At 46.7% G+C, this 57,671-nt stretch carries 44 protein-coding genes, 2 tRNA genes and 1 other RNA gene (1 of these 47 running past the window's edge); 24 read left to right on the forward strand and 23 right to left on the reverse strand.

From position 1 onward, the window contains the following. Window positions 1-575 precede the first annotated feature (575 nt). From J6I44_RS17540 to J6I44_RS17555, 4 genes are all read left to right on the forward strand, one after another. Entirely contained in the window at window positions 576-3,236 is a 2,661-nt protein-coding gene (locus J6I44_RS17540; RefSeq protein ID WP_434084239.1) for a DUF7133 domain-containing protein, read from the forward strand. A 342-nt stretch (window positions 3,237-3,578) separates the two neighbouring features. After that, window positions 3,579-4,151, forward strand: a complete 573-nt coding sequence (locus tag J6I44_RS17545; protein WP_265767488.1) for a CHRD domain-containing protein — start codon at window positions 3,579-3,581, stop codon at window positions 4,149-4,151. 517 nt (window positions 4,152-4,668) lie between these two features. Next, window positions 4,669-6,675: a TonB-dependent receptor plug domain-containing protein gene (locus tag J6I44_RS17550; protein WP_265767489.1), complete on the forward strand. Its 2,007-nt coding sequence runs from the start codon at window positions 4,669-4,671 to the stop codon at window positions 6,673-6,675. A 255-nt stretch (window positions 6,676-6,930) separates the two neighbouring features. Beyond that, complete coding sequence (locus tag J6I44_RS17555; RefSeq protein WP_265767490.1) at window positions 6,931-7,389, forward strand: methyltransferase family protein; 459 nt, start codon at window positions 6,931-6,933, stop codon at window positions 7,387-7,389. A gap of 327 nt (window positions 7,390-7,716) precedes the next feature. Here the strand turns inward: J6I44_RS17555 and J6I44_RS17560 are convergent, their stop codons facing one another. The 3 genes from J6I44_RS17560 to J6I44_RS17570 form a co-directional block, all read right to left on the reverse strand. Next, the gene (locus J6I44_RS17560; protein WP_265767491.1) at window positions 7,717-8,346 is read right to left on the reverse strand and encodes a TlpA family protein disulfide reductase; all 630 of its coding nucleotides are present in this window, start codon (window positions 8,344-8,346) and stop codon (window positions 7,717-7,719) included. 23 nt (window positions 8,347-8,369) lie between these two features. After that, window positions 8,370-8,918, reverse strand: a complete 549-nt coding sequence (locus J6I44_RS17565; protein ID WP_265767492.1) for a TlpA disulfide reductase family protein — start codon at window positions 8,916-8,918, stop codon at window positions 8,370-8,372. A gap of 112 nt (window positions 8,919-9,030) precedes the next feature. Beyond that, window positions 9,031-9,420, reverse strand: a complete 390-nt coding sequence (locus J6I44_RS17570; protein WP_265767493.1) for a hypothetical protein — start codon at window positions 9,418-9,420, stop codon at window positions 9,031-9,033. Between the two features lie 282 nt (window positions 9,421-9,702). Here J6I44_RS17570 and J6I44_RS17575 point away from each other — a divergent pair, with 282 nt between their 5' ends. Then, window positions 9,703-10,125, forward strand: coding sequence for a DUF1801 domain-containing protein (locus tag J6I44_RS17575; protein ID WP_265767494.1), 423 nt, complete (start codon window positions 9,703-9,705; stop codon window positions 10,123-10,125). Between the two features lie 78 nt (window positions 10,126-10,203). Here the strand turns inward: J6I44_RS17575 and J6I44_RS17580 are convergent, their stop codons facing one another. Further along, the gene (locus J6I44_RS17580) at window positions 10,204-11,118 is read right to left on the reverse strand and encodes an OmpA family protein (protein ID WP_265767495.1); all 915 of its coding nucleotides are present in this window, start codon (window positions 11,116-11,118) and stop codon (window positions 10,204-10,206) included. A 179-nt stretch (window positions 11,119-11,297) separates the two neighbouring features. Between J6I44_RS17580 and J6I44_RS17585 the strand changes: the two genes are divergently transcribed. Both J6I44_RS17585 and ffs read left to right on the forward strand, forming a co-directional pair. Continuing rightward, window positions 11,298-11,371 (forward strand) — tRNA-Ala (locus J6I44_RS17585). A 168-nt stretch (window positions 11,372-11,539) separates the two neighbouring features. After that, an RNA gene (ffs, locus tag J6I44_RS17590) (signal recognition particle sRNA small type) lies at window positions 11,540-11,639 on the forward strand. A 28-nt stretch (window positions 11,640-11,667) separates the two neighbouring features. Here ffs and J6I44_RS17595 read toward each other — a convergent pair. Further along, window positions 11,668-12,630, reverse strand: a complete 963-nt coding sequence (locus J6I44_RS17595; protein WP_265767496.1) for a YpdA family putative bacillithiol disulfide reductase — start codon at window positions 12,628-12,630, stop codon at window positions 11,668-11,670. A gap of 72 nt (window positions 12,631-12,702) precedes the next feature. Then, window positions 12,703-13,659, reverse strand: coding sequence for a YheT family hydrolase (locus J6I44_RS17600; protein ID WP_265767497.1), 957 nt, complete (start codon window positions 13,657-13,659; stop codon window positions 12,703-12,705). Between the two features lie 131 nt (window positions 13,660-13,790). On the opposite strand from J6I44_RS17600, the gene J6I44_RS17605 reads away from it, so the two are divergent. Continuing rightward, window positions 13,791-14,333, forward strand: a complete 543-nt coding sequence (locus J6I44_RS17605) for an acyl-CoA thioesterase (RefSeq protein WP_265767498.1) — start codon at window positions 13,791-13,793, stop codon at window positions 14,331-14,333. Between the two features lie 73 nt (window positions 14,334-14,406). On the opposite strand, the gene J6I44_RS17610 is transcribed toward J6I44_RS17605, so the two are convergent. After that, entirely contained in the window at window positions 14,407-17,403 is a 2,997-nt protein-coding gene (locus J6I44_RS17610; RefSeq protein WP_265767499.1) for a S8 family peptidase, read from the reverse strand. A 236-nt stretch (window positions 17,404-17,639) separates the two neighbouring features. Between J6I44_RS17610 and J6I44_RS17615 the strand changes: the two genes are divergently transcribed. Next, window positions 17,640-18,293: a hypothetical protein gene (locus J6I44_RS17615; RefSeq protein ID WP_265767500.1), complete on the forward strand. Its 654-nt coding sequence runs from the start codon at window positions 17,640-17,642 to the stop codon at window positions 18,291-18,293. A gap of 70 nt (window positions 18,294-18,363) precedes the next feature. Here the strand turns inward: J6I44_RS17615 and J6I44_RS17620 are convergent, their stop codons facing one another. The 5 genes from J6I44_RS17620 to J6I44_RS17640 all read right to left on the reverse strand — a co-directional run bounded on the left by J6I44_RS17620 (window position 18,364) and on the right by J6I44_RS17640 (window position 23,197). Continuing rightward, complete coding sequence (locus J6I44_RS17620) at window positions 18,364-19,539, reverse strand: PQQ-dependent sugar dehydrogenase (RefSeq protein ID WP_265767501.1); 1,176 nt, start codon at window positions 19,537-19,539, stop codon at window positions 18,364-18,366. A 127-nt stretch (window positions 19,540-19,666) separates the two neighbouring features. Beyond that, on the reverse strand, window positions 19,667-20,125 hold the full coding sequence (locus tag J6I44_RS17625) for a hypothetical protein (protein ID WP_265767502.1): 459 nt from the start codon (window positions 20,123-20,125) through the stop codon (window positions 19,667-19,669). An 80-nt stretch (window positions 20,126-20,205) separates the two neighbouring features. After that, window positions 20,206-21,489, reverse strand: a complete 1,284-nt coding sequence (locus J6I44_RS17630) for a murein hydrolase activator EnvC family protein (RefSeq protein WP_265767503.1) — start codon at window positions 21,487-21,489, stop codon at window positions 20,206-20,208. A gap of 38 nt (window positions 21,490-21,527) precedes the next feature. Continuing rightward, the gene (locus J6I44_RS17635; RefSeq protein ID WP_265767504.1) at window positions 21,528-22,295 is read right to left on the reverse strand and encodes a DUF4292 domain-containing protein; all 768 of its coding nucleotides are present in this window, start codon (window positions 22,293-22,295) and stop codon (window positions 21,528-21,530) included. A gap of 161 nt (window positions 22,296-22,456) precedes the next feature. After that, window positions 22,457-23,197 carry a helical backbone metal receptor gene (locus J6I44_RS17640; protein WP_265767505.1) on the reverse strand — a complete coding sequence of 247 codons (741 nt, stop codon included), beginning with the start codon at window positions 23,195-23,197 and terminating at the stop codon, window positions 22,457-22,459. A 372-nt stretch (window positions 23,198-23,569) separates the two neighbouring features. Here J6I44_RS17640 and J6I44_RS17645 point away from each other — a divergent pair, with 372 nt between their 5' ends. Continuing rightward, entirely contained in the window at window positions 23,570-27,016 is a 3,447-nt protein-coding gene (locus tag J6I44_RS17645; RefSeq protein ID WP_265767506.1) for a ThuA domain-containing protein, read from the forward strand. Between the two features lie 432 nt (window positions 27,017-27,448). Here the strand turns inward: J6I44_RS17645 and J6I44_RS17650 are convergent, their stop codons facing one another. Beyond that, a complete protein-coding gene (locus tag J6I44_RS17650; RefSeq protein ID WP_265767507.1) occupies window positions 27,449-28,315 on the reverse strand; it encodes a fructosamine kinase family protein in 867 nt (288 codons plus the stop codon). Continuing rightward, window positions 28,315-28,824 carry a low molecular weight protein-tyrosine-phosphatase gene (locus tag J6I44_RS17655; RefSeq protein WP_265767508.1) on the reverse strand — a complete coding sequence of 170 codons (510 nt, stop codon included), beginning with the start codon at window positions 28,822-28,824 and terminating at the stop codon, window positions 28,315-28,317. The genes J6I44_RS17650 and J6I44_RS17655 overlap by 1 nt, the downstream gene beginning before the upstream one ends. 306 nt (window positions 28,825-29,130) lie before the next feature. Here J6I44_RS17655 and ileS point away from each other — a divergent pair, with 306 nt between their 5' ends. From ileS to J6I44_RS17670, 3 genes are read left to right on the forward strand one after another with little or no spacing between them, the layout of a single operon-like run. Then, a complete protein-coding gene (ileS, locus tag J6I44_RS17660; RefSeq protein WP_265767509.1) occupies window positions 29,131-32,301 on the forward strand; it encodes an isoleucine--tRNA ligase in 3,171 nt (1,056 codons plus the stop codon). Between the two features lie 13 nt (window positions 32,302-32,314). Then, on the forward strand, window positions 32,315-32,725 hold the full coding sequence (locus tag J6I44_RS17665; RefSeq protein ID WP_265767511.1) for a TraR/DksA family transcriptional regulator: 411 nt from the start codon (window positions 32,315-32,317) through the stop codon (window positions 32,723-32,725). Window positions 32,726-32,751: 26 nt separating this feature from the next. Further along, the gene (locus J6I44_RS17670) at window positions 32,752-33,375 is read left to right on the forward strand and encodes a signal peptidase II (RefSeq protein WP_265767512.1); all 624 of its coding nucleotides are present in this window, start codon (window positions 32,752-32,754) and stop codon (window positions 33,373-33,375) included. Window positions 33,376-33,427: 52 nt separating this feature from the next. Here the strand turns inward: J6I44_RS17670 and J6I44_RS17675 are convergent, their stop codons facing one another. From J6I44_RS17675 to J6I44_RS17700, 6 genes are all read right to left on the reverse strand, one after another. Then, window positions 33,428-34,888, reverse strand: coding sequence for a RagB/SusD family nutrient uptake outer membrane protein (locus tag J6I44_RS17675; RefSeq protein WP_265767513.1), 1,461 nt, complete (start codon window positions 34,886-34,888; stop codon window positions 33,428-33,430). Window positions 34,889-34,934: 46 nt separating this feature from the next. Beyond that, a complete protein-coding gene (locus tag J6I44_RS17680; protein WP_265767514.1) occupies window positions 34,935-37,976 on the reverse strand; it encodes a SusC/RagA family TonB-linked outer membrane protein in 3,042 nt (1,013 codons plus the stop codon). A 380-nt stretch (window positions 37,977-38,356) separates the two neighbouring features. Next, window positions 38,357-39,622 (reverse strand): bifunctional 3,4-dihydroxy-2-butanone-4-phosphate synthase/GTP cyclohydrolase II, encoded by a 1,266-nt coding sequence (locus tag J6I44_RS17685; protein ID WP_265767515.1) that lies wholly within the window; start codon window positions 39,620-39,622, stop codon window positions 38,357-38,359. A gap of 15 nt (window positions 39,623-39,637) precedes the next feature. Next, entirely contained in the window at window positions 39,638-39,946 is a 309-nt protein-coding gene (yajC, locus tag J6I44_RS17690) for a preprotein translocase subunit YajC (RefSeq protein WP_265767517.1), read from the reverse strand. Between the two features lie 513 nt (window positions 39,947-40,459). After that, window positions 40,460-42,586 carry a fatty acid oxidation complex subunit alpha FadJ gene (gene fadJ, locus J6I44_RS17695; RefSeq protein WP_265767518.1) on the reverse strand — a complete coding sequence of 709 codons (2,127 nt, stop codon included), beginning with the start codon at window positions 42,584-42,586 and terminating at the stop codon, window positions 40,460-40,462. Between the two features lie 36 nt (window positions 42,587-42,622). Next, a complete protein-coding gene (locus J6I44_RS17700) occupies window positions 42,623-43,933 on the reverse strand; it encodes an acetyl-CoA C-acyltransferase (RefSeq protein WP_265767519.1) in 1,311 nt (436 codons plus the stop codon). Window positions 43,934-44,111: 178 nt separating this feature from the next. Here J6I44_RS17700 and J6I44_RS17705 point away from each other — a divergent pair. The 9 genes from J6I44_RS17705 (at window position 44,112) to J6I44_RS17745 (ending at window position 53,837) form a co-directional block, all read left to right on the forward strand. After that, window positions 44,112-44,185: transfer RNA gene (locus J6I44_RS17705), tRNA-Val, on the forward strand. Between the two features lie 203 nt (window positions 44,186-44,388). Then, window positions 44,389-44,586, forward strand: coding sequence for a hypothetical protein (locus J6I44_RS17710; protein WP_265767520.1), 198 nt, complete (start codon window positions 44,389-44,391; stop codon window positions 44,584-44,586). 226 nt (window positions 44,587-44,812) lie between these two features. After that, window positions 44,813-45,064 (forward strand): hypothetical protein, encoded by a 252-nt coding sequence (locus tag J6I44_RS17715; protein WP_265767522.1) that lies wholly within the window; start codon window positions 44,813-44,815, stop codon window positions 45,062-45,064. A gap of 120 nt (window positions 45,065-45,184) precedes the next feature. Next, on the forward strand, window positions 45,185-46,471 hold the full coding sequence (gene egtB, locus J6I44_RS17720) for an ergothioneine biosynthesis protein EgtB (RefSeq protein ID WP_265767523.1): 1,287 nt from the start codon (window positions 45,185-45,187) through the stop codon (window positions 46,469-46,471). Window positions 46,472-46,483: 12 nt separating this feature from the next. Then, window positions 46,484-47,428, forward strand: coding sequence for an L-histidine N(alpha)-methyltransferase (gene egtD / locus J6I44_RS17725; RefSeq protein WP_265767524.1), 945 nt, complete (start codon window positions 46,484-46,486; stop codon window positions 47,426-47,428). A gap of 294 nt (window positions 47,429-47,722) precedes the next feature. Beyond that, window positions 47,723-48,721 (forward strand): ABC transporter ATP-binding protein, encoded by a 999-nt coding sequence (locus J6I44_RS17730; RefSeq protein ID WP_265767525.1) that lies wholly within the window; start codon window positions 47,723-47,725, stop codon window positions 48,719-48,721. A 7-nt stretch (window positions 48,722-48,728) separates the two neighbouring features. Further along, on the forward strand, window positions 48,729-50,297 hold the full coding sequence (locus J6I44_RS17735) for an ABC transporter permease/substrate-binding protein (RefSeq protein WP_491536873.1): 1,569 nt from the start codon (window positions 48,729-48,731) through the stop codon (window positions 50,295-50,297). A 334-nt stretch (window positions 50,298-50,631) separates the two neighbouring features. Continuing rightward, on the forward strand, window positions 50,632-53,157 hold the full coding sequence (locus J6I44_RS17740; protein WP_265767527.1) for a tetratricopeptide repeat protein: 2,526 nt from the start codon (window positions 50,632-50,634) through the stop codon (window positions 53,155-53,157). A gap of 11 nt (window positions 53,158-53,168) precedes the next feature. Next, window positions 53,169-53,837 (forward strand): DUF1266 domain-containing protein, encoded by a 669-nt coding sequence (locus J6I44_RS17745; protein WP_265767528.1) that lies wholly within the window; start codon window positions 53,169-53,171, stop codon window positions 53,835-53,837. Window positions 53,838-54,015: 178 nt separating this feature from the next. On the opposite strand, the gene J6I44_RS17750 is transcribed toward J6I44_RS17745, so the two are convergent. Then, complete coding sequence (locus tag J6I44_RS17750; protein ID WP_265767529.1) at window positions 54,016-54,747, reverse strand: hypothetical protein; 732 nt, start codon at window positions 54,745-54,747, stop codon at window positions 54,016-54,018. Between J6I44_RS17750 and J6I44_RS17755 the strand changes: the two genes are divergently transcribed. Further along, complete coding sequence (locus tag J6I44_RS17755) at window positions 54,732-54,938, forward strand: L-histidine N(alpha)-methyltransferase (RefSeq protein WP_265767530.1); 207 nt, start codon at window positions 54,732-54,734, stop codon at window positions 54,936-54,938. The two genes, J6I44_RS17750 and J6I44_RS17755, sit on opposite strands and share 16 nt — an antisense overlap. A gap of 64 nt (window positions 54,939-55,002) precedes the next feature. Beyond that, the gene (locus J6I44_RS17760; RefSeq protein ID WP_265767531.1) at window positions 55,003-55,140 is read left to right on the forward strand and encodes a hypothetical protein; all 138 of its coding nucleotides are present in this window, start codon (window positions 55,003-55,005) and stop codon (window positions 55,138-55,140) included. 187 nt (window positions 55,141-55,327) lie between these two features. Here the strand turns inward: J6I44_RS17760 and ettA are convergent, their stop codons facing one another. Both ettA and J6I44_RS17770 read right to left on the reverse strand, forming a co-directional pair. Further along, window positions 55,328-56,998: an energy-dependent translational throttle protein EttA gene (gene ettA / locus J6I44_RS17765; protein ID WP_265767532.1), complete on the reverse strand. Its 1,671-nt coding sequence runs from the start codon at window positions 56,996-56,998 to the stop codon at window positions 55,328-55,330. Window positions 56,999-57,384: 386 nt separating this feature from the next. Beyond that, window positions 57,385-57,671, reverse strand: partial view of a YehS family protein gene (locus J6I44_RS17770; protein WP_265767533.1) — the 3' portion only. 190 nt of this gene lie beyond the right edge of the window; only the last 287 of its 477 coding nucleotides appear in the window; the start codon falls outside the window, past its right edge — the gene reads right to left on this strand; it ends in the stop codon at window positions 57,385-57,387.

The following is a 57,671-nucleotide window of genomic DNA, read 5'->3' on the forward strand; positions in this document are numbered from 1 at the left end:
CGCCAGCGCTTGCATTCAACGCTGGACTACCGCACACCGGCGGAAATGCAAGAGTATTTAACCCAACAACAAGAACGGGCAGCATGATCTGGCTTAACGTACTGTCCATTTTTTTGTAGCAATTCCATTAAAGGAAAACAGAATGCCCAGAGAGACCAGTTCTTTCGTTGAGTGTTTGGTATTGCTAAAAATATCGTACCCTATAATAATAGCACCGTAGATTAATACTTCTCTAGTCTATTGGATTTTAGAAAATAAAGTTAAAAAGAGTAGAACCCCTTATCGGATGTCTCTTATTAATCAAGCAGAAAAAGAAAGCTGCTAATTGTTAACCTTAACAGCTCTAATTAGCGCAACGTTTTCCAAAACGTGTGCGTCTCATATAACCAACAATCCTTAGGTTGTTTTACTCTATTAAAAGAGCTTTCTTCCATTGAATATAATTTATGTCCTAATAAGTCTTTCAGAATCTTTTGAATACTAATAAAACTTACAAAATGTACGGGTGGTTATAACTAATGGGACTTCTTACAAGCCAACCGCTTAAACAATAAAGAATAAGTTAAGAAATGATGATGCGCCGGATCCTTTTTGTACTATTAGCTGCAATATTTTTACAAAATTGTCAGCAAGAAACTCCACCACCTTGTACTCCCCAAGAAACCCCCGACTCTTCGCTTGTGGCGCTGACCGACTCCCTTTCCGAACAGATGGACTGGCCGGAGGATCTGGATATCACGGCCTTCTCAGGTCCGGATGTGACGCCCAGTCCCGCCGCCCTGGCGGTAAAATCCACCGGAGAAGTCTTTGTCGGCGTGGATATGCAGGGTTCACTGGGTAAAGATCCCGGCAAGGGCTCCATCCAGCGGCTGACCGACTGCAACCAAGATGGGGTCATGGACCGCCACACGGAATTTGCCAGGGTCGATAATCCCCGCGGCATACTAGCGATGGGGGATCAGGTGTTTGTGCTGCATACTACTTTTTCGGAGGAGACCGGGAAGGCTTCGGGTATGGACCTGGTCGTATTTGAAGATAAAGATCAGGATGGCGTGGCCGACGGGCCTTCGCAGCCGTTAATTGAGGATATCAGCAATCCGAACTACCTGCGCAGCAGGGGAACCGACCACGCCACAAACGGTATCCGGATGGGTATTGACGGATGGATCTATATCGCGGTGGGGGACTTTGGCTTTCACGAGGCTACCGGGCGCGATGGCACCACCCTGACGATGCTCGGTGGCGGCGTGCTCCGGGTACGCCCGGACGGTACCGAAATGGAAGTCTATACCCATGGGTTGCGCAATATTTATGATGTAGCCATCGATCCCTACATGAATATCTTTACGCGGGGCAATACCAATGACGGCGGCGGATGGAACGTGCGGTTTGCCGATCACATACAGACCGGGGAGTACGGCTATCCCATCTTGTTCAAGCATTTTACGGAAGAAACGATACCGGCCCTGGTAGATGTAGGCGGGGGATCGGGCACCGGCGCGCTCTATATGGATGATGACCGCTGGCCGGCCAAGTACAACCATGTCCCGCTGATGGCCGACTGGGGACGCAGCTACCTGTATATGCACCATGTAACTGCCGACCAGGGGAGCTTTACCCAAGAGTCAGAAGAATTTATTCAACTTCCGCAGATCACTGACCTGGATGTGGATGGTTCGGGCATTATGTACCTGTCCGCCTGGGACGGGGCCGGATATTCGGGCAATTCCACCAAAGGGTTTACGGTACGTGCCGTTCCGGAAGCGCTGGACCCCGAGCCCTTTCCAAACCTGCAGGAAGCCTCTGTCAGTGAGCTGGCCGAATACCTGCAATCCGGAAGCGCCAAAGCCCGGCTGGCTGCTCAGTATGAATTATTGCAGCGACCGTCCGGTGAGGCCGAAACAGCAGCCTTAAGGATCGCAGAGAATGAAGAGTTACCTACCGATGTACGGGTAGCCGGCCTCTTTACGTACTCACAGCTTACCGGCAAAGAGGGAATCAATAACCTGGTACAGCTGACGGGAGATGATGAAGTGAAAGAATTTGCCCTGCGGGCACTGGCCGACCGTAAGCCTTATATTGATGCCGTACCTATTGAACCCTTCCTGTCGGCGCTCGGGAGTCCCTCGGACCGGGTAAAAATTGCTGCCATTGTGGGATTAGGCCGGCTCGGCCGCGCAGAGGCCACAGATGAGCTGCTGAAAATAGAGGTGCCGTCCTCTTTCCAGGCGCCCGAGGCGGGCACCGAAGGTCCGCATGCAACCCCGAATTCCGATATTATTCCACCCCACGTGGCGGTGAAAGCCCTGGTAGAGATTGGCGACACCGATGCGCTCCTGGACGCAGTCGAGCAGGAGCAAAACGAGTTGGCCCTGTGGGCGCTGCGATACATTCACGAGCCGGAAGTCCCCCGGCGCCTGATTACCCTGTACAATAACAGCGAAGATGCCGGATTTAAAAACCAGCTGTTGCACAATTTGGCACGTATATATCACAAAGAGGAGCCTTATGACGGCTCTTGGTGGTGGAGCACACGTCCCGATACTCATGGTCCGTACTACAAAGGAATTGACTGGGAGTCCACGCTTTTGATTCGAGACTTTTTAGTCAAGGAATGGCAAAGCCGTACGGAAAGCGAGCAACAACTGTTCGCCGGGCTTAACAGCAAATACCGGCTGGGGATCGATCAGTTCGGAGGCACTGAAGCCGAAGCGCCCAAAGAAGAAGCCCCGCAGGTAGATCTGGAAGCCATCAAGAATAAGGAAGGCCAGGTGGGCGAAGCATCTATTGAAGATGTGATGCTGGCCCTGGAGCAGCTGGATGGGGACGCCCAAAAGGGCAAAGAGCTGTTTATCCAGCAGGGGTGCCAGGCCTGCCATACGCTCAGTCAGGAAGGAGTCCAAAAAGGACCATTCCTCGGGCAGATCGGCGGCATTATGAACCGGCAGCAAATCGCCGAATCCATCTTAAAACCCAATGCGTCGATCTCCCAGGGATTTGCGACGGTGCAAATTAGCACGGATGACAACAGAAGTTATACCGGATTTGTGACCCGGGAGACCGCGGAGGAGCTGGAGATTCGGAATATTGCCGGGCAGGCGACCACGATTGAGAAAGCCAATATCGAAAGCCGTAAGGAGCTGGAAATGTCTATGATGCCGGGCGGATTGGCCAATGCACTCTCGTACGAAGAGTTTACCTCCCTGGTGGAATTCTTGTCCCAACAGGTCAAATAGGGGGTAGCCTCTTGTTTATTGTATAGGATTCATAGTCTGGCCCGGTAAGGGCTGGACTACCCAAGAGAGGAGTATCTGGCTGCCAGAATTCGTTTGCGTTAGTCCGTACTGAATGCCGGCGTCATTAAAAACTATGTTTTTATATCCGGAGGCAACCTTTTGTCCCAAATTCTTGTATAGGAAGGTAAGCAGGGATTATAACAATTGACCTCTAAACTTTCCTTAAATAGATAAGAGAGAGGGTATAAGGTTAGAAACCTGCCATAGTATGCACATCATGTCATCGAAAAGATGAAAAAAATGTGCGCTTTAACTCAAATGAAAAATAGAAGAGGGATTATTATGAAGATAGACAGAGGATGGTTTATAGGATTGCTTTCAGTACTCATGATTATGGCATATGCGTGTGAGGATCAATCGGTCAGCACGGAACAGTCTGAGCAACAACAAATTGAAGGCCTTCAAAAAATGAAAGGTGTCGGCAATGGGTGGGATGGTTCCGTACAGCATAATTTCCGGACTCACCTCAAGGGCGAAAATGAGGTTCCCGCTGTTGAAACGAATGCCCAGGGCCAGGCGATATTTAAAGTGAGTAATGATGGTACTTCCATTCACTATAAATTAATAGTAGCCAATATCGAGAATGTATTAATGGCTCATATCCATAATGCCCCGGCTGGTGAAAATGGGGGCGTGGTGGTTTGGCTCTACCCTTCAGCACCGCCTCCCCAACTAATTGAGGGAAGGACCCAGGGTATATTGGCGGAAGGTACTATTACTGCGGATGATCTTGTCGGATCTCTTGCAGGACAATCGCTGGATATTCTGTTAGAAGAGATGAAAGCAGGAAGAACCTATGTTAACGTCCATACCGAGCAAAATCCTGGCGGAGAAGTTCGTGGGCAGATCAAATAGTTAAATGCATGAAGCAGAAGTAGTACGTGAGCTGATGTGTTGCCAACATCTAAAATGGTTGAGTATATGTTGGCAGCATGTTAGCTAATAATTCTTCCTGGACTATTTCATGTAAGTCTCAAATGTGCTAGAGGCAGTAACTTCTTACCCTGGAACTGCTCATACCAACACTTGAGAGCCCTTTTCCCCCGACAGGGGCAGACTCATCGGTATGCCACAAAAAAATAGAATAACGAAGGGCCAACCTACCGATAATTAATCTGAAAAATGGGGTTTAGAGTATCCTGTAACTATATAGTGCTTATAGTTATAAGGATAAGATGTTTGCCCTTATAAGGATGAAGAGTTTGTCCTTATAAGAGCAGAGAGTTTGTTCATGCCAGGAAATATAAATGTGGAAATGAATTTCCGTACTACAGATAGGGGTATTAAAAACTTTCTTTGCGGTTGAAATCATGATATTTTCCCGCGGACTTTGAAAGTCCCGGAAATAAATGGTAATAAGTTATAATGTTGTATGATTTCTTTTCGTCGCGTACTCACAAACATCCAAGGTAATACGGTAACCTCTGGGATTCGAACAACTGTAATATGTGCCTTGCTCTTGGTTTTGGGAGCAACGGGACTGCAGGCGCAAGAGCAAAGGGTTGACATGCTTGATACACTGGTTGTATCCAAAGAGGTAGTGGTTTCATCGAGTCGCATTCCGCAGACGGCCGCCGTAACGGGACGTAATATTACGGTCATTCCAGCTCAGACGATCCGGAACCTGCCTGCCCGAACGGCGGATGAGGTGCTGCGCTATGTGTCGGGTATTGAAGTACAGTCGCGCGGTGCTTTTGGAACCCAGTCCGATTTTAGTATTCGGGGCAGTACGTTTTCACAAGTGCTGGTGATGGTCGATGGGATGCGCATCAACGACCCCTTGACGGCTCACTTTAGCTCCAATATTCCGGTTGCACCCTCAGAAATAAACCGTATAGAAGTGTTGCACGGGCCGGCGGCGGCCCAGTATGGTGCTGATGCGGTAGGCGGAGTAATCAACATTATTACCCGAAGCTTTGGCCAGCGTAAAGGACAGCAGCAGACGAAGGCACATCTGAAGGCAGGATACGGGCAGTATGATCTTAAAATGGGGCAGGGAGGTTTCTCGCACTATGGCGATGACTACCGAATTGGCGGTGGCGGCATGTGGTTTAAAACGCCGGGACAGTCGCTCGGAGGTGACTATAAAAATCGCTTTAACATCGGTAATGCGTCCCTTTCGGCCGGATTCCAACTGGGAGAGGGCTGGGATTTGGCGGCCCGAACGGCTTATGATAATCGGGACTATAACGCCCGGTATTTCTACACCGCCAGTCCCTATGACGAGGCCACCGATCATGTAAGAGCCTGGTGGAATCAGCTGCGGATCACCAAAGAAGCAAAAGATACCCGAACAACGCTGGAAGGCTCCTTTAAGCACAATATCGATGATTATGTCTTCAGCCCGGGATCGCCGGCGAATCATCATATAACAAACTTTTTTAACGTGCAGCTCTATCAGTACCGGGAGCTTTCTGACCAGTGGGGATGGACCTACGGCGCGCAGACCTCCAATCGCTTTATCCGCAGTAACGATCGTGGCCGGCATAACGACTGGCACTACGCCGGCTTTACCATGCTGCAGTGGCAGCCTACCAACCCGTTGACGCTGACCGGGAGCCTGCGCCTCGATCATGATCAGAATTATGATACCGAGCTGATGCCTCAACTGAGTGCTTCCTACGATCTGGGAAGCTGGGTATTACGCGCCTCGGGGGGTAGAAGTATTCGATCAGCCAGCTATACTGAACGTTATATTTCAACCAACTTAGAGGGACCATTAGCAGGTGGACGTAACCTTGGCAACCCCTGGCTAAAAGCGGAACGGTCGTGGTCGGGCGAAGCCGGGTTTGATTGGTTTCCTGCACAAAATGTAAAATTTTCAGCAACCGGATTTTTGCGGGAATCATCCAACCTGATTGACTATGTACTAACAAATTCCAACAACATTCAAAATGATGCGAACCTGGAGCCGGATACCGATTACCTCTATGCCAACAATTTGAGTAGTGTTCGTATGGCTGGACTGGAGGCAAAAGTATCGGCGACTAAAAACCTGGGCTCAAGCTGGATGCTCCACCATAAATTGAGCTACACCTTGACCGACTCTTATAATGACGAGCAGGTAGCGTCAAAGTATATATCCAACTATGCCCGCCATCTGCTAAACGGCATGGTATCTTTGCAGAAAGGTCGTTTTGATGTGACACTCACAGGGCTCTGGAAACAGCGCAAGGATGATCGTGCGGAGGCCATCGGGGCGTATAAGTCATCCAGCTATAACGTTTGGAATGCCAAAGCAGGTTACCGTATTTATCAAAACCTGGAGCTGGGCGTGCAGGTTGATAACCTCTTTGATGCCCGTTACCAGGATATCCTGGGAGCAGAGATGCCCGGCCGCTGGATAATGGGAACCCTGAGTTGGAGGCTGGGCGAGTGATAGGAAGCTTTGCAAAACCCAACTGTCATCGCGAACAGAGTGTGGCAATCTCCTTTTATAGCTTTTATTTGGGTGTTGCGTTGCCAACTCGCAATGACAAACTTAGATTTTAGGGGTTTTGCTAAGGTCTTGTAAACAGTTATTTCAAGTGTGGACGCTTGAAATAGCCGGGAAAAAAAGGAGGTTTTGTAAAGGTTTTCTCTGCAGGTTAGAAAACATCCAGTAACAAATAACCATTAACTAATAAATCAACCAGTGTCACTTAAACTAAAGATACCGCCGGTAATCGTAATGTTGCTCTGCGCCGCCTTAATGTGGTTAATCGATGCATGGCTGGTTATAGAATCTCTCAAATTCGAAATAAACTGGTGGCTATATGTGGTTCTCGTTTTGTTGGGCTTTGGGATAACCTTTATAGGTGTCAGGACGTTTAGGAAGCAGGAAACAACCACCCATCCACAACATCCGAAGAAAGCTACTGCTCTTGTCCAATCCGGTATTTACCGTTATACCCGCAATCCGATGTATTTGGGCATGCTGTTGATGTTATTCTCCGGAATATTCTATTTCGGCAATTGGATGACTATCATTGTTCTGCCGTTCTTCGTCTGGTATATGAATATTTTCCAGATTATCCCGGAAGAACAGGCACTTCAGCAAAAGTTTGGAGCGCCATACCAAAAATACTACGCTGAAGTGCGCCGCTGGATTTAATGAAGCATAGCCTATGATGATTACTTAGAGGAGGCTTTACCAAACCGAATATTCACTCTTCGACTTCATTTGTACCGATATAAAACCGGGACTCATTGCGCTCAGACTGACGTCATATTGAGCGCAGCAAAGCGTAGTCGAAATATGTGTCAGTATTTTAAAGGCCTCTTAGAATAGTTAGAGACTCATAGGTTGGACAACTTAAAGGTGTAGGCCGGATTGCCAATCCCGCTGACGGGCTGGCAGCCCGTCCTACATAAAGAAGCTCATTGCTGAAGCTGCTTCGAGAGGATCCTCTTTAAATAGTTTGCTTCACCAGACCCTTGATTATATTTCTCTTTCACTCAGCTGAATCATCCAGTTACGAAATGAGGCAGAGCTGTAGTCAGCAATCCCTTCCTTCTTATAAACTAATTTTCCTCCTTTTGAGATTACGTAGGTAGCCGGAATATAGGGACTTTGGAAAATGCTGGGCAGCCCTGCATCAGGGAAATAATAGGGCATGGGGAATTCTTTGCCCTCCATAAAAGCGGTTGCCTTACTCTGGTCCTCATCAACGGAGATTAACAGGAAGGCAATATTTTTATGATCCTGCACTGCGGTGTAAAGTGATTCGATAGTGGGCATCTCAGCTACACAGGGCGGACACCATGAGGCCCAGATATTGATAAAAAGTACCTTGCCCTTAAAATGCTGAAGCCTGAGCTCTTCACCGTCACTGTTTGTTAGTGGCAGATTGTAGGTAGCCTCCGATAGTAAAGGTCCATCAGTGGTATTAACGGTTTGGGTCTCTGCGTCAAGGAGTCCGGTCCACAAAAGGGCACGCTGCATGGTGCCAATTACTTCGGTATGTAGGCCTGTTGCATAAAGCACAATCAACACAGCCCCGATGCCCATCCACTCTAATATGGTACGTTTTAAGCCCGTTTTGGACTTTTTAGATTGGTCAGTATTCATAATATGTGGAATCTATAATAGGATTAACGGTTTGCCAGCTTTTCCAGGATAGGTTTTAGCTTGCGTTCCGTCATCATGCCGGGGGCCACGTATTCTACTTGTCCTCTTTTATTGATGATATAAGAAGTGGGGATAAGCCGGAAAGGGCCGTAGCCATCAAAAACAGAGCCGTCGTCTACAACAACGGGATAGTTGATGTCCATCTTTTGGGCATAGGGGCGAACGGCGTCCCAGCCTTCTTCATCAATCGATACTCCTAAAAAGAGCACGCCCTGGTCACGCATCTCGCGCTGCATTTTCATGAAGTCAGGAATTTCTTTGCGGCAGGGAGCACACCAGGTAGCCCAGATGTTAATAACGACTACCTTTCCTTCATGATCCGAGAGAGTGAAAGGGTCGCCACTCATGGTGTTGAGAGTGAAATCAGGAGCATCCATATACTCTTTGGTGGTATCTGCAGGTACCGATAGGGCAGTCGTATTGGTTTGTTTAGATTCCGATGGACTGCAGGCTATCAGCAGTAGTGAGACCATTGCAATAGCGAAAGTTCCGTATGGGATAGATATATTCATAGTCGTAAAGGTAATAAGATCTTGGTTGTATTGTGATAGTTGAATGAATGGTAGGGCTAACGCTGTACTGCAATCATATGAATAGGAAAATAGGCAGCAGGCTTGCCCAAGACTATGAAGTATATTGCGGGGGATCGGAAGCAGGACTTATAAACAGTTGGGGAAAGATGGAGACAATCCGGTTGCTAAATATATTGCCATCCGTTGGATTAGAAAGAATAGTGCCCGCAGGTTGCATAAGGTATAAGCTGGTATGACAGGGCACATTAACCGTTGTCTTCGTTTTTTCTTGGGATGGCTGCGGCTGGGCCCACTCGGCTGACTCATGAGAGGCATCGCTTGTGGTCAAACTTTTCTTGTGGCAGTCTGTGCCCCGCTCGGTATGCGTATGGCTATTATCCAGGTTGAAGAGATGATGAGCCTTGGCCCCAGATTGAAACACCAGCGATACCGTGAAAATGGTTAGAAGAAAAATTCCGATATGTCGGGTATATCGTATCAAAAACTGATATAGTTAAGAGCTTGAATTACCACCAAGAAAGTAGATACAATCCAACGGCATTGCCAATTTTTTATTATCATTATTAAATAAAGTGATACAAGGAGGCTTTGCAAGACCGGGCTTGTCATCCTGAATTTAGTTCAGGATCTCTTTTGAAAAACTGCCGAAGGTATCTGGGATTCTGAAACCCCGAATGCTCGGGGCGCAGCAGGTTCAGAATGACAAGATGAGGTGGCTTTGCAAAGTTTCTTACAAGAATTCAACTTAGCATGAGGAGAAATTATGGCTGCCTTAAAGACCCAACCCAATGATGAAAGTGTTAAGCAGTTTCTGGATGCGGTAGAAAATAAGCAAAAGCGGGAGGATAGTTTCCAAATTTTGGAATGGATGCGACACATTACCGGAGAGGAACCCCAAATGTGGGGCGATAGCATCGTGGGATTCGGAAGTTATCACTATCAATATGAGAGTGGTCGGGAGGGCGACTGGTTCTTAACGGGTTTTTCCCCGCGCAAACAAAAATTCAGCCTGTATATTATGTCGGGCTTTAGCCGGTACGAAAAGCTGTTAGATCAATTGGGAAAGCACAAGACCGGTAAATCTTGTCTTTACATCAAGCGTCTTTCGGATATTGACTCATCGGTATTACAAGCGTTAATTCAGGAATCGGTGGATTATATGCGCAGTAAATATCCGGCGTCATAGGAATATGGTTATATCTAATAAAAAAGGCAGCCCCCAGTGTGAGGCTGCCTTTTCAACATAGTGATAAAAACTAAAGTATTAGTTATCAACTGAGTTATCCATTGCGGGTTTGGTATCAAACGGACTCAATGGTACCGATTCAACACGTCGGTTCTTGCGGCAACCCTGTTCCGGGGTTTGATCCATACAAGGAATGGGCGCCTTCCCTAAACCTCGAACCGTAAGTCGGCTTTCGGCTACACCATTTTTGATGTAGAAGCGAGCAACTTCTTCAGCACGACGCTGGCTCAGTCGCAGGTTGTATTGGTCACCACCAACATGGTCGGTATAACCGTTGACGCGTATATGGAATTTAGCAGCTCCCATAATTGCTTTAACGTTTTCACGGAGAATACGTGCAGCTGCCTGATCAATATTTGATCGGTCAAAGTCAAAGTTTACAGCATCCACATCTTCTTTTCTAAGATAAGGAGGATCGTTGGGGTCATTTAAATCAGTACCCAGCTCCAGCTCTTGGGAATCCGTAAAGCCATCGCCATCGGTATCGGCATTGGTCGGATCAGAGTTATATTCATTTATCTCATCAAAGTCGCTGATGCCATCGCCATCGGTATCGGTAGCATTGGGGTCGGTGCGGTATTCATTCACTTCTTCGCCGTCTAAAAGGCCATCACCGTCAGTATCCTCTTCATTAGGATCTGTATTGTAAGAATTGACTTCCTCTCCATCAGAGAGGCCATCACCGTCCGTATCAGCATTAAGTGGATCGGTATCATATTCGTTTACTTCCTCACCATCGGTCAGGCCGTCATCATCACTATCAGCATTGTTGGGATCTGTTCCCAGTGACTTTTCTTTGACATCCGTTAGTCCATCGCCATCGGTATCAACATTTTGTTGCGTCGTTTCTTCACTTGAACTACACCCATATTGGACGAGCGATCCGCCCACCAGCATAAATGAAATTAAAAAAATATTGAGAGCTCGTTTCATGGTAAAATTGTATGTAAAATTTAGAATTTAGACGTAGTAAATATGTCGTTGTATAGAATCAAAGGCAAACAATATTTGCCATATTTTTTGACATAGAAGCTTCATTTTCCATCGATTTACGACATCTTGTTAAAATGTTAGCATTAGTTCCCAAAACAACTTATATTTGCAATCGTCTTGGGGCTATAGCTCAGTTGGCTAGAGCGCATGCATGGCATGCATGAGGTCCGGGGTTCAAGTCCCCGTAGCTCCACTTTTATTTTCCCACCCTCGCCATTTCCCCAAGAGTATCCAATTTAACTACTGTATTTGAATGTATTTGTTCCATTAAGATTGGAATCAAGTATATGATGGCTTGGTCAAATAATTTGGATAATCATTTGCCATTTACCCCTGTAAAATTGTATCTTCACCTCTTCGAGGGTAGGCCCTACGCAGCCAGCTCCCTCTCAACTCCGTCAGGACCGGAAGGTAGCAGCGGTAGGAGGTCGTAGCGGCGTGATGTAGGTTGCTTACCCTCTCTTTTTTTACCCCTCTCCCAATTTTTGCTCAGGCAATAACGAGCTTATCCTCCACATCATTGGCAATATGCTCGGCGTGGATGCGCGTATTTTCAATAAAGAGGCTGCTGGTATCCATACCGCCGCACACCACCCCTGCTACATAGACGCCATCGCGATTGGTCTCAAGCGTCTGTTCATCATAGATCGGCATCCGTTTAGCATCATTGGTAAGCGCAATATTGAATTGGGTCATAAGCTCAAAGTTGGGCTGATAGCCCGTCATCGCAAGCACAAAATCGTTGGATATGGTTTTTGTGCCTTCAGGTGTTTTTAGGGTGACTTCCTGAGGGGTAATCTGCGTGACTTCCGAATTGAAGTAAGCGTCAATTTCTTCATACTTAATCCGATTTTCGATATCTGGTTTTACCCAGTATTTGACTGATTCTTTTATATGGGGCTTACGCACAACGAGTGTGACATTGGCATGAGATCGATAGGTCTCGAGGGCCGCATCAACGGCTGAATTTCCCCCGCCAATGATGAGAACATCCTGCCAGGCGTAGGCATGGGCTTCGTCATAATAATGCTTCACCTTGGGTAGTTCTTCACCGGGGACGTTCATCATTTTTGGGACGTCATAAAATCCGGTGGAAACCACTACTTTAGAAGCTTCATAGCTACTTTTATCGGTCTGAACAGTAAAGTTGTTGTCTTCACCATTGATAGCCTGCACCTCTTCATAAAGATGGATATCCAGATCGTAGCTTTCTGCCGCCCGGCGATAATATTCAAGCGCTTCGCGGCGTGTGGGCTTGGAATTGTGAGAAATGAAAGGCACATCCCCAATCTCCAGTCGTTCGGAGGTGGAGAAGAACGTCATATCTTTGGGATAGTTAAAGATGCTGTTAACCAAACAGCCGCGTTCAATAATTTTGGATGGAATATTTCGACGTTGCAGCTCAATGGCGGTTGCCAAGCCGATGGGGCCCGCCCCTACTATAATGACCATAAGTTCGTTAAGTGTTTATTAAATTATATCCGCAAAAATATAAGGATAAGGTTAATATATTGTGAATAACAGCTATGCAAGCAATTTTCGGGCAAAATAGTTCCCTATGGTTCCATTCAACCAGCCTTTTGGCTTGCTCCAAAATCCAACGTGGCCCCCTTCATCCGTAATAATGTAATCCATGGATGGATTGTTGCGCACGTCATCCACAGGAAATGAGTCAATCGGACAGATAGGATCCTGCCGGCTGTGGATGAGCAGCGTAGGCTTGGCAACTTCCGGGATGAACTGCCGGGACGAACACTGGTTATAATAATCTTCAGCTCCGTCGAACCCATGGATAGGGGCCGTAACCTTGTCATCAAATTCAAAAAGAGTACGGCCGTTAAAAGTGGGTAGACCGGGATAAGATTTACGTTTGGTGGAAAGTTTGCGCCGTAAGGTGCGCAAAAAATAGTGTTCATAGATTTTATTGAATCCCTGTGATAGCAGTATCGAACCGGCTTGCAAATCATAGGGGGTGGAAACAGCGACGGCCGCTTCTGCCGGATGCCGACTTCCCTTTTCTGCGAGTGACTTTATCAGGGCGTTGGCTCCAAGCGAAAAGCCTACGGCTCCAATACGTTGATTTGGATGCCGTTCTTGAATCCAACGAAAGACCGTTATATAATCATCGGTCGCCCCGGAGTGATAAAATCGAGGCTTGTTGTTCATCTTAGAGCCACAGCTGCGAAAGTTAACGGCTACAACAGACATCTTTAGCCCCAGCAACTGCTCCATGAGTTGAACCATATAATACCGTCGTGAAGAGCCTTCCAATCCATGAAAAAGCGTAATGAGGGCCTGGCTGTCGGGACGCACAGCACAGTCGAGCTCCAGGAAGTCATCGTCAGGCGTCGGAATTTCTATACGCTTAAGATCGGGTAGCGTGGTGTTGCCGTTAAAAGAGCAACCGATAGTGTGCAAGTGACCGTTGAAACACCAGGAGGGGGCTTGAAATTTTGATATGTTCCGTATATTTGTTTCCATGAAGCAGAATGTATAAATGAAATAAGTATAACGTGGCCGAAGCATTTCATCAAATATTCATACCGGATGGCGATCTTCGGCGGGCTACTGAGATATTTTGATTTTCAAATAAAATTATTGAGTAAGACACTATGACCAACCGATTTGAACAGACACCAAGGGTAAATACGGATTCATCCAGGAAAACCGTTTCGGCTTCTCGTGTCCGCATGAACGAACTGGTGATGCCCAACGACACCAATCCACTGGGCAACCTCATGGGCGGACAGTTGATGAAATGGATGGATGTCTGTTCGGCGATATCTGCTCAGCGGCACTGTAACCGAAATGTAGTTACGGTTGCAGCCGATAGTATAGAATTTAAAAATGCCATCAAACTGGGCGAAGTGGTGGTCATTGAAGGAGAAGTGACACGCACCTTTAATTCATCGATGGAGGTAGCGATGGAAGTCTGGGCCGAGAACCTGCGTACCGGAGAACGGCGGCTCTGCACCACCTCTTTCTATACATTTGTAGCGGTGGATGCGGATGGTCAAACAGTGCCGGTTCCAGAAATTATTCCTGAAACGGACTTTGAAAAAGAACGCTTTGAACAAGCTGTGAATCGTCGTGAGATGCGCCTGGAGGTTTCAAAGCAGAACCGGGATGCCCGAAAAAAGGACAAGTCTAAATAAAGTGTTGATAAGGTAACACTTATAAACGGTGTTTCTTCAGAGGCAAGGGCGCTCCACGGGTTAGTGTACTAATTTATTTAATCAGCGTCATAGGGATGGTCTGCATGTCGAACTCTGTTTTTAAGCGGATAAAATAAACACCACTGCTGAGGCCGGAGGCATCAAAGGTAACAAAGTGGGCGTTGGCTTCCATTTCTTCATTTCGTAGTACTTGCACTTTTCGCCCGAGGACATCATAAATGGTGAGTGTAACATGCGAGGCTTCATCCAGATTGAACCGTATTTGTGTTTTTGACCGAAATGGGTTCGGATAGTTTTGGAAGAGTTTAGTCTCGGTGGGACTGGTATCTGCCTCATTGAGGCCCGTCGCCGAAACGGCAAAAGGTTTCTGGCTGCGGGCCTGGGCTATCTGGTCGCGCAGCTGATTGGGATTTTCTCCAAAGGCATATACAAAACCAACAGTCACTTCCGCCCCGGGAGCAAGGGTGTAGGGGCCTGAAGCAACCACAGCTGAGGCATCGGTTTGCTGAATCGTTGTTTTTTGCTTTTGTGCTTTGAGGGCCACCCGTTTTTCGGCTTCGGTAAAGCCGTCATAGAGTCCAAAGGTCAGGCTGTCTTGTGAACCTTCAATGGCATTGTCGATAGCGAAAATGCTGGATACGGGTCCTAAATGGCCTACGGCAACAATAGGTTCATTACTGCTTGGTGAATCCTCTGAAAGGTATAGCAGGCTGTCAGAGCCGATAAAAGTAGTACTGTTATTGGCTGAATTCCCGATATCCCAGTCGTTGAAGAGGCCGATATATACATCTTCGAGGGATAGAAAAGAGGATGGATTGCGCAGCGTATATTTCACCAAAACCGTATTTCTGAGCTGTGGATTGTTATAGCTGTAGGTATGGAGGTCCAGACGTGCCCTTTGAATACTGTCGGACTGAATGGCAAAAGAAGCATGGCCATCCAAATCAGAGACGGCATCAGCTCCATCATTGGTAGTAAAAATTTCCAGTGGTATAAAATCGCGCGAAAGCTGATTTTCTTCGGCGCGAACAGCATCATATATCTGTCCATTTATTTCGACCATTAATCCGCCTTCAAACAGCATGTTGTTGCCCTCCTGCAGGCGGCCATTCACCGGGATTTTAGGAATGAAACCCACGCCCCCCTGTCCGTCAAGCGGATGCGTAAAGCCAATAGTGCCATCGGCACCAAAGGATGTTTTTACCCGATTGGCATCAATAATATCGAAGAGCAGTTGATCGTACTGGATGATGCTAAAGTCAGTATAGGTGCCATTAGTGTTCTGAACCTCGAGGCGAAAAGTGGGGATTTCTCTAAAATTAAATCCCTCGTTGATGGTCAGGTCGAACGTAATTTTTGCTGAATCGCCGGTTGCCAGCGATGGGATGGATGCCGTGCTTGTGCTTAATTCAATTCCGTTGTTAGTTAGTGACTGCAACGAGGCCTGGATCCCTGAAGCCGATGCTCCCACATTTACAATACTGATATCCACCATCCCGGACTGATTGAGTTGCAGCTTGGAACCCTCTGAATTGACAAAGCGGGCGTCTGTGACTTTCAATCCCGGCTTATTGGTATTTAAGGCTTCAAAAGCATCCAGTTTGCCAAGTCCAAGTTTGTGAGTATAAATTTCGGTATTGGCATTGTCGATGGACACGGCAGATGTTCTAATTTGTTGTGCAATGCGTTCGGCAGACCAGTTGGGGTGGATGGCTTTCAGCAGAGCCGCTGCTCCGCTAACGACGGGGGCCGCCATTGACGTACCGCTCTTAGTCGTGAGCGACTTGCCGTAGGTTGTACTCAGAATTCCCGAACCCGTGGTAAGTATATCCAGGTTATAGCCATAATTAGAATAGCTGGCAACGCCGTTGTTGGTATCCACCGATCCCACGCTAAGAACATTCGAGTAACCAGCGGGATAGCTTAGCTGACTGGCCGCTTCATTACCCGCTGAGGAAATGATGACCGCCCCCTGTTCGGTTGCATAATTAATAATATCCTGCTCGACTTGTGAAAACCCGTTTCCACCCCAGCTACAATTGATGATGTCAGCTCCCTGTTCAACAGCGTAAAGGATACCTTCAAAGCCAAACCCTATGGATCGGGGATCAGCCTGGGTGCCTCCCGCTTTAATAGCCATATAGCGGCTGTCAAAACCACTGCCGGCTATTCCAGCATTATTATTGGTCTCTGCTGCTGCAATACCAGCTACATGCGTGCCGTGATCAATGCCATCATGGATAGGATTATTGTCGGTTGTAACCTGTCCGCCTGAACCCGAAGCCCAAAAGTCCCATCCAAAAAGATCGTCCGAAAAACCGTTCTGATCGTCATCAATTTGGTTGATAAAAGGGGAGCCGGGGTGCAGAGCATCATCAAGATTAATGTTACCATCACCGTCATAGTCTTCCCCGTTTTGTTGAAGGTATTGGCGAATTTCGGTAGAGGTGGTAGTTCCGTCGCCATCCTGATCCACTTGTGAACGAAGGGTTGCCGGCACCTCGTCTTGGTTAATCCAGAGCTTATCATCGAGTTCTGGATGCGTATAGCCCACCCCACCATCGACAACGGCAATAGTAACTTCCGGATTGCCGGTCGTGAGGTCCCATGCTTCCGGGAAGTTGTGGAAATCAATGAACTTTTCTAGCGTAGAATCATTGGGAGTAAGATGCAGTTTTCGCATATACTTGGGTTCGGCATATGCTATGCCGGGCATACGCTCAACTTTGGCGGCCAGCCGGAGGGGATCAATATCCCTGGAAAAAATGATTTCATGGATTTGTAATAAAGCCTGGGCTCTGGTTGATCGCTTTTGACGGAGCTGTTGGCGCTGAGTCAAATCGAACAAGGGTTTAATATTTTGGGCACCCGCGCTACGCAAAAACCGTTCAACTTCGGCCTTGGAATTACTCTGTAACTTTAGCCTTTGCGACGTCTCATATTTGATAAGCAGTTTATTGGAAACATAGTTCGCCTGCTGTGCGTTGGAAAACACAGGAAGGATCCAGAATGTTAGAAGTAATAATCCGAATAGTATCCTATTTGCCATAAAGGGATGTTAAGCTGACGATCAACACGGCAACCCGAGAAGAGTCAGAGCAATGAACCGGAGTACAGTTTGTATCTACCTTCGAACATAAATTAGGACTCCTGAAAAAGAGTTTGTCAAATTCTCTATCAGCCTTACCTTACGGCTTATAATTCTTTGGCAAGATACGTATTTTCTGCGCGTTGCAGTTGATCAGCATCAGAACTGTTAAATTTAATGCATTACTTCAATATTGTATGATGAACACTAAGGTACAAAAACTATTTTTGAAACTTGCGGGAATGTTCATATTGACGGCATCATTGTTGGTGGTAGCTTCCTCGCCGATTGTTGCGCAGTCGCAGACTTCCTCTGACTTGAATCGCTTACGTTCGGATGTGGGCATCAACGGATTGACAGTAAACCTGCACTCGTTGAGTGACTTTACACAAATGAATAACGATACGTTGCGGTATGATGGCAGCTCAGAGCTGGAGTTTGTGTTCCGTGATGTTCGGATGATGACGCAACGACTGGGCGTAGGATTTCAGGTGTTGACCAGCTTTTTTGTGGATAACTCGGGCGATGAAACCAATTTCGGTGTAGGCAGCTGGGGCTTTGGTCCGGTACTGCGAGCGTATCCCTTTAAGACCGATCGCTTTCAACCCTATGTACAGGCAAATTCACTATTTGGCAATAATTTGGCGGTAAGTACATTGGCTAATACCGAAACGGGAGGTGAGGGATTTAGAGTACGCTTAGGACTTCGCGGCGGGGTAGCATATCGATTTAGTAATACCTTCGGCATCTTTGTAGAAGGCGGGTATGACTGGGAAAGTGGCCGGTTATTCCGAGCAGAAGCCCGAGCGCTCCAGTTTAATATCGGGGTTGACCTATATCGATTTAATTAGCTCATCCTGTAAGCTAATCTGGTCTAAGCCTCAAACTTAGACCAGTTCCCGTTTCAACTTTATCCTCTGTCTAGGACTCCGCTTCAGCTAAACGGTAAATCTTACCGTCAAAAGCACAGATATAGAGCTCATTGTCGCCGTCTACGCCAAAAGAGGAAATAGAGAGATCCGTATTAAGCAATTCGGTATTTTCCGGACTTTGAGGATTGTCCGCATGGAGTGCCCAGATACGTCCCGAGACAAAATCAGCATAGATGTATCGGCCGGTAAGCCCTTCTAAAGCAGAGCCCCGATATACATAGCCGCCCGTCACAGATCGGCCTTGGTCATGTTCATAGTCAATAACGGGTAGCGTAAGTTCCGACTGGTCACACGTATCTGATTCATAACAGCTGTCGCCCTCCATGATATTCCATCCATAGTTTTCGCCTGCTCTGATAATATCAATTTCCTCGTAAGCACTTTGTCCTACATCACCGGCCCAAAGCGTGCCATCCTCGGCATCAAAGCTGAATCGCCAGGGGTTACGGAGTCCATAGGCAAAAATTTCTTCGCGAAAGCCTTCGTTGTTATCCACAAAAGGATTATCGGAGGGGATCGCATAGTCCTTTCCCTCTTGCATGCCGTCCACATCAATGCGCAGAATGCTACCTAACAGGGTAGAGCGATTTTGGCCATTGCCCTGTGGATCTCCGCCCGATCCGCCATCACCGGCCGAAATGTAGAGGTAGCCGTCGGGACCAAATTGAATTTGTCCGCCATTATGATTCCCAAAAGGCTGTTCGAACGAAATGATTTCTACTTCGGATGATTTGACCGCCTGCTCCGGATTGGAGGCATCTACTTCAAACCGGCTGACGACCGTCTGCAGATCGCCGGTGGTGTAATTCACATAAAAGTAGCCGTTGGTCTCATAATTGGGATGAAAGGCCAGCCCCAACAGACCTCGTTCGCCCCCGGCTGTTACTTGGTTCGTGATATCCAAAAAGACGGAAGATTGCGCTGCCGATGTCTCATTTTGAAAAACCTTAATCACGCCACGCTGTTCGACCACAAAAAGACGGTTGCTTCCATCACCTGGATGTTGTAAATCTACGGGTTGGTTAAATGCCAACTCGGGAAAGGCCGATTCTATTTTGTAAGAAGAGGGGGCAGTCGGGTCAGGATCTTCACCGGAATTCGTAGAATCTGTGCATGAGATGAAGAAAAGTGTGAGCAGAAGTGAAAAAAGAGTAAGTGATCGCATAATTTCCCTCATTAATTGGGGGTGGCTTGAGGTAAGGCTATACGTAAAAAATACTCTCGAAGATCATTTTTGTTTCATAAAGCCGTAAAAAGGCATATCGGTGATATATTTAATTCGGCAATATGTTCTAATTCTGACGAAGATCGTCATGAGGTCGCTTGAGAGATTCAGGGAGGTCGCGCTCTTCTTCATGCAAGCGTTCGATGTATTTGGCACGTTTGATGCAGCCTCTGCGAATGCCAAAATAGCTGCCCAGGAAAGCTGAAAAAACGATAATAAGGACAAAAAGGAACTGAGAATCCCCCAATCCAACGTCTTTGGTATATACCCAGAAAACGGTGGGCGCTGCCATGAGAATAGCCATCAGATAGCAAACCCAGTTGGTATGTACTGCCTTGATGACAAACCGACGGCTGGCCCCGAAGTTCAGGTTTAGAAATACAAGTCCAAATCCCAGCAGGAAAAGGAGTCCTGATGTCCCTTCCCTGGCCACATGTCGTATGAAGTTATGGGAAATGACAATAAGCAGAAGCCCTAAAACCAAGCTGCCCGTCGTGTATGCAAAAATGCGCTGCCAGTTGTTCATAAAACAAAAGTGGTAATTTCTTTAAGTGTGCTGTTCAAAATATCAACAATAGGGAGGGAAGCCAACTTAAAATTAGGGAGCTATTTATTTTGAAGCCAGTCTTCTGGGTCAAGATTTTGGTTGTTTTCTCGAACGAGGAAGAAAACGGACTCACCATTGGTAGAATCCTGATCACCGGAGAGCCCGACCAGGTCGCCCTGTTGTAGGATGCTGCCATCCCGAACCGAGACTTGGCTTAGGTTACCGTAAGCGGTAATAAAGCGCCCGTGTTTTACTAAGACAACATCTCCATAGCCGGGAAAGGGTTGGATGGCAATGACATAACCGGGGTGTACAGCTGAAACGGGTTCCCGGGGTTCGGTGACAATCTCAATGCCAAGGTTAGGCGTTATAGTTCCATATACCGGGTGCCGCTGATTGCCAAAATGTTCCGAAATAGTACTACTTTCGACGGGCCAGGGGAGCTGGCCTTTATTGTCCGCAAAACTGCTTTCTATCTTCGACAGCTCTTCATCATTCAGAAATTCGCCTTCATTACCCATGTTAGCATATTTGGCTACTTCTCGGGCCCGTTCGGCGTCATCTTCAATATTCTCCGCTTCAGCCAGGTTTCGTTGCCGTTCGGCCTCTCGTTGGCGCTGTGCTTCACGGATTTTTTCTTCATCCGCTATCAGCGAACTAAGCGTCTCATTGAGCGTCTGCTTCTGTTGCTGTATCTCATTCAGTTTTTGCTGCAGCTGTTCTTTATCACGGCGCAAAAGAGCCACATTGCTTTCTTGTTGCTCTCTTTTTTCAGCTAACTCTTGCTTTTCATCACGGATATCAACGAGTAGGTCACTATTTTCGACTTTTGCCTCTTTCAGCTGTGCTCGATTTACCTTTAGCTTTTCTTCTGTTTCTCGGATATCACGGGCTTGGCCTTCACGGAAAGTGCTGAACTTCTCAAGGTAATAGGCCCGAATAAGCATCTGGTTGATTGACGAAGAAGCAAAGAGAAGGGCCAGCTGAGAAGCCTGCCCATGTTTATAAACATAGCGCAGCGTCTCCTTATAATTTTCGATCAGCTGCTCAAGCTTTTGTTGGTTTTGCTCAATCGTTTTGTTGGTGAGGGCAATTTCATCCTCAATCTGTGACTGTTCGGTCTGAAGTTTTGAAATTTTTTCATCCCGAAGAGCAATTAGACGATTGAGGTTTTCGAATTGCTCATAGAGGGTCGAATATTTTTCAGTAGCTTGGGCCAGGCGCTGTTCGTAGGTGTTGATCTGTTCGTTCAGTTTGCCAATTTCTGTGCGGGTGTTCTCTTGCTTCTGGAGAACTTCCTCGCGCATCTGCTCATAGTTTTGAGCAAAGACCGAATTGGCCATTACGAACAAAAAAAATGCTATGTATAAGCTACATTTAGTCATCGATAGTAGATGCGGATATCATCCGGTAAGTTTATTGTTAGCTGATTAAGCGATGGATTAAGTTGCAGCGACTGTAACTGTAATGCAATTTTAGATTTACCTTCTGTACCAAAGATAGCAATTTTACGCGGCAGGGTGAACTGCTCTAAATTAGAATAAGCTCCGTACTGAATCCGTGAATAAGGAAGGGAACTGTCCTCTGGCTGCATAACTTCATCGACGACGCGTGCTGCCTTTTCAACAAAAATTTGAGCACCCGTGGTAAGCATCAACTTAAAATGCGTCTCATTTTCCCAAACATTTGTAACTTCTTCGGGATCAATGGTATAATTTAGGATATTAAGAATATTAAGGGAAGCGAGTTTATTAATCCTTGTCAGCTTGCCACCGCGCACCGGAATTTTGCGGGCATAATTATCGATTTTATTATAGACGAGCAGGGTGTCTCCATCGGTAAGCAATTGTCCACCCTCAATGCCAATGCCATTACGGACGGTTACCAGGCTCTTCAATCGATTACTGGAAAATAGCAGAGTAATACGATCGGTATTGTTGGGCTCGCTGACAATAGCTCGCCCTTTGCCTTCAACGGTTTTGAGTTCTTTGGTATAGTTCGGCAGGCTGTTAACAATGGATTCCGCACTGACGGATGAGGTGCGAAACCCTTCTTTGGATAGTTTCTGGGGGCTGCTGCAAGAGATAAACAACGTACAGCCTAAAAGTAACGTTAATATTTTAAATTGATAGCGTCGGATAGCGCCCATGGTGTAGTGAAAATTTTGCTATTAAATACGTGCAAGCTGAATGCAATCCAAATATTTTTTGATCTTCATTATCGCATGCTTTAATGGTCTGTCTCGAATAATTCCAGTTGTTGTAACGAGTAATGCTTCCAGATAGTACCAGTGAGCTACAATCATAAAACTTAAGTAATGGCTCTGCGCCAAACATTTAGGCGACCGAAGGCGTGTTTCATATGGGACCCATACCAGCTAAACCATTCGCCTTCAGCCAGTAAGACCCGCGCTGCCGGACATACTTCCTCGATTTGGGCCATATGTTTTTCTTTAAACGGGTAGGGCTCACTGCTTAACAAAATGAGATCAGGATTATATTCTTTGAGTTCTTCGAGCTCAAATTTTGGATACCGTTGCTGTTTACTGAATACATTGGGCATATTCCAGTGAGCAAGGACATCATGAATGTAGGTATCTCCGCCTACGGTCATCCACGGATCTTTCCAGATCAGGTAGGCCGTTCGGAGTTCAGGCTCTTGTGGTCGTTCCTCCAGCCGTCCCTGTATCTCTTGGATTAGCTGCTCAGATTGGCTGGCAACCCCTAATTTTTGCCCCAGCTGGTGGATCGTGATGAGCGCATCTTCAATAGTGGAAATATCGGTAACTTCTACTTCAAAGTCTGTTAGGTTCTGTATATCCTGGCGACGGTTTTCTTCCTTATTTGCAATGATTAAGTCGGGATTAGCCTCGTGGATTTTATCCAGTCGGGGATTTTTAGTCCCGCCAACGATAGGAACGGATGCTACTTGCTGTTTGGGATGTACACAAAAACGGGTGCGCCCGACCAGTTGTTCGGTGAGACCTAAATCGATAAGAAGTTCGGTAAGGCTCGGTACCAAGCTGATGATACGTTGATAAGTTTCAGGCATGTTAAAAACGTTGGTGAAAAAAGTTGCTGCCACTAAAGTTAACAAGGGGAATATACATAACTCAGCCACAGTTGTTTAAAATATCCCATCCGTTGGCTTGTAGGTCATTGGGTAAGTTGAGGTTCCATCCAAATACCTGGTCAGGCTTTATAACTGGTAAGTCACTCATTTAAATCGTGGTCTTCTTGGGGGCTAACATGAGTTTGATTGTACCCTCGATAGGTATCTTGGAAGGCTTGATTTGCAAAATAATTGAAAAAAATAATTAAATATTTGATATAATTTTTCCATTCTTCATAAAAATTCGTAATAATCGAAAGCGTAAATACGCACCACTGCTTGCTGCAAAATAAAACTGAACAAAGTATATTTATGAAACGTCTTTCTTCTTTAATCAAAGGATTGCTACCCCTTCTTGCACTCTTCCTTTTTATTTCTTGTTCTAATCAACGTTCGGGCAAGCCCAAAGTACTTGTTTTTAGTAAAACAGCCGGTTTTTACCATAATTCAATTCCTGATGGGCTGGCTGCTATTCAAAAACTGGGAGCAGAGCATGGCTTTGAGGTCGACACCACCACCAGCGCAGAAATGTTTACAGAAAGTTCCTTAAAGCAATATTCCGCAGTGATTTTTCTGAGTACCACCGGAGATGTACTTGACCGTTCCCAGGAAGCTGATTTTAGACGATATATTGAGGCCGGTGGGGGCTATGTGGGAATTCATGCAGCTGCTGACACCGAATACCAGTGGGGTTGGTATGGCCGTATGGTAGGCGGATACTTTGACGACCATCCCGGTATTAACGATCCGCATCCCAATGTGCAAGAAGGAACGCTTCATATTCAGAATACGAATCATTCATCCACTGAATTTTTGCCGCAAGAGTGGACACGTACGGATGAATGGTACAGCTACAAAGGTTTTAACAACAACGTCAATGTCCTGCTGACCCTCGATGAAGACAGCTATAAAGGGGGGGCTGACATGGGGACACATCCTATAGCATGGTATCATGATTACGATGGTGGACGCGCTTTCTATACCGGCCTGGGGCACACCAAAGAATCTTTTACCGAGGATGAGTACTTAAAGCATATTCTGGCCGGTATTCAATATGCCATTGGCGAAAATAACAAGCTGGATTATGAGGCTGCAACTACAGGACGTGTCCCCGAGGCCAATCGATTTTCCAAGAATAAACTCGTGGAAGCGACCTTTACGGAGCCTACAGAGATGACCATACTGCCCAATCATGATGTACTTGTGGCCCAGCGACGCGGCGAAATTTTGTTATATAAAAGTCAGGATTCAACGGTAAGCCAGGCCGGCAAGCTGGATGTCTATTGGAAGACTGATGTGCAAGGGGTTAATGCTGAGGAAGGACTGATGGGTATTAAGGCCGACCCCAATTTTGAAGAAAATCAGCATGTGTATGTTTTTTACAGTCCGGCAGATACCTCGGTAAACCGGTTGTCACGTTTTATATTGAAAAACGATACGCTACAGTCTGAAACGACGGTTTTACAGTTTTATTCACAACGAGATATCTGTTGCCATACCGGTGGATCTATTGCTTTTGATAAGAATGGGTTGCTCTATCTTTCTACCGGCGATAATTCAACCCCCTTTAATCAGCCCGATCAAGAATATGTGTTGCATGGATATGCTCCACTCGATCAGCGCGAGGGTTTTGAGCAGTATGATGCCCGCCGAACCTCCGGAAATGCCAACGACCTGCGGGGAAGCATCCTGCGCATCCGGGTCAATGAGGATGGCAGTTACGACATACCGGAAGGTAACTTATATCCCCAAGGCACCGAAGGTACCAAGCCCGAGATCTATGTACAAGGGAATCGAAATCCCTATCGTATTTCAGTGGATCAAAAGAACAGTTACTTGTACTGGGGAGAAGTGGGGCCTGATGCTTCTAATGATAGTTTAGATACAAAGGGACCAAGAGGCTATGACGAGATCAACCAGGCACGTGAAGCCGGATTCTTTGGCTGGCCTATGTTTATAGGAGATAACTATGCCTATCACCGTTTTGATTACGGTACAGGTGAGACGGGTAAGGCGTTCGATCCCCAAAATCCCAAAAATGATTCGCCCAACAATACGGGCATTGAAAACCTTCCTGCGCCTCAACCGGCCTTTATTTGGTATCCGTACGGCGCGTCTGAAGAATTTCCACAGGTAGGGAAGGGCGGCCGTAATGCGATGGCTGGACCGGTGTATTATACCGATATGTATCCGGAAGACACGCGGTTACCCGACTATTATGATGGCAAGCTGTTTATTTATGAATGGATTCGCGGCTGGATTAAAGTCGTAACCATGCAGCCTAATGGCGACTACGACAAGATGGAGCCCTTTATGCCGGAAACAGAATGGAATGCGCCCATTGACATGGAGGTTGGCCCCGACGGACAAATTTATGTGCTGGAGTACGGCAGTGGCTGGTTTGCAAAAAATCCGGGAGCCGGACTGTCTCGCATTGAATTTAATGCCGGAAATCGAGCTCCGGTGGTGCAAAATATTGAAGTCAATAAGACCTCGGGCACCTTACCCCTGGAAGTTGAAGCAACGGTAGACGCCAGCGATCCCGAACAGGATCCGTTGACTTACACCTGGAACCTGGGGGATGGGACAACGAAAGAAACCACCGAACCCACGCTGAATCATACATTTGAAGAAGTGGGAGAATATGCCATCTCGGTAGAAGCGCGGGATGGGGAAGGTCATACCGCTACAAGTTCAACGCTTTCGGTTTATGCCGGTAATGCCGCCCCCGTCGTAGATATCAATATTGAAGGCAACAGTACGTTCTACTTTCCCAATGAGCCGGTAAAATATTCGGTCCAAATTGAGGATGAGGACGGTTCCGTACCCTCGGAAGAGTTGTCTACGCTTTTCGTTTCTGCTGATTATGTGGAAGGGGTCGATATGGCGGAGGCATCGCAGGGGCATAAAGTGATGACAGAGGCGATGAGTGGAAAGAGCATGATTTCCTCCTTTGATTGCCAGGCTTGTCACCAGGTGGATGCCGCATCTATTGGTCCCTCTTACAATGCAGTTGCAAACCGATACCAGGATTCAACCAACGTTAGTTCCTATCTGGTTGAGAAAATCATCAATGGTAGTACCGGCGTTTGGGGAGATCGAGCAATGCCTGCCCATCAAGATCTGAGTGAAGGAGATGCCCGAAAAATTGTGTCCTGGATTTTATCACTGAATGGTGGTGGACAAACTCAGGAGTCGCTACCTCGATCGGGAGAGGTAGAGCCTACGATGGGTAAGAAAGCGACTTCCAACGGAGTACTGATTCTTTCTGCCAGCTATACCGATCAGGGCGGGGCAAATACAAAACCATTAACAGGCAACACCAGTGTATACCTGAGAAGCAGTACCGTCAATTTGGGCGAGACATCAGCACTGGAAGGATTCTCAACCATGACGTACGAAGGCAACCTGCTGATGCTGGTTCCACAGGAGGAAGGATCGTTTAGGATAAGCCAAATCGATCTGACAGGCATTACCGCAGCTCAATTGATAACCGCCTCCCAAGAGCCTGTTTCCAGTGATTATATTTTTGAACTTCGACTGGATGCCCCTGACGGTCCTAAAGTAGGGGAAGGAGTCCGGAAGGCAGGGGCTGGAAAGCAACAAGGTGGGGAAGGGCCATACTTTGCCCCAGCATCAATCTCTATTGATGCTGAAGCAGCCGGAGGAATTCATGATTTGTATTTTGTAAGCAGGCCCGCTGATGGAGGTGCTGCCGGACAACTAATTTTAACCAGTATGACCTTTAAAAGTGAGTAAATAGTGCGTTTGCCGATTGAGATAATGGTTTGTTAACTATTGGAATAAGTCAATCTCCCTCTTCTACGTTAAAACTTCGTAGAGCTGGCTAAATCCCTCTTACCTCCGGCAGGCGGTCACGGCTCCAAAGCCTGTCCCGACCACTGTCAGGGAGGGATGTCGTGGGTATTTGGTTCTACATATTGTGTACCATTCCCCAATATTTAAAATGAGTTCCTCCTTGGAGAAGGAGGACAGAAGGATTGAATGGTTATAACTTAATATTAACTTTAACAGGTAAACGCATTATTATAAATGATATTTGCTGGTTTCTACAGGGCAGGCTGTCCGGCCTGCACTTTATTTCTGGCTCATCTTATTATGAGATGATTTCAAATGGGAGGGAATATAAAGGGTCGTATGTAAGGTAGAGTACGACTCCATTCTCATTGTCTAAAACCGTTGCACAATTGATTGTACCTGTCGGGCATAGCTTCCGCCGAACAGATTGGTATGAACCAGCAGTGGATAGAGGTTATAAATATCTTTCCGGTCAGCAAATCCGGGTTCGAGAGGGAAATGCTGTTCATAGGATTGATAAAAAGCGCTCGAAAAACCTCCAAAGAGATGCGTAAATGCCAGTTCTATCTCACGATGGCCATAATAAACAGCAGGATCATAAAGACAAGGTCGGTCTTTTTCATCGTAAAAATAATTTCCGCCCCAAAGATCGCCATGAAGTAAGCTCGGCGATTCTTCGGGAAAGATATCCGGTAGCTCTTCATACATGTTTTCAAAATGGGCAACCGCATGACTGTCAAGCTTATGTGCATCAACGGCCATTTGGAGCTGAGGCTCCATTCGCTCCCGGATGAAAAAGCTGACCCAGCTATCATGGCAGCTGTTAGATTGTGGTAGTCGGCCAATATAGTTGTCATGGTCAAGTCCAAACTGTTGAGCCTTATGTTGATGCAACGCAGCCAGCTCCTTTCCAAATATTTCAGCAGAGTTGGATTGAGCGTTCCCTTCCTGAAGGTATTCCTGGGCGAGCCATCCGATTCCATCTTCCGTTGTACCTATAGCATAAACCTCGGGAATAACTACCTGCGTATCTGCTGAACGTAACAGCTGCAACCCTTTTTCCTCTTTGACGAACATCGCGGGATCGGCGTGGCTATTCCATTTGAGAAAGCATTGCCGGTGGTCGCTGAGCGTTATACGGGCAGCCTTATTGATACTGCCGCCCGAAACTGATGTAGCTGAGCTGACATCAGCTTCCAGCGCCTGCTCAAGGGATTGGCGAACCGTTGCTGGAATCATTACTGGATATGGGATTCGAGTTCATCAAGCAGATGCTGGCAGCTACGTTTCACCACTTGGAATACGTTTTCAAAACCATCCTGTCCGCCATAATAAGGGTCCGGGACCTGGCCGTCTTCCGGCTGTGGATCGAAGTCACGCATCCGGCCGATTTTATGGTCATGCTTGTCGGAGGCCATCCGCTGGATATTTGCATAATTTTCATTATCCATGGCCAGTATGAGGTCAAAATAGTCCAGATCAAAGGTTTTGAACCGGCGGGCTTTTGAGTGCAACGTAACTCCATATTTTTGGGCGGTACGCTGACTTTTGCTGTTCGCCGATTGCCCAACATGATAAGCCGAGGTGCCGGCGGAGTCAATTTCAAAGTACTCAGAGAGCCCCCGTTCATCGATCAGATGTTGGAAAATGCCTTCTGCGGTTGGGCTCCGGCATATGTTGCCCAGGCAGACAAAACAGACCTTATAGTGATTCTCTTTGGTAATCGGATTTTCAAGAGTCAAGTTCATTAGAATCAGTCATCATTGGTTCAATGGTTAGGTTGCAAAGAATAAGAGAATGCACCGTCATATTAAAGTGGACAAGTCAGTTTTTTAGATTCTAATTTGCAACTTATTCTATCAATGCTTTTTATAGCTCGCTAACAGAGAAAAATTATACGCAAAATGTGAATTGATGGGCTAAGACTTGTATCTTTGAGGCTCATTTATATCGATAAATAAATTATTTACAATTGTTTGGTTGCGGTAAAGTGGGGAAAAAGTGATATATTACCTGCTTTCTTAAAAACCAACTGAGCAGGTTCAACGGTTTCTATGAGTACACAGTTTGATGAAGTAAAACAACTTAATTTTTCTAAGCTGGAGGTAGAAACCCTCAAGTGGTGGAAAGAGCAAAATATTTTTGAAAAGAGCCTTACCACGCGCGAAGAGGGTATTCCTTTTACTTTTTATGAAGGTCCTCCGACAGCAAACGGCAAACCCGGTATCCATCATGTGATGGCCCGTACGGTGAAAGATATGTTTTGCCGTTATAAAACCTTAAAGGGGTTTCGTGTTGAACGCAAAGGTGGATGGGATACGCATGGCCTGCCGGTTGAAATAGAAGTAGAAAAAGAATTAGGCCTCGAAGGACGTGCACAGGTCGAAGAGTATGGCGTTGCGGAGTATAATGAGAAATGCCGTGCAAGCGTTCTTAAATATAAAGATCTGTGGGATGAGCTTACCACCCGTATGGCTTACTGGGTAGATCTGGATGACCCCTACATCACCTTTGATAATGACTACATTGAGTCGGTCTGGTGGGCTTTTAAGACCCTCTATGAAAAAGGACTGGTTCACAAAGGGTACAAAATCCAGTGGTATTCGCCCGGCAGTGGGACGGTGCTTTCTTCGCACGAAGTAAGCCTCGGTTATGAGGAGACACAAGATCCTTCCATTTATGTGAAGTTTCGGCTTCAGATGGCTGGCGATGTCTATTTCCTGGCTTGGACTACGACACCCTGGACCATCATTTCAAATATGGCGCTGGCGGTAAATCCAAACCTGGATTATGCCAAAATTAAGCTTACCGAAGGAGACCGGACAGAATACTATATTCTTGCCAAAGGCTGTATTGATGAAGTTATCGATCATGACTACGAAATTGTTGAAGAATTTAAAGGAGAAGACCTTATAGGATGGGTTTACGACCCGGTATTTGATTATGCCCTGGAAGAATATGACCGCGAAGATGCCTGGCGGGTTATTGCTGCCGATTACGTAACCACCGATGAGGGAACCGGCGTAGTGCATACAGCGCCCGCCTTTGGTGCTGATGACTATGAGACCTGTCAAAAAGCCGACATCCCGATGTTTAATCCCATTGATACCGACGGGAAATTTACGGATGCGGTGCCCGACTTTGAGGACGAATGGTTTAAAGATGCAGACAAGGGTATTGCCCGTGCCATCAAGGATAAACACCTGATGTATAAGCACGAGACCTATTTGCACAACTATCCATTCGACTGGCGTAAGGGTACGCCTTTGATGTCCTACCCGGTGGAGTCTTGGTTTGTGGAAACCACGGACGTAAAGGACAAGATGGTAAGCTACAATAAAAAGATTAACTGGAAGCCCAAGAGTACGGGTTCCGGTCGATTTGGAACCTGGCTGGAGAATAACGTTGATTGGGCAGTCTCGCGGCAGCGATACTGGGGTTCGCCCATCCCGATATGGGTAAGCGATAAAGATCCGGAGCATATTGAGGTTATCGGAAGTGTAGAAGAGCTGAAAAAGAAGGCCGGTCTTTCCGATGAAGAGGAAATTGATCTGCATCGCCCATATATTGATGAAGTAACCTGGGAGGGGCCCAATGGAGGGACTATGCGCCGTATTCCGGATCTGCTGGATGTCTGGTTCGACTCCGGCTCTATGCCGTTTGCACAATGGCACTATCCCTTTGAGAATAAAGAGAAATTCGAGGATAATTTTCCTGCTGATTTTATTGCAGAAGGCGTTGATCAAACCCGTGGCTGGTTTTACACACTCCATGCCCTGGGGACGATGCTTTTCGATCAGCCGGCTTATAAAAATGTTGTAGCCAACGGTCTTGTACTCGACGAAAACGGCAATAAGATGAGTAAGTCCAAAGGCAATGCCGTAGAACCGTTCGAGGTCATCCAGAAATACGGGGCCGATACCGTTCGCTGGTATATGATGAGTAACTCATCGCCTTGGGAAAATCTGAAATTCAGCGAAGATGGCCTGCAAGAGACACAGCGCAAATTTTTCAATACTATCGTGAACACCTATTCGTTTTTTGCGATGTATGCCAATATCGATGAGTTCATCTACTCAGGTACGCCCATTCCGGTGGGAGATCGTCTGGAGATGGATCGCTGGGTTATTTCACGCCTCAACACGGCCGTAAAGTTGGTTGATGAGCATCTGGATGACTATGAGCCTACAAAGGCTGCTCGTGTTGTTGAAAACTTTGTCGAAGAGTTAAGCAACTGGTATGTCCGCCGCAATCGGCGTCGCTTCTGGAAAGAAGGAAGCAGCCTCGATAAGACGGCCGCCTACCAGACGCTCTACGAATGTTTGGTCGATTTAGCCAAGTTGATCAGCCCCATAGCGCCGTTTTTGGGCGAGTGGTTGTATCAGCGGTTGAATACGGTAACGCAGCAGGATGAAGAGTCTGTACATATTTCATTCTACCCGACCGTAGAAGAAACAGCGATTGACAAGCAACTGGAACACCGCATGGAGTTGGCACGACAGATTTCATCCATGGTATTGAGCTTGCGTAATAAAATTGAAATTAACGTGCGCCAACCGCTCTCCCGTATTATTTTACCGATTGAAGACCAGGAAGAGCGCCATGCGATAGAGGCAGTAAAAGATATTATCCTGGATGAAGTCAATGTTAAAGAAATCCAGTTTGTTGACGATGACTCTGGTATTGTACATAAGACGGCCAAGCCTAACTATCCAAAACTTGGAAAAAAATTAGGCTCCAAGATGAAGCCGGTGGCCGCAAAGGTAAGCGAATTGACGACTGAAGAAATTACCGAATTTGAGGAGACCGGCTCTATAGAACTGGACCTTGGAGATCAGGGAATTGTGCAACTGGGTAGCGAGGGTCTTGAAATTATTCGCACCGGACTGGAAGGTTGGTCTGTTGAAACAGAAAATGGATTAAGCGTAGCTTTAGATACAGATTTAAGCCCGGAACTTGTACAAGAGGGCCTGGCACGTGAATTTGTCAATCGGATCCAGAATATGCGTAAAGAAGCCGACTTTGAAGTTGTTGATCGTATTGCTATTGGTTTCAACGGATCGGATCAGCTTGAAGAGGCTATTGAGTCAATGAAAGAGTACGTCAAAAGCGAAACGCTGGCCGAAGATATTGTATCTCATGAACTGGATGTTTCAGATTTTGTAAAAACCTGGGAAATTGGAGAGGAAGAATCGACTATTTCCATCAGAAGAAACCCTAATTAAGAAGTGAGCTGTTATGGCATCTGCAAAAAAAGGACAAACCGACAATGATGAACGCATTTCCCCTTATTCTGATGAAGAATTGGAGTATTTCCGGGAGATAATTGAAAAAAAACGTGAAGAAGCTCAGACTGAATTAGAGTCTCTGCAGAGCTCTCTGCGTGATAGTATGGAGAACGCCAATGATGAGTCAGCCTATTCTTTTCATATGGCCGATGCCGGAACAGATGCGCAGGAGCGAGAAAAAACATATATGCTCTTCAATCGAACCAAGAAGTTTCTGCGGTATTTAGATGGTGCTTTGACACGTATCGACAATAAGACCTACGGCATTTGCAAAGTTACGGGCAAAAAGATAGCTAAAGGTCGACTCGAAGCGGTGCCTCATACGCAACTGAGTATTGAGGCGAAACTAAAGCGTCGATAAGCTGATAACCTTTAAGCTCTGTTTTCTTGGATAAAAAGAAATTTACGGTATTAGCAGTTCCTATACTGGTTGTTGTGATATTAGATCAACTGACCAAGCACTGGATTCGCCTTTCCCCGGAATGGCAGAACTGGGATGTTATACCCGGTTGGTTGGCATTCCATTATACTCAAAATCCAGGCATGGCGTTGGGGATGCGATGGGCCTCCACCGAAGTGATTAGTGTGATTGCTATTATTGCCACACTGAGCATTCTGGGTTATGTGATATACAATCGGCATAGCACAAATTTGGGCTACATGTTTTGTATGGGGCTGATACTTGGGGGAGCTTTTGGTAACATCATAGACCGGCTTTTTATGGCTTATATTGGTCAGTATGGAGGAGTTTTAGAGGGACATGTGGTCGACTTTATCCATTTTAACCTCAAAGTCGCCGGATATCCGGTCTTTCCTTACATTTTTAATGTGGCAGATATTGCCATTAGCGTAGCTATTATTTCTATGTTGGTCTTCCATAAAAAGATTATGCCGGTCGAAGAGCAAGGGTCTGTCATGGCCACCTCCTCATCCTACGATAGTGAACATCCATCATCCGAAAAAGCTACGGAATCTCACCAGGTGTCTAACCTGGATAAGGATAGTCTTTAAGCAGGTTCTGGGAATTCCTCTTACGGCTACAGCTGTTCTTTATTACATTAAATTAATAACCCGGATTTTGTTTCCAGTCGTTATTTAGTTCCAGTTCAATCTTTGGAAGCGGGAACAGTCGGTTCGTTTCCTGGATATTTTTTCCATCCGCCTGCAGTTCTTCTACCAGTCGGCCGGTACGTTTTAGGTCGAACCAGCGCTTCCCTTCACCCGCTAATTCCCAATTTCGTTCCTGAAGAACCGCATCCCGAAAGCCCGTTTGTGTTAACCCTGATAAGTCAGGCAGTACACTATCTGTTCTATCAAAACGTGCCCGCTGACGAACTTTGTTAAGCGCTTCATACGCTTGGGTAGTAGGGCCACCGTTTGCTTCATTAGCCGCCTCTGCATACATCAGTAATACATCAGCATATCTAAAGAGAGGGAAGTTAACACTGGATCTTTTGGATTGCGTTTGGCCGGGATCATGGTATTTTAAAAAGTGTGGTTCGAATGTGACGGTGGTGTCTTTCTCCGAGAAGGTCCATTCCGTAAAAAAGTTCACCTCTTTTCGATAATCATCGGGATATTCCTCATAGAAAGAGATCTCCGGAAAGATCGCTCCAAAACTGGATCCTCCACCGGCAACAGAGAGGCCGCCGGTCTTGCGAGCGTTGGGTGCTGTATAGGTCCAAAAGCGTCCCTGTTTACCCGCATTTTGATCTCCGGCGTGGAACTGGATAGAAAAGATATGCTCTTTTCCATTTTCGTATTCTGGGAGAAAAACATGCGCATAATCTTCGAAGAGTTCGTAATTCCCGGAATCCATCACTTCTTTGGCTTTATCAGCGGCCTCTTGCCAGCGTTCGCGTGTCAGATAGACTTTGGCCAGCAGTGTTTTGGCAGCTCCAGCTGTCGCCCGTCCCTCGTTATTTGCATTATATTCATCTGGAAGCACTTCTTCAGCATCCTCAAGGTCACGAATGATCTGGGCATAGATGCTGTCTTTGGAGGCGCGTGGCTTTTTGATATCCTCAAAACTTTCCGTCTCCTGAGTGATAACAGGAACCTTGCCATACATACGAACAAGGTTGAAGTAGGCAAGGGCCCTCAGGAATTTAGCTTCACCCACGATACCAGCACGCATACTTTCATCCATCTGGATGCCAGGTACATTATCTGTAACCGCATTGGCCCGGTTGATGATCTGGAATGATGTTTTCCACCAAGTTGAAGTAATAGTGTTGAGCTCTGTGTAGCTGTAATCATCCAGAGCGACGCGCTCTGCATTGGCTCCAAATGGACGAGTTTGATCAGAGGCATTTGCCAGGATGTACATGACGCCATCGAGGTTATATAGTCCCTTAGTGCCCAATCGCTCATATACACTGTAGATGGCAGCTACGGCATCCTCTTCATTTTCATAGAAATTTTCCGGCGAAAGAGAATCTTCGGGTTCGTTGCTTAGGAAATTATCCATACAGCCGGTCAGTATGATCAGGCAAACGAAGGTGAAAATGGTAAAATACTTCATCGGAAAAGTCTTGTTACTCTTGCTGTTCATGAGTGATAGATCCTGATTAAAATCCAAGTTTAATACCCATCAAATAGGTTTTGGCCTTAGGGTAGGTTCCATAATCGGCTCCCAGGTTACCCAAGTTATTATAAGTGCTAACATCGGGATCGTAACCGCTGTACTTCGTAGCGGTAAAGAGATTTTGTCCGCTTACATAAAGTCGAACTGAGCGGGCTCCCAAACTTTGTCCCCAGTTAACGGGAAAGGTATATCCAAGGGTAATATTTTTGAGCCGCAGGTAAGAGCCGTCTTCGATCAGCCGGCTGGAAATGGCGCGCATGGCCGTTTGGGCGGCGCTGTTTCGGCTTCGCGTGGCCCGTGGAATATCGGTATTGCGATTGTCCGGCGTCCATCGGTTGAGCACGTCGGTAGTCTGGTTAGTATAGCCTCGGGTGCTCTCCAGCCGCAGGGTATTCATATTGAGCACATCATTACCGTACGATCCCTGGATAAAGATGCTGAGATCAAATCCTTTGTAGAAGAAATTATTGGTGAAGCCAAAGGTAAAATCGGGAAAGGCATTACCAATAATGGTTTGGTCGTTGCCGTCTATTGTTCCGTCGGGCTCTCCATCGGGTCCGCTAATATCTTTGAGGTAGGGATCGCCGGGCTGGGTGCTGGCAAGGGCAGTCTCGGAGTTATCCACGGCCTGTTGGTCGGCATAAACGCCTCCGTATTCATAACCATAAAAAGTACCCAATGATCCACCTTCTTGCAGGATACGGAAACTTTGTCCGCCGGCAAACGAAATGGGTGTTCCCACATACATGGGTTCATCATCTGCAAGCTCTAATACTTTATTTTGATTCATAGAGTAGTTAATAGAGGTGCTCCATGAGAAGGTGCTTTTCAAGATGTTTTGGGTCTCTAATGATACCTCAAATCCCTGGTTTTCAGTGCTGCCGATATTATCTAAATACTGTGAATAACCGGTGTAGCGGGGAACACGGCGTGTTAACAGCAGGTCCGTAGTTTTTTTGTAATAGGCATCGGCGGTGAGGCTTAGGCGACTGTTAATCAGGCCGACATCGAGTCCAATATTATATTGCCTCGTCTTTTCCCACTGGAGGTCTTTATTGCCAAGACTAGCCGGGTTGATGCCTACAGCAATGCGATCACCTAAGGTGACTTGCGAGTTGCCCAGCTGGGTAAGGGCTGCGTAATTTCCAATTTCCTGGTTACCGGTAATACCATAACTAAGGCGCAGTTTTAAGTTGTTGAAGAGGTCCTGTTCCTCCATAAACGTCTCTTCGGAGATACGCCAGGCCAGGGCACCGGATGGGAAAAAGCCATATTTGTTGCCCGATCCAAACCGAGATGAACCATCAATACGGCCGGTTAAAGTTAGCAGGTAGCGATCATCAAAATTGTAGTTAACACGACCCAAGTATGAGGCCAGGGTAGAGGTGCTGGCCCCGGTAGAGGGATTGTTGGGCGTTTCGCCTGCATTCAAATTATTATAGGTAAAGGCGTCAGTAATAAATCCTGAGGATGCACCCCGCAGGTTTTCGCCGCTTACTTTTTCCAGCGTAAAGCCGCCCAGGAGGGTAAGGTCATGAAGGCCGGCAAATTCTTTATTGTAGGTTAGGGTGTTTTCATTAACCCACCGAAAGCGCTGTCGGGTTGTTACTCGGGCAAGACTATTATTTTGTTGTCCCTGGAGCGTACTATTTGGAGCATAAAAATTGTCTTTATCATAACTCAGGTTTCCCCCAATGCTTACGCGTACTTCCAATCCTTCGGCAAGCATATAGGTAGCAAAAATATTGCCAATCCCTTTAAATTGCTTGCTCGTGTTGGTCTTTTCCAGGGCAGAGGCCACGGGGTTATCGCGTTCAATTGTATTATCAGTCTGAAACACATAGTTGTCATCATCATCTTTGACAGGCACTACAGAGGGGATCTGTAAAGCACCATTGACAATGCCTGAGAGCCCCCGTCCACCAGTTTCAACGAGGCTATAGCGGGCACGGCTTACGATTAGATTGTTGCCGATAGAAAACTTATCACTCACTTGTTTATCGAAGTTGATACGGAAGCTGCCGCGCTGGTAGCCGGATCCAATCAGGAGGCCTTCCTCATCCAGTAAGTTGGCTGAGAGGGCATAGCGTGTGTCTTCACTTCCGCCGGAGACTGAGAGCTGGTAGTTTTGACGGGGTGCTGAACGAAATACTTCATCCTGCCAATCGGTATTGGGATAACTGTTCGGTGAATTCACAAACACCGGATCGGCACCATCATTTGCGGCTGCTTCATTAGCCAAAGCCACAAATTGGGGGGTATCCATCAAGTCCAATTTATTTCGGATGCGGTTAACGCCATAGCTGGCTTCAACGTTAACCTGGGCATCTCCCCGGTCACCCTGTTTGGTGGTAATCATTATGACGCCATTTGCCCCGCGGGCCCCATAGATGGCGGTTGCGGAGGCATCCTTAAGCACTTCAATGGAGACAATATCCTGGGGATTGATAAGAGACAAAGGGTTTTGTGATGGAGAAGATCCGCCCCCAATAGGCAGTCCGTCAATAACATAAAGAGGATTATTACCCGCTCGAATAGAGTTCGTACCCCTGATACGCACCGTTGATCCACCACCCGGGGCCCCAGAGTTCTTCGTTACCTGTACGCCGGCAATCTGTCCCTGCAGGGCTTCTTCCGCCGAAGTTACCGATTGTTTATGGATATCCGTTGCCGAGACAGATGAAATGGAGCCCGTCAGATCTTGCTTGCGCTGACTGCCATAGCCGACTACGACAATGTCTTCCATCTCCTCGACTTCCTTTTTGAGCACTACATTGATGGTCCGGCGACCGTCCACAGCAATCTCTTCGGTCTCATAACCTATAAAAGAAAAAGAAAGGACCGGTTCTTTTTGAGTCGAAAGAGTAAGCGAAAAATGGCCGTCTTCGTTGGTGGTGGTTCCATTCTGGGTTCCTTTCACCAGGACAGATACACCGGGTAGCGGTTTATCTGCGCTATCCGAAGTAACGGTTCCTTCCACGGTAAGGCTATCGGTACTTTCGGCTGGCTGGAGCTGTTGTTGCAAAGAATGCGTAAAACTAAGGGCGTTTGACAGACTCAGTGAGTATGCACAAGAGGATAGAGTGAAAAAGACAATAAAACAAAGTATAGCTTTGAATAAATAGGAATAGGTTCTCTTAACGGAAGTCCAGAACATGCAGTAAAGGCTCTTTTCAAGTAGATGATTATTTGTAATCTATACCTGAAGCCTGCTGCAGTTGTTCCTAAATTTATATATGCCCTTGGCTTATTTGTTGGCCAGAAGTGAGAGTACAAGTAAAAGGAGTTTCTTTTGGGTCAAACGAGGGGCAGGTAGACGGAGAGTAATAGCCTATCTATGTGGACAAGACAAAGAGATGAAAAAATCCCATAGGCAATACTTGGCGCAAGCTATGGGATCACAGGTTATTCGTCGGTAACTATGCTGTCTATAAACTCCGGGCTGTGGGGATCGAGCTCTTCCAGCTCTAACTTGTGGCCCATCTTGTCGCGCTTGGTTTTTAAATAGCGTACGTTTTCCGGGTAGGCGCCCACTTCTATCGGCACGCGTTCGACCATTTCGAGTCCAAAACTTTTAAGTCCCACTCGTTTCACCGGATTGTTGGTCATCAGGCGCATCTTGCAAATGTTCAACGAACGTAGAATCTGAGCCCCCACACCATAATCTCGGTGGTCGGGTTCAAAGCCGAGAGCTTCATTAGCTTCCACGGTATCCATACCCTGTTCCTGCAGCTTATAGGCCTTCAGCTTATTAACCAGTCCAATGCCACGGCCTTCCTGGTTCATATAAAGTACAACGCCGCGGCCTTCTTTTTCGACCTGCAGCAGGGCTTGGTGCAGCTGCTCGCCGCAATCGCAGCGTTTAGATCCAAAAATGTCGCCAGTCATGCATGAAGAGTGTACTCTTACTAACACCGGATCATCTTCATTCCATTGTCCCTTGACTAAGGCTAAGTGATGGTCTCCGGTCAGCCGTTCTTCGAAAGCATGGAGGGCAAAATCGCCATAAATGGTAGGAAGCTCTACGTCTACGAGCTTACGGACGAGCGACTCGTTTTTCATCCGATAGGCAATGAGATCTTTGATACTGATGAGCTTCATGTCGAACTCCTCAGCAATCTCTGCAAGGTCAGGAAGACGGGCCATTGCTCCATTATCCTTCATGATCTCACAGATAACACCGGCAGGTTTTAGTCCGGCCAGCCGAGCCAAATCGATGGATGCTTCCGTATGGCCGGCGCGGCGCATTACGCCGCCTTCTACGCCAATTAAAGGGAATACGTGACCAGGGCGACGGAAGGCGTCGGGTTGGGCATCATCCTGAATCAATTCGTTGATGGTGTTGGCACGATCGGCAGCCGAAATGCCCGTTGAAGTGCGTTCCTTATGATCTATGGAGACCGTAAAGGCGGCTTCGTCCGGATCGGCGCCATCCGTAACCATGTAGTCGAGGTTGAGCTCATAGGCTTTTTGCCGTGTAATGGGCACGCAGATGAGGCCACGCCCATATTTGGCCATAATATTAACTGCTTCGGCCGTCACTTTTTCGGCAGCCATCAAAAAGTCGCCTTCGTTTTCACGGTCTTCGTCATCGGCTACGATGACCATGCGACCCTGCTTGATATCCTCGATAGCAGATTCAATGCTATCGAACGTTATTTCGCCGGACATAGTAGAAAAGGTTTGTTAGTCATTCTGGTTCGGATTCACATCCGTAATGGAACTCTTCTTGAAACGAGCCTTAACGCCGCTGTCAATTTCGGCCAAAACGGTGTCCTCATCAACAGTTTTAACTTGAGCAATCATTCCGCCGGAAGTGACTATTTTATCTCCTTTCTCAAGGTTATCCACCATTTCCTGGATTTTTTTCTGTCGTTGACTCTGAGGACGAATAATGAAGAAATAGAAAATCAAAAAGATAGCTCCCAAAAAGACAAGATTAATCCATCCGGCCTGGTCAGGAGATCCCATAAGAAATAACGCTGCGTTCATCATGAAAAATCAGTTTACTTGTGATCAATAATTTTAAGCTTCTAAAGATACGGTTTTTGTAGCCATGCTCCAATTTTAGGAATTGTTAGTAAACTAAAAAAAATATAGGCTTTTAAAATATCACGGTTTTATTTGAGCGATGATGCCTTCAGCCGTTGGAGAACGGTATGAGAGCTATTGAGAGCAGTCAATTCCCCTTTCTTTGCTGTGATAAGCCTGCCTGCGCGGAGCCTTTATGAAATTAATTATGCGCCTTCCAATGCTTCGGCATAGGCAGACGTCTACGCTTATCACATTATGCGTTGTTTCAAGCGTGGACGCTTGAAATAGCCGGAATAGTCCATCACCAGGCGGATATACTTCAATTTTGTAAGGCCTAACTGTCGCAAGCGACCCGCTTTTGACAGTTATCAGCACGAGCGGACGCTCACGCTATTACAGGGAGGATTGATTTGTTTTGTTGATTCGAACCAGCTCATTCACCATATGCAGGATGATTTTTAACCGCTAAACGGGTTACTCATTATGAAATGTTTTTCCCGAGGAAGCATAATCCTTAAGAATATCGGCGGGTTTGAAGCGTGGCCCCAATCCCTTTTGATAGGTTTCAAGCTGATCGACAATCTTACCAGCCCCTTGTCGATCAATATAGCGGAAAGGTCCTCCCAGGAAAGGAGGGAAGCCGAGCCCCAGTACGGCTCCTAAATCGCCATCGGTGGGGTTACGCAAGATATCGTCTTGCAGGCACCATGCGGCCTCATTGACCATGGTGAGCGCCATGCGTTGTTGAACCGTTTTAGCATCCATAGAAGAGCGATTGGGTCCCCCAAAGTATTGGTAAATATCTTTATTGGGTTCCTTTTTCTTGGTTTTGGATCCCTCCTGCTCATAGTTATAAAACCCTTTCTTGTTTTTCTTGCCTTTATAGCCTTCTTCAAAAAGTTTGGTAGGTTTATCACTGGGACTGAATCCCCGTTGGGAAAATAAGTCGCTCAATACTTTAGTGATATGAGCGGCTACATCGATGCCTACTTCATCAAACAAGGCCGCCGGACCGACCGGAAAGCCAAAATTCTTCATGTGCTTATCCAGTGTTTCAATGGCGATGCCTTCCTCGAGGAGCATCAGCGCTTCATTCATAAAGGGCGCCAGGATGCGGGTGGTATAGAATCCGGGTCCATCGTTAACGACAATGACGTTCTTGCCCTGCTGGATGCCCACTTCACGGGCCGTGGCCGTCACCCAATCGGCCGTTTGGTCGGTGGTAATAATTTCGAGCAGCGGCATCTTTGGGACGGGCGAAAAATAATGCATGCCCAGAACCTGCTCCGGACGCTGAGCAACCTCGGCAATTTTGTGGATAGGCAGGGAGGAGGTATTAGAGGCAAAAATTCCGTCATCCGGAAGAATCTTCTCCGTCTCCCGTAAAATGGACTGCTTGAGATCCAGATCTTCGAACACCGCTTCAATGACTATATCCACATTTTGAAACCCATCGTAGCTGCCAGTGGCCGTGATAAGGCTGGTGGTACGGTCGCGTTCGAAAGAAGAGATGATATGCTTATCTTTCTTCTGGTCAAGGTCTTGCCAGATATGCTTTTTCCCTTCATTGGCTTGTTGGGCATTCTGGTCCTTCAGCAAAACCCGGTATTGCCCATTATCCGCTGAAACATTTGCAATACCAGCCCCCATAAGTCCGGCCCCTAAGACGCCTATTTTACGAACTTCGGCCGCCTTATCTTTATCGGGGTTTTTCTTCGCCCCTTGCATTGCAAAAAATAAGTTGACCATCGCTTCCGACTCAGGTGTAGCGGCAAGACGACCAAAATTTCTGGATTCCAGATCCAGGCCGGCCCGCATACCGTTTTCATATCCTTCTTCTACACAGTCGATGATTAGCGGGGGCGCGGGGTAATTACCCTTGGTGTTAGATTGGGCTCGCTTTCGGGCCTGCGAGTAAATGATCTTCCGAAGTGGACTCAGCCCTTCCATCAGTTGATGCAGCAGGGAGCGCTTATCCTTACGCTCAAACTTTTCGTTATTCAATTTTAGCACGGCCGTTTTGGCTGCTTTCAGGATAGCATCTTTGTGGGTCAGTTCATCCACCAAGCCGAGTTTGTGTGCTTTATGCGGATAAATATTTTTGCCCGTCAGCAGGTAGGTCAGTGCATTCTGGATGCCGATGAGCCGGGGCAGCCGTTGGGTGCCTCCGCCGCCGGGGAGAAGTCCTAATTGAACTTCGGGCTGACCCATGACGGTCTTGTCATGGTCAGAAGCTACACGGTAATGGCAGGCCATGGCGACTTCAAGTCCACCGCCCAGGCACGAACCATGGATGGCGGCTACAATAGGCTTATCAAAATGTTCCAGTTCCAGGAGAAGCTCATTGCCGCGCTGGCTGAGCTCTTCAATCTCTTCGGGAGCTTGTTTGTTTTTCAGCATTTCCACATCAGCACCGGCAATAAAATTTTGCTTCTTTCCGCTGATTAATACGATGCCGTCTATGGAAGCCGGGTCGGTATTTTGGAGCAGATCCTGGAATTCAGCAATCAGCTCTTCATTCAGTTTATTGACTTTTTCACCGGCCTGATCAAGCGTTACAATCAGAATGTTGTCTTCTAACTGTGTAGATAAATAACTCATGGTAAAGATATCCTAATAATTATTATACCAACTTATTTAACCGTCGTATCGCTCAAGAATCATGGCATGGCCCTGTCCGCCGGCAGCACAGGCCGCAACCAGAGCAAGGGTCCCATCCTCATGGTGTAGCCGATTAGCAGCTGTTGTCACTAAGCGAGTGCCGGTAGCCCCAAAAGGATGGCCCAGGGAAAGGGAGCCGCCCCAGCAATTGAATTTATCCATAGGAATGTCACCAACTTTTTGACTGCGGTTCAGCTTTTCCTTTGCGAAGGTATCGGAATTCAGGGCCTTGAGAACCGTCAGAATTTGACCGGCAAAAGCTTCATGGAATTCAAATACATCAATATCCGAAAGGGTGAGTCCCATGGCATCCAGCACTTTGGGCGTTGCATAGGCCGGGCCGAGCAATAACTCCTCTTCCGGGTCCTGGGCGACGTAAGTATAAGATCGCAGATATGCCTTCGGCTGAAGCCCAATTTCTTTGGCCTTGTTTTTTTCTACAATCAGTGAAGCTGAGGCTCCGTCGGTCAGAAAAGAAGAGTTGCCGGCCGTAATGGTTCCGTGGGGTTTAATAAAAGCAGGGCTTAGTTTCTCCAGCTTATCCATGGAAGTGTCTTCCCGGAAGCCGTTATCATGTTCGATGGTCTCAAAGCCAGGGGGGATGGCTGCGGCTAAGAGTTCCTCGTCAAGAAATCCCTCGTGGGTCGCTTTGGCTGCCAGCTGATGTGAGCGCAGTGCATATTCATCCTGTGCCTTGCGGCTGATTCCAAAGTGTGCAGCCATACGATCACAGCTTTCGCCCATTGTTTCACCGGTAGAAAATTCGGCAATGGCGGGGATTTCGGGCAGCAGGTCGGATGGGCGCAATCCTTTAAAGAAAGAGAGCCAATCGCTAATGGACTTATATTTCCGGGCATCCAGTAGCTTTTGACGGAACTTACGCCGAAACCGGATCGGGATATCTGACATGGTTTCGGTACCACCGGCCAGTACAATCCTGGCTTGTCCCGTACGTATGAGGTCTACCGCGGATGAGACGGCTTGGTTAGAAGAAATACAGGCTTGGGTAACGGTATGAGCAGGAATTGAGTTAGGAAGACCGGCACCGAGGGCAGATTCTCGAGCCACGTTGCTGGTATTAACATCCTGAATAACGCACCCCATAATAATGCGGTCAATGTCCTGGCCGTTAATTGAAGACCGACCGATTAGGCCTTCGATAGCCATTCGGCCGAGATCATAAGCCATCATTTTTTTGTAGCCGGTGCCTGACCGCAGAAAAGGGATACGAGCACCATCGACTAAAACCGCTTCTTTTTGTGTATTATTTCGTGATTGATCCGCCATATTTTAGTTTGTATTTAAAAATATGATGTATTCCCAAACGCTAAGATGGGTTATAAACATTCATAAGTCAAGCTAAAAGGTTAACGCTGTTAACCTACAGGAAAATTGTGTGGCGAAATAGAAACAATATTCTTTTGTATAAGAAGAAAAGTATCTGTATATTTTGCACTCTTAAAAAGGGCGATTAACTCAGCGGTTTAGAGTGCTTCCCTTACAAGGAAGAAGTCGTAGGTTCGAATCCTTCATCGCCCACAATATTTTAACCCTGTTTAGAGTTATCTAAGCAGGGTTTTGTTATTTTGGTAGGCTTTTAATTCAAGCACCTTATAGATAGCGTCATTCTTGCAAAATCCGCTTTAAACTGCTTTATTGGGTATGAAACAAGTGTATACCTCATGTTTCGATGCAAAAAATTTCGTTTTACCACTATCAAGGAAAAAAGATTAAAATCTATTATGGCTCAGAAAATAGAAAAGTTTGAAGAAATGATAGAGAATCCAACAGCCCATCAGTTGAAGTCATATTATGATGCGAAGGAGAAAGCTTGTTTAGATGCAATGAAGTCGACAAAATCCAAAAACCCTCACAATAAAGGGTCAAATTTGGCAGAATTTTGGGATTATGTCTACCAGCAGTTTTATGAAATTCAATAGACAAACATTATAATTTTTTCATTTTACAGGAAATAGCTTGTAAAAATTAGATTTTACAAGCTATTTTTATTTAAATTATATATCGTGTTATATATATGTAAAAAACATATATAATGGAACTATAAAGGTTAGGTTAGAGTTATAGTAGGTTCCAGTTAAGGATTTTTTCAGGTGTGTTAAGTTAGAAAATACAATTTAAATTAGATCCAATTTCAGGGAGAATTATATGGATATTAAATTCGTAAATCGAGAAAAAATACAAAATGCCAAAAAGCGGTCATCTAAGTTTAAGCCTCTCTTAGAAGCATTAAGCCAGCTCGAAGTTGGAGGTGATGCCATTGAGGTGCCATACGAAGATGATAAAAATGTAAACTCGATGAGAACCGCTGTTTACCAGTTTAACCAGGACGAAGGTGTTAAAATAAAAAGCGGAAAAGATTCTGACCGGAAGAAAATTTATTTCTACCGCGAAGAGTGAGTGGCATCTACGCAATAGGTATAGGCTTACATAAAAAGTAAGAGACAGTAGAACTGTATAGCTACAAGAGGTTGTTATACAAACTAAATAGGTAAAACGCAGTTCCTAAGTTTATTCTGTATGGCTGCTAAGAACGTTAAGGATTCTCTTGCCAAGCCGGATGCTGAACATCTAAAAGAAAGGTATACTGCCATACGGTCGTTTAGTGAGGCACTGGTGGAGCCACTGGAAACGGAGGACTTTGTCATCCAGGCGGTGGAACACACCAGTCCAACGAAATGGCATCTGGCTCATGTGAGTTGGTTTTATGAGACCTTTGTGTTGGAAAAAGCTTTTTCCAACTACGAGTCTATGCATCCGCAATATGCCTATATCTTTAACTCCTATTATCTGCAGACGGGCGAGCCTCATCAGCGATCGAAACGTGGATTACTTTCCCGGCCCACGGTAAGTGAAGTGTTCGAGTACCGGAAATATGTGAATAATAAAATATTGCAGTTTCTTGATACGGCTTCGGAGCAACAGCTCCAGGAATTTGGTCCGGTCATTGAAATTGGCAATCACCACGAACAGCAGCATCAGGAATTGATGCTCACGGATCTCAAATTTCTGTTTGCCCAGAATCCATTGAAACCGCCGTATCGTGAGTTGGAAACGTCACCCCAGAAAGAGGCCGATGATCTCAATTGGATCTCTTTTGAGGAAGGGGTGTATCATATCGGTAACGAAGGAAAAGAATATACCTATGACAATGAGCAGCCCCGGCACCGTAAGTTTTTAGAGCCCTTTGAGCTCTCGGACCGACTTATCACCAATGCTGAATTCATCGACTTTATTGAGGCCGATGGGTATCGGCGATCTGAGCTGTGGCTTGATGAGGGATGGGCGACCGTGAATGAAGAGGAATGGAGAGCTCCACTTTATTGGTTTAAAAAGGAAGGGGCGTGGCATTATTATACGCTTGGAGGTGTGAAGAAAGTCAACCCAGGTGAACCGGTAACTCACCTCAGTTATTACGAAGCTGATGCTTATGCACGATGGGCTGATGCCCGGCTCCCTACGGAAGCAGAATGGGAGGTTGCAGCAGAAGGACTGCCCTACGAAGGTAATTTTGTAGAACAAGGTTTGTATCATCCGAGGCCAGCCCGCTCTAATGATACAACCCTAAAACAGATGTTTGGTGATGTATGGGAGTGGACCATGAGTTCTTATGAACCTTATCCGGGGTATGAGCCGCTGCCCGGAGCCCTGGGCGAATATAACGGCAAGTTTATGTGCAGCCAATATGTGTTGCGTGGCGGATCGTGTGCAACTTCACAAACCCATATCCGGAAAACCTATCGCAATTTTTTCTACCCCGATGCACGCTGGCAATTTAATGGCTTTCGATTAGCTCGAAACGTTTAGATGTTTTTAGATATGGATAATCAGCTGTCATTACAGCAACCGTCCGTTGCCCAAGAAGTGTTACAAGGCATGCAGCAGAAGCAGAAACAGCTGCCGGCCAAGCTTTTTTATGATGAGAAAGGGTCAACGCTATTTGAGCAGATTACGGGTCTGGAGGAATATTACCTCACGAGGACAGAGCGAGCTATTCTCCGGTCCAATATTGAAGAAATTGTTGACCATGTAGCACCCGGATCTACCCTTATTGAGCTGGGCAGTGGAAGTAGCCGTAAGACGCGCTCCTTGCTTGAAAGCCTGCCGTCACTCAACGCCTATGTACCCGTTGATATATCAGAAGCTTACTTATTAAAAGTGGTTAGTCAGCTACGGGTTGAGTATCCAAGGATAAATATTATCCCGGTCTTTGCCGACTATACTCAACCTTTTCAGGTGCCCCACCTTCAAGAGGAAAATGCTTCGCAGCTCATTTTCTTTCCGGGCTCAACAATCGGTAATTTCCATCCCGGGCAGGCTCAATCATTTTTCGAAAACCTGGTGTCGCTCACCGATGGCAAGGCCCAAATGCTAATTGGGGTAGATCTGAAGAAAGACAAAGAGATTTTGGAGGCTGCCTATAATGACACAAAAGGAATAACGGCAGAGTTTAATAAGAATATGCTGGTGCGTATTAATCGGGAATTGGAAGCTGATTTTGAGATCGACCAGTATGCCCATCGTGCTTTCTTTAATGAAACCAAAGGGCGTATCGAAATGCACCTCGTCTCAAAGAAAGAACAGACGGTGAACATTGAGGAAGAACAGTTTAAGTTGGAGGCCGGAGAATCCATCCACACCGAAAATTCGTATAAATATTCTCTGGATGAGTTCCGGAAGCTGGTAGATCCTTGGTTTTCAGTCGAGCAGGTGTGGACCGATGACCAACAGCTTTTTTCATTACAGCTACTGCAGAAGAAATGATTTCTACTGCTCATCTTTTATTTATTCCAGGATCGGAGTAGTAGTTCAAAAATGATATTATGAAATGGATTTTTTTCGCCCTGAAAACGATGGATTTAGTCTTTACTCTCCGAAAATGTTTCTTTTCATCTTCGTAGCAGTCCTTATTGTCGGCTCTTTTCTGCTTCAAATGAGTATGGGGATTTGTCCGGTGCCCCGGTAGCCCAAATTTGTTGGCAGCCTTTACAAATTATTGTACTATACCCATTGACATTGCCAGCAATATTGTTCTTATAATAGTACTAGCCAACCATTTTGATTGAACTGCAAAAAGTTTCCAAATATTACGGACAAAAGGCAGCGGTTGTCGATTTATCCTTCAAAATTGAAGAAGGAGAAATATTTGGACTCATCGGCACCAGCGGATGTGGCAAGACAACCACTTTAAAAATGATCAATCGGCTGGTAACCCCTTCTTCAGGCCATATTTTAATTAACGGAGAGGATATAAATAGCCAGCCATCGGAAACGCTCCGTAGGCACATTGGATATGTGATTCAGAATGTGGGGCTTTTTCCACATTATACGGTGCAGCAAAATATCGCTACGGTACCCAGGCTGTTGCAATGGGATGATCAACGTATCAGTGAGCGTACTCAGCAGCTGTTACGAATGGTGGGCCTGGAACCGGAGACGTTTGCCCGCCGCGCACCGGATGAATTGAGCGGGGGACAACAGCAGCGGGTAGGTTTGGCGCGGGCACTGGCCGCAGATCCGCCTATCATCTTGATGGATGAGCCGTTTGGGGCCCTGGATCCTATTACCAAGCAGCAGGTCCGTGGTGAAGTCAAACAGCTTTTGAAGAATATCCAAAAGACCATCGTGCTGGTGACACACGATGTGGGAGAAGCTTTTGATATGTGCGATCGCCTCTGCCTGCTCGATCAGGGGAAAGTACAACAGGTTGGTACGCCCAGGGAGCTGTTGTTTAATCCCCAAAATGATTTTGTGGATTCGTTCTTTAAATCTAACCGCCTGCAGCTTGAGATGATGAGTATAACTACAGGCGATATCCTGGAAATTCTTCAGTCCTCAGCCGATACTCCGAGATCCTTTTCGGAGGGGTTCGAGGGAAATGGTCCGCGGGCGGCGGCGAATGACAGCTTTTTTTCGGTATTCCAGGATGCTAAGCCAGAGGCGCATTCTTATGTGATTTATGACAAAGAAGATCAGCCGGTTGCCTCTGTTACTTCGGAACAATTGCTCTCGGGATTCTACCGGGTGCGCCATAAACTGAAAGAAAAACAGGGGTAGGGATATGATGGCTGACTTGTGGCATTTTATCCTGAGCAACCAGACTGAGTTATTTGGTCAGACGATTGAGCACCTTGGGTTGACCTTTATTTCTATTCTGATTGCCGTGATGTTAGGCATCCCCGTTGGACTTCTGGCTACCCGGCATGAGAATATATCCGGTCCGGTGCTGGGGGCGGTGGGGGTAATTCAAACGATACCGAGTATTGCCCTGCTGGGATTTATGCTGCCCCTGCTGGGGATTGGCCCGCTGCCTGCTATTGCTGCTCTTTTCCTTTATGCCTTACTGCCGATCGTCCGGAATACCTATTCCGGCATTAAAGAAGTGGATTCGTCCGTCATTGAATCGGCCCGGGGGATGGGCATGACCGATGGACAAATTTTACGAAAGGTACAGCTACCGCTGGCCACCCCCGTCATTTTTGCGGGCATCCGGACGGCTACGGTGATCAATGTAGGCGTTGCTACGCTCTGTGCGCTAATCGGGGCCGGGGGGCTCGGCGAGTTCATTTTTCGGGGCATATCGCTCAACAATTCTGTTATGATTATGGCGGGAGCACTGCCGGCGGCCCTGCTGGCCCTCGCTTTCGATTTTATCCTGGGATTCCTGGAGCGCAAGGCCTCCACATTGTTAAAACCACTGAGCTATGGATTGGCAGTAGTCATGATTTTTGTATCCATCTATGCTATTGCAACAACATTTAACGTTGACACCTTTAAAGCGGGTATCCCACCGGAATTTCTGGAACGGGCCGATGGCTACCAGGGATTGAAGGAAGGGTATGAGCTGGCCGATATGCCGATTGTGGAGATGAACGCAGCCCTGACCTACCAGGCTCTGAGTAATGGAAAGGTGGATGTGATTGTGGGCTATTCCACGGATGGGCGCATAGAAGCTTTCGATCTGAAGGTGCTGGAAGATGACCGTGAGTACTTTCCGCCCTATGAGGCCGCCCCGATCGTGAAGCGGGACTTTATGCAAGAGAATCCTGAAGTTATAGAAGCCGTCAGTAAGCTGGCAGAAAAAATCACTACGCGGCAAATGATCAGCCTGAATAGTGCGGTGGATCAGGGGCAGCAGGCTGAAGCCGAGGTTGCCAAAGCATTTCTGGATAGCCTGGGTTTTAAAACAGATATCGATCGGCAGGGAACACCGGATTTGCTGATCGGCGGAAAGCTGCAGACCGAACAGTTTCTCTTGGCTCATATGTATCAGATGCTGATTGAAAACTATACCGCTCTGGACGTCGGGCTTCGTACCGGTTTGGCAGGCACCCAGATCGTATTTAAGGCATTGCTGAACGACGAAATACAGCTCTACCCCGAATATACGGGCACCGGCCTGCACGTACTCCTGGATGCAGAGCAGGACGTCGTAGATAGCCTGAGCAATAATGCGGAGGCGGTATATCATTATGTACAGGAGCAATCAAAGCAACGGTTTGACTTGCAGTGGCTAAAGCCGATCGGTTTTGAAAACAGCTACGCCCTGATTATGCGAAAAAAACAGGCTGGCGAACGGGGTATTGAGTCGATCAGTGATCTGTCAGAATATCTTCAGAATTCTGACTACTGAATACAGCTTTTTCAAATAATCACGCATATTACATCCGTCATCTCTTCAAAGTAGAATTGTAATTTTTGATCGGATTGTCGTAGTATATCAGGCAAGGAGAAACGTTTGGGCCGCCCGGTACCGGCGGATGTGATAAAACGACGACGCTCTAAATGTTTAATCGCCTAAATGAACCTGCATCGTCGGTTAGTAGCCGCACGTGGAGCATTTTCAAGTGTGGGTTACTGATCCAAACTTTCCCCGGAAAATGTGTCCCGGGAGGTAGAGTTGTAATATCTGTTAGATAACACTTGCCAGAGTTTGATACACCAAAAACAAAACTTAAGAACGAAAATTGAAATCATCAGATAAAGAGCAACAAAGCGATAGGTCAAAAACGCTTCAGGAGATAGAAAAGCAAATTAAAAGCATTGATTTTGACCGGGATACCGGTCAGTTTGTGACGCTTTTGGGCCGATACCGACAGATAAGTAGGGAAATAAACCTGGCACAGGAAGGACAAAAGCCTCCGTTGAAGCAAGCTGTCGAAAGACACGAAGGGAAAGATATACAAACGCCCGGCCAGCTTGTTGCCCGTTTTACGGAAATTTACCAACAGCTTGAAACGCGGTATGATTTATCATACTGGAAATCGGCCATCAAAAATGCCCGGGAAAATACCACAAGCCAACCGGGAGCCTATTGCATGCCCATTATCGAATTTTTATCGGGGCATTCGTTACTTAAGTCAGAGGTTTTCGCACTGCTAAAACGGTCTTTCCCGTTTGTAGCTTTGTTTCGGTCTCCGGAGTGGGAAGACCTGAAAGCCAATAATGAAAAGAATTACCCTTTTCTGGAAAGCATCGTTGATCGGGGAAATTTTGAACTCGACCTGTTAATAGATGCGATACCCATCTACCAATATGAACCCCAGAAATTAGATTTTATTCTTCCCACCATTTTACATGCTACCGGCTTACAAAGAAATGGCCGGAACAAGGAGGCTTTTCAGGCCATCGCTCAAATAGAGCCGGAAAATATGCCGCTGGTGGGTTGGCAGCGTTTGCTCCAGATCCTTTATCAATCGGCTGTTTTGCAGGAAAACGAGAAAGCAAAAGAACTCTTCGTTACAACCATGGGTGATGCCGTGCAGCGTTTTCCCAATGATGAAGAGCTGCTGTACCTGCAAAGGGCCTTTCTTTTTGAGACACGCCCCGCAGTTGAAAACAAAGCGGATTTAATCTCGATGATAAAAGAACACCCGCTTCAACTTAAATTGCTCTTCCTCCTGGGAAAATGTTGTCTGGACCTGAAGGAGTTCAACGCGGGCCACGTCATTTTTAAAAAACTCTCGGAAATCAACCCAACCAACCTGGAATATGCTGCTTATGTCACCCTCTCATTGAACGGCATCTTGAGCCGGTCGGTAAAGGGGCATGCCAAAGAAGAAGGGCCAAAAGCATATTACAAACGTATGTTACAGCAATTGGAATTGGACATCTTTGATCTGGTAGAAGTCCCGAAAGAGCACATTGATGATCCGGATATTAAAGCTCTGAAGATATATGCCCATTCAGCTTCCCGTGCGCAATACAATGGTAGCCATGAACCCGGCGATCTGCCCGAGACCTTGCACAATGCTCTAAGTCTGGCTACCAACAAAGAGGTCAGAGTGTTTCTTATCGATAAGCTGATGGTACACTACCCGAACTTAGACGATCTTCTGGAGGCCAAAGAAATGGTTCTTCGCTTCTACAAAGAGTTTCCCGACGCCCACCCTACCGTTTTTGCTATGGCAGGCATTTACATGGCTGAAAACAATTATGAGCAGGCTTTGTCTTTTTACGAAAAAGCAAGGGATTTAAATCCCCAAAACATCTACGCCTGTCAGGGGGTAGCCAGGGCAGCTTTGCATTTACAGCAGTATGATAAATCCATAGAAGCCAGCCGTATTTTTCAACACGAACGAAGGTATGACCGGGCTGGTTTCTACTGCATGGGTAAGAGCTATTTTGACATGGGCGAATATGACAAGGCCTACACAAATTTTAAATGGATGGTACAGCTAATCAGGCCCCAGCCCAGTGCCCACGACCAGTATGTGTTTATGGCATCTCTCGGCAAGCATGTGGCTCAATTAGATAAAAAAGCGCAGAAGTCGCTTTTCTGGAAAAGGGAAATAGAGGAAGCTTTACAGCTTTTCGATTCCCTGAAGAAAGAAGGGCTTGGAGACTCTAAGCAGGGCCGGTGGGCAGTTTTTCATGCCGCCAAGCTTTGTGAGCACATCGCGAAATTTGAAAAAGGTCTGGAATACCTCAACTTGGTTATAGATATGTGGCGTTCGGCAGGAATTTACAACCTGGGTGATGCAGCGACACTGAAAACCCGCTTTCTGATGATGTTACTACGCATGGATGAGGCCAAAGATTTCTTGCAAAATTACATAAGCTATCTGGAACGCGAGCAAATCGACCAAGAATATCTCAAGACCTGCCAATCGCTTATGGCAGAATTAGAGCAACAATATGTTGAAGAAGACGATGAATACATGAAAGAATTGCGGGCACTGGTGCTGAACGCGGCAACAGAACCCCATAGATGGCGACCGGAATTTGTAGAACTAATGCGAAAAGCCATGATGGCACAGGCACATCCCCAAATGGTTTTTATTGGAGAACGTTATTTTCAGCAATACGGGACGCAACCCGATGAAGACGATATCTTTATGTCGTTTTGGACGGCTAAAGCCTACAAGGAATTCGAACGATGGGAAAATGCGAAACCTCATTTCCAAAACTGCCTGGATTTAGGAGCCTATTATCCGAAGAAGTATTACAACCTTATCACCATGGCCGGCAATTATCTTCGTAATAATGCTTAAACAGGAGAAATATGAATCAATTTAAATACGAAAACCCCGACCAACTGAGCCAGAAACAATTGTGGTTGCTGGCCACTTCCGCCATGTTGGCCCAGCTTAATAACCAACGCCACGACACCCTGATGCCGAAAGGAGATTATACACATCCCGAACTGGTAGAAAACATCCGGCATGTGCTTACCCGCGACTGGGAAATCAACAACCTGGCGGATTTGAGCGATACGATCAAAACACTGAACGAAAAAAAGTCTTTCACAGGCGAACTAAATACCTGGGAAGTACTCAGTGGAGAAGAACTGAAAATAGCCGCTACTAAAAAAGACCAGCTGGGCGATTATAGCCATGTTATGGATATGGTACATAACTACCGGGATAGTCTGCCGGGTGGCGACATGGCCTGGCACTACGGCCGCTGTTCGTGGTTGATCCGGATGTCGGCATTCCTGAAATACATAACGGAAGAAGAAGCCTGGGCGCTGCTGGAAGACAACGGCCGGCGCATTAAAACCGTTTTTTCGTCGTGGGCAGAATTCGGGCTTTCTTATATGGTGGGAGCCCAGTATTGGAGAAGAAATACCTATACACCGGAAGCCGTGAGGCGATATACCAAGCATTTTCAGTTTTTGATCACTAATAAAGAGTCTCCATGGACGCATGTTTCATGGGGGATAGAGTTGTAAGAGTGATTGAATTAACATTATAGGATGCAATTTCGCTGCAGCAACCCAATGGGGTGGGCGGCACACGCCTATGAGCTGGAGCAGCACTACAGGGCTCGCAGAAATGCCTACTGAAGAAGAGGAACCTGGCTTGGGCAATCTCCTGCTTAAAGAGTAAGAAAAGAGGAATAGCCGCTCGCTATGGAAGCCGGATTACCCGCTCAACGCCGCCCTCGCTGTGTTCGCAATAACGGGGAAATTTGTAGCCGTCATCCCGTTCTGTGCAAAAGGTAAAGTGGTAGAGTGTCGACCGGTCCACCACCATGTAGGTCTTAAAGGAGCGGTCGCCGAACGCCATTTTCAGGCGATTGCCCAGCTTTTCCACAAAGGCATCACAGAGGGTGGGCAGCAAGTCACCTTCGGAAAAGTTAACACCCTTGAAATAACCATATAACCGGTCGAGCTCCTCATAGTGGGCGGAGGATTTAAGCAGCTCCATAAGCTTGAACCGGTTGGCCAGAGCCTCGCTTTCCGAATCGCCTAGCAGCGGATAGTCATAGGTTCTTTTGACAAAGACGCCCCCGTCCATCTCCATAAATTCCGGTTTGAACTGTTCGATCAGCTCCGCAAAGTCATCGATAGTCAAGTTGGTGGTCGGTGGATTTTCGCGCTCCTGCTCAAGCTTTTCCTCCCATCGATCACTGGCAAGTGCAGAGGCCTCCATCGCACGGGTGCTCTCTTGCTCTACCCGCTTCCAGGCTTCCTTCCCGTTGATGAACTTGATATCATCCAGGATGATCTCTTCATCTATGTCGCCTGCACTAAGCGAAATCACACAGGTGGAGTCCTCCAGAAATGTCTGGATCACGGGCGTTTTGCGTACTTTCTTAAGGGCCGTCCGGACGGCGTAGCGAAATGCACCTCGTCTCAAAGAAAGAACAGACGGTGAACATTGAGGAAGAACAGTTTAAGTTGGAGGCCGGAGAATCCATCCACACCGAAAATTCGTATAAGTATTCTCTGGATGAGTTCCGGAAGCTGGTAGATAACTGGTTTTCAGTCGAGCAGGTATGGACCGATGACCAACAGCTGTTTTTACTTCAGCTTCTGCAGAAAAAATGATTTCTACTTGTCATCCCGGATGTACTTCAGGGTAGAAACAATAATTTAAACAAAGAAATACGCCATGGATATCTTTCGCCCCGATAAGGATGGATTCAGCCTCTTTTCTCCAAAAATGATGCTCTTCATTTTTGTAACCTCGCTTATCATCGGCTCTTTCTTTGTACAGATGAGTATGGGTATTTGTCCGGTGCCGCCCTAATTGGTCAAACGTCTACTTCGGGAAACATTACGATTAACGCTCAGGATGCAAATGCCCAGCAGCCAATCAATCAGAAACTAAAAATGAGAATTAGAAATGGTCTTAACCTAATTATATTGGCTAATACTCGTTGAGAGAATAATGGCATTTAATTCCTAATTCTACATTCTTAATTTTAAATTAAAACCTAATCTCTCATCAGCTTCTTGTATTTGATTCGCTCCGGATGGTACTTCGAGCCCAGCCGCTTTTCCCGGTTTTCTTCATACTCCGAATAGTTGCCATGGAACCAGTAGACCTGGCTGTTACCTTCAAACGCCAGCATGTGGGTGGCGATACGGTCGAGGAACCAGCGGTCGTGGGAAATGACTACCGCACATCCGGCGAAGTCCAGCAGGGCCTCTTCAAGGGCACGGAGAGTATGGACGTCCAGGTCGTTGGTAGGTTCGTCAAGGAGTAGTACATTGGCTTCCTCTTTCAGCATCTTGGCCAGGTGAACCCGGTTGCGTTCGCCCCCGGATATTTCGCTGCATCGTTTTTGCTGGTCGGTGCCGCTGAAATTAAAGCGTGCCGTATAGGCCCGTGAATTCATCTCCCGGTTGCCCAGCTTAATGGTATCTTTGCCGTCGGAAATCTCTTCCCAGATGGATTTATCCGGGTCCAGTGGACGCTTCTGGTTAACGTAGCCCAGCTCCACCGTATCGCCGAGCACAATATCTCCGCTGTCGGGCTCTTCCTCGCCGGTAATCATCTTGAAGAGCGTAGATTTACCCGCGCCATTGGGTCCGATGACGCCCACGATGCCTCCGGGCGGAAGACTGAAGTTCATATCTTCGATAAGCAGCCGGTCGCCATAGCTTTTGGATATATCCTGCGCTTCAATCACTTTGTCGCCCAGACGCGGGCCGGCCGGGATAAAGATCTCCATATCCTCCCGCTGCTTAGCCCGTTCCTCAGACAGCAGTTCATTATATTTGTTGATCCGCGCCTTACTCTTCGACCGTCGTCCCTTGGGATTCTGCTGAATCCACTCCAGCTCTTTCTGCAGCGTTTTCTGTCGCTTGGACTCCTGCTTCTCTTCCTGTGCCAGTCGTTTCCGCTTTTGATCGAGCCAGGAGCTGTAGTTGCCTTCAAAGGGGATGCCCTCGCCGCGATCCAGTTCGAGGATCCAGCCGGCTACATTATCCAGGAAATAACGGTCGTGCGTTACCGCGATGACGGTGCCTTCATAGCGCGCCAGGTGCTGTTCCAGCCAGGCCACCGATTCCGCATCCAGGTGGTTGGTAGGCTCATCCAGCAGCAACACGTCCGGCTTCTGGAGGAGCAGGCGGCAGAGCGCCACACGACGGGTCTCACCACCGGAAAGGACGTCCACCGAAGTATCGCCCGGGGGCGTCCGGAGGGCATCCATAGCCTGTTCCAATTTGCTGTCAAGGTTCCAGGCGTCGCGCTGTTCGATCTGCTCCTGCAGTCTTTCCTGCTTTTCGATAAGCTTCTCAAAGTCGGCATCCGGCTCGCCAAAAGCTGCGTTCACCTCCTCATATTCGTTCAGCAGGTCGATGGTTTCCTGCACGCCCTCCTCTACAATTTCTTTGACGGTCTTATCGGGATCCAGCTTCGGTTCCTGCGGAAGCATACCAAAGCTGATGCCTTTCTGACGGGATATTTCGCCGAGGTAATCCTCATCTTCGCCCGCGATGATACTGAGCAAAGTACTTTTACCAGAGCCGTTATTACCCAGCACCCCGATTTTAGCACCGTGAAAAAAGGAGAGGTAGATGTCTTTAAGTACATAGTTGTTGGGCTTGTAGACTTTACTGACCCCAACCATCGAAAAAATTATCTTTTGATCACTCACAGGAATCAATTACGAATTAAAAATGAAAAATTAAGAATTCAGGCGAGTTTAAAGGTAAGGAATTGTTTGGAATATCTAAGCCCTGAAAATAGCTATACAGAGGGCCTTGTAAAACCAATATATCTTGTCATTCTGAACTCGTTTCAGAATCTCATATGTTTTTGGGGGGATCTTAACCAAGATCCTGATAAGATACAGAAACAAGTTCAGCACCTGTTTAGGATGATAAGCTTAGCCTTGCAAAGGCCCCTAACCACCTAATACTACCCCAATTTTTTCATTGAAGAGTTTTACTGTAGCCTGAAATTAGTCACTCTTCCAGTAATGCTGAGCTAAGGATAAGCTATGGCTGGAGCGGACTGTATGAATAAAATAAGTTCAATTTTTCATTCTCCATTTTTAATTCGTTCAGTCAGTCCCTTTAAAAAGTATCGTAACACCTGGTCTCCGCACTCCCGGTAGTTCTTATGGCCCTCTCGACGAAACAGGGCACTCATTTCATGCTTGGAAAGGGAAAAGCCTCCACGTTCGAGGGTATCGTGCATATCTTTTTCACGCAGCTTGAAAGCAACCCGCAGTTTTTTGAGCACCATGTTGTTGGTGACGGGCGTTTTAATAGGATGGGGAGGATGCTCCTTGCTTTTGCCCCGCTTGTAGTAAATAAGTCCATCCA

Origin of the sequence: Fodinibius salsisoli (assembly GCF_026229185.1) — a bacterium.
Classification (GTDB): Bacteria; Bacteroidota; Rhodothermia; order Balneolales; family Balneolaceae; genus Fodinibius; species Fodinibius salsisoli.

Bases quoted from the DNA above. Each gene is read 5' to 3' on its own strand.
- J6I44_RS17735 (WP_491536873.1), top strand. From the start codon at position 48,729: ATGGCTGACTTGTGGCATTTTATCCTGAGCAACCAGACTGAGTTATTT.
- J6I44_RS17620 (WP_265767501.1), bottom strand. From the start codon at position 19,539: ATGCGATCACTTACTCTTTTTTCACTTCTGCTCACACTTTTCTTCATC.
- J6I44_RS17625 (WP_265767502.1), bottom strand. From the start codon at position 20,125: ATGAACAACTGGCAGCGCATTTTTGCATACACGACGGGCAGCTTGGTT.
- J6I44_RS17645 (WP_265767506.1), top strand. From the start codon at position 23,570: ATGAAACGTCTTTCTTCTTTAATCAAAGGATTGCTACCCCTTCTTGCA.
- yajC (WP_265767517.1), bottom strand. From the start codon at position 39,946: ATGATGAACGCAGCGTTATTTCTTATGGGATCTCCTGACCAGGCCGGA.
- fadJ (WP_265767518.1), bottom strand. From the start codon at position 42,586: ATGAGTTATTTATCTACACAGTTAGAAGACAACATTCTGATTGTAACG.
- J6I44_RS17630 (WP_265767503.1), bottom strand. From the start codon at position 21,489: ATGGCCAATTCGGTCTTTGCTCAAAACTATGAGCAGATGCGCGAGGAA.
- J6I44_RS17700 (WP_265767519.1), bottom strand. From the start codon at position 43,933: ATGGCGGATCAATCACGAAATAATACACAAAAAGAAGCGGTTTTAGTC.
- J6I44_RS17685 (WP_265767515.1), bottom strand. From the start codon at position 39,622: ATGTCCGGCGAAATAACGTTCGATAGCATTGAATCTGCTATCGAGGAT.
- J6I44_RS17745 (WP_265767528.1), top strand. From the start codon at position 53,169: ATGAATCAATTTAAATACGAAAACCCCGACCAACTGAGCCAGAAACAA.
- J6I44_RS17595 (WP_265767496.1), bottom strand. From the start codon at position 12,630: ATGGTCATTATAGTAGGGGCGGGCCCCATCGGCTTGGCAACCGCCATT.
- J6I44_RS17605 (WP_265767498.1), top strand. From the start codon at position 13,791: ATGACCAACCGATTTGAACAGACACCAAGGGTAAATACGGATTCATCC.
- J6I44_RS17665 (WP_265767511.1), top strand. From the start codon at position 32,315: ATGGCATCTGCAAAAAAAGGACAAACCGACAATGATGAACGCATTTCC.
- J6I44_RS17600 (WP_265767497.1), bottom strand. From the start codon at position 13,659: ATGGAAACAAATATACGGAACATATCAAAATTTCAAGCCCCCTCCTGG.
- J6I44_RS17550 (WP_265767489.1), top strand. From the start codon at position 4,669: ATGATTTCTTTTCGTCGCGTACTCACAAACATCCAAGGTAATACGGTA.
- J6I44_RS17545 (WP_265767488.1), top strand. From the start codon at position 3,579: ATGAAGATAGACAGAGGATGGTTTATAGGATTGCTTTCAGTACTCATG.
- J6I44_RS17675 (WP_265767513.1), bottom strand. From the start codon at position 34,888: ATGAAGTATTTTACCATTTTCACCTTCGTTTGCCTGATCATACTGACC.
- J6I44_RS17655 (WP_265767508.1), bottom strand. From the start codon at position 28,824: ATGAACTTGACTCTTGAAAATCCGATTACCAAAGAGAATCACTATAAG.
- J6I44_RS17610 (WP_265767499.1), bottom strand. From the start codon at position 17,403: ATGGCAAATAGGATACTATTCGGATTATTACTTCTAACATTCTGGATC.
- ileS (WP_265767509.1), top strand. From the start codon at position 29,131: ATGAGTACACAGTTTGATGAAGTAAAACAACTTAATTTTTCTAAGCTG.
- J6I44_RS17760 (WP_265767531.1), top strand. From the start codon at position 55,003: ATGGATATCTTTCGCCCCGATAAGGATGGATTCAGCCTCTTTTCTCCA.
- J6I44_RS17560 (WP_265767491.1), bottom strand. From the start codon at position 8,346: ATGAATACTGACCAATCTAAAAAGTCCAAAACGGGCTTAAAACGTACC.
- J6I44_RS17575 (WP_265767494.1), top strand. From the start codon at position 9,703: ATGGCTGCCTTAAAGACCCAACCCAATGATGAAAGTGTTAAGCAGTTT.
- J6I44_RS17540 (WP_434084239.1), top strand. From the start codon at position 576: ATGCGCCGGATCCTTTTTGTACTATTAGCTGCAATATTTTTACAAAAT.
- egtB (WP_265767523.1), top strand. From the start codon at position 45,185: ATGGCTGCTAAGAACGTTAAGGATTCTCTTGCCAAGCCGGATGCTGAA.
- J6I44_RS17755 (WP_265767530.1), top strand. From the start codon at position 54,732: ATGCACCTCGTCTCAAAGAAAGAACAGACGGTGAACATTGAGGAAGAA.
- J6I44_RS17580 (WP_265767495.1), bottom strand. From the start codon at position 11,118: ATGAAACGAGCTCTCAATATTTTTTTAATTTCATTTATGCTGGTGGGC.
- J6I44_RS17650 (WP_265767507.1), bottom strand. From the start codon at position 28,315: ATGATTCCAGCAACGGTTCGCCAATCCCTTGAGCAGGCGCTGGAAGCT.
- J6I44_RS17715 (WP_265767522.1), top strand. From the start codon at position 44,813: ATGGATATTAAATTCGTAAATCGAGAAAAAATACAAAATGCCAAAAAG.
- J6I44_RS17615 (WP_265767500.1), top strand. From the start codon at position 17,640: ATGATGAACACTAAGGTACAAAAACTATTTTTGAAACTTGCGGGAATG.
- egtD (WP_265767524.1), top strand. From the start codon at position 46,484: ATGGATAATCAGCTGTCATTACAGCAACCGTCCGTTGCCCAAGAAGTG.
- J6I44_RS17640 (WP_265767505.1), bottom strand. From the start codon at position 23,197: ATGCCTGAAACTTATCAACGTATCATCAGCTTGGTACCGAGCCTTACC.
- J6I44_RS17635 (WP_265767504.1), bottom strand. From the start codon at position 22,295: ATGGGCGCTATCCGACGCTATCAATTTAAAATATTAACGTTACTTTTA.
- J6I44_RS17710 (WP_265767520.1), top strand. From the start codon at position 44,389: ATGGCTCAGAAAATAGAAAAGTTTGAAGAAATGATAGAGAATCCAACA.
- J6I44_RS17565 (WP_265767492.1), bottom strand. From the start codon at position 8,918: ATGAATATATCTATCCCATACGGAACTTTCGCTATTGCAATGGTCTCA.